Genomic DNA, 57,671 nt, shown 5'->3' with positions numbered 1-57,671 from the left:
CCCCAACAGGTCCTGAGGGGAGTGGCAATCCTGGAGCAATTGGTCAATAAGATCGTTGCTGATAGGCATTTTGTAGTCCTTTAAAGGTTTTGCTAAAAATGCCATTTACACAGATTATTTTACAGCCTCTCCTGCTCTGCTCGCTGGCCTATCCATCTTGTTGAATACACTAAAATTATTATCGGAATATAGTCTGGAAGAACTTACTCATTTAGCGAGAGTTGCTCTTAAGCCTCCTCCCTGATGTGTAGATACCTATGCCCATATGGGCAATCACTAACCCCCAAAGCTTTCTGCTGCGCAGAAAACGCCGCACCGGCACTTCGTCGTTTTCCTGCGGTTCGCCCTTTCTCGCCGCGCTTTTCCATTCCAGACGCCCGCCGCCCTCGCGAATCAGATCAAGCTCGGCGGCATTGGCGCGGGATTGCAGCGTTAACCGCAAAACCCTCGACCGCTCGCAGGCGGGGTTTGCCGCCAGCGCCCGCACCGCCATCGCCTACGGACACACGGCCATCAAAATCGCGCCGTTCGATGAGGTCAACTGCCGTCGCCAGCCCCCGGCTGAGGCCAGCGCAGCGCTGCAAAAGGGGATAGAGCGCATTGATCGCGTCAGAGACGCCATCGGCGCGGATATCCGCCTGATGGTGGATTGCCATTGGCGCCTGGATTTACCCACGGCGCAAGCAGTATTGTCCTTAACGGAACGCTTTCACCTGCACTGGCTGGAATGCCCGTTGCCGGAAACGCGCGCCGATTTGGATGATTTGGTCGCGGTCAAAGCGCAGGCGAACGCACAGCGCGTCCTGCTGGCGGGCTGCGAGGAAAACATCAGGACGGAGAGCTTTGCCCCGTTCTGGGATAAACGCGTTTATGACGTCTATATGCCCGATGCGAAATATGTCGGCGGCATTGAGGAGATGATGACGGTGGCCGCCAATATCCAGCAGCAAGGGGCGACCTTTTCCCCGCATAATCCCTCCGGTCCCGTTTGCGATGCCGTCAGCGCCCATGTCTGCGCCGCCGTGGGTGGCGCGGGCATGCTGGAAATGCAATTTGATGAAACGCCGCTGTTCCCGGCTCTGATTGGCGGCGGGGCCAAGGCCGTCGAGCGCGGAAAAGTGGCTATTTCGCAACGTCCCGGCCTCGGCGTGGCCTTGGACAGAGCGCTAATTGACAAGTATGCACTCACCAGCCAAACGATTAAACGCCATGGCTGACCCCCTGCCGGCCCGGCTTCCCTGGTCAGCGCATTGGGGAAAAACGCCCGGCACGGCGCCAGCTTGCTACAGGCTGGGGAAAAACACCGGCCCGGCGTCGGCCCGCTACAGGCTGGGGAAAACACCCGACCCGGCGTCAGCCCGCTACAGGCTAGGGAAAACACCCGACCCGGCGTCAGCCCGCCGCACGCTTGGTGAAAACACGGTCGGGGGGACCCGGCAACGCGTTAGGCCCTCTCGGCCAGGCGCGCCGCGGTCGTCTGATTCAGCTTAAAACCGCAGCACATGCCACAGCAGGCCGGCGTACAGCGGCATCAGCGGATGGCGCACCAGCAGAACGATGGCCGCCACGGCCGCCAGCGCCAGCAGCGGCGCCAGCCAGCGCAGCCGCGCGGCGGGCAGCCAGCGGCTCAGACGATCCGGCGCTCGCCTGGCGCTGCGCCCCCAGCGCCACAACAGCCAGCAGGCCAGCCAGAGCAACAGCGCGCTGCACAACAGCAGGAGGCGGAACTGGCCGGTACTTTCCCCCGCCGGGATATTGATCGCCACCCCCGCCAGAATACCGGGCAGCAGATACACCGGCGGCCAGCTCACACAGCCGATGATGTTCGGCAAGGCAAATTTATAGGGCGAGAGATCCAGCATGCCGGCCACCAGCGGCACCAGCGGTCGGGTCGGGCCGATGAAACGGCCCACCAGAATGGTCATCATGCTATGCCGGTGCAGCGCATGCTCGGTTTTAGTCAACATGGATCGGTGTTTTTTCCAAAACGACAGCGTCTTGAGCGGCTTTTTAAAGGCGTGGCCGATATACCAAGAGATCCAGTCCCCCATAAGGCAACCGATAATGCCGGCACCCCAGGCGGGATAAAACGCCATTTTCCCGCTGCCAATCAACGCCCCGAGCGTCGCCATCATCACCGTGCCCGGCAGCAGCAGCCCCACCAGCGCCAGCGATTCAAGAAACGCCACCAGCGTGACCGCCAACAGTGAGAAAGCCAAGGATTGCGTAATCCAGTGTTCAAAAAAGGCTTCCATAACCCCTCTTCGTGATAAACCCGCCGCGGATTGTCAATGTCGGACGCCGGCACGTCAAACACTCAATTGTATACGGATTTGGCAAAAAGCCCCCTCCCCGCAGCGAACTGGACAAGGACTGTATAAATACTCATACTTTACCTGATGCCGGTGCCGCAAGCGCGATGCCCTTTCGCCCGGCGCCCTTCACCACGTTTATAGGATAGCCTGAGGTTATGTCCGCACCGTCCCTGCCGCAGCAGGGGTTTATTCTCACTCGCCACTGGCGGGATACCCCCGCCGGCAGCGCCATCGATCTTTGGCTGGCGACGGATCAGGGCGCGCAAAAGGTCAGCCTGCCGCCTCAGGAGGCGGTGGCTTTTGTTCCGACGATGTTTAGCGATCGCGTCCGCACGCTGCTGGCCGGCGAAGACGTGCAGCTGCGGCCGCTGGCGCTGCTCGATTTCCAGCGCCGGCCGGTCGACGGCCTTTATTGCCGCCATTACCGGACGCTGGCGCGGGCGGAGAAACTCCTCGCCGACGCCGGCATTCCGCTGTACGAAGCCGATATCCGCCCGCCGGAGCGCTACTTGATGGAACGATTCATCACCGCACCGGTTTTGTTCGATGGGACAATCGGTGCCGACGGTCAGGTGCGGGACGCGCGGCTGAAGCCCGCGCCGGATTACCGCCCCTCCCTGTCGCTGGTGTCGCTGGATATCGAAACCAACCGCTTCGGCGAGCTCTATTGTATCGGCCTGCACGGCTGCGGCCAGCATCAGGTTTATATGTTGGGGGAGCCGGGCGGCCCTCCCGCGACACGGCCGGAGATGCAACTGGAATATGTCCCCAGCCGCAAAGGCCTTATCGAACGGCTGAACGCCTGGTTCGCCCGCCACGATCCCGACGCCATTATCGGCTGGAATCTGGTGCAGTTCGATTTGCGCATGCTGCAAAAGCACGCCGAACGCTACGGCTTGCCGCTACGCCTCGGCCGCGGCGGCGAGGCGCTGGAATGGCGTGAACACGGTTTCAAGCAAGGGTATTTTTACGCTGCGGCCGCGGGCCGTCTGATTATCGACGGCATTGACGGTTTGAAGTCCGCCTTTTGGCAATTTTCTTCCTTTAGCCTGGAGCATGTGGCGCGGACGCTGCTCGGGGAGGGCAAAGCTATCGCCACCCCCTACGATCGCATGGATGAAATCGATCGTCTGTATCGCGAAGATCCGCCGGGTCTGGCGCATTATAATCTGACAGACTGCGAGCTGGTGACGCGCATTTTCGAGCACACCGGGCTGCTGGCGTTCCTGCTGGAGCGGGCGACGGTCACCGGACTTGCGGCGGATCGGTGGCGGCGTTCAGCTGGCTGTATATGCCGCGCATGCACCGCGCCGGTTATGTCGCGCCCAACCTCGGCGACGTGGCGCCGCAGGCCAGCCCCGGCGGTTATGTCATGGACTCCCGTCCCGGGCTGTACGATTCGGTGCTGGTGCTGGACTACAAAAGCCTTTACCCCTCTATCATCCGCACGTTTTTGATAGACCCGGTCGGGTTGATTGAAGGGCTGGCGGCGGGTGAAGGCCCCGACACGCTGGCGGGTTTCGCCGGTGCGCGCTTTTCGCGCCGGCATCACTGCCTGCCGGCCATCGTCGACCAACTCTGGCAGGGTCGGGAGCGCGCCAAACGCGACCATAACGCGCCGCTGTCCCAGGCGATGAAAATCATCATGAACGCTTTTTATGGTGTGTTGGGCGCGCCCGGCTGCCGGTTTTTCGACAAACCGTCTGGCCTCCTCCATTACCCTGCGCGGCCACGCCATCATGCACCAGACGCGGGAGCTTATCGAGGCGGAGGGTTATCCGGTCATTTACGGCGATACCGACTCCACTTTCGTCTGGCTCAAACGCCCCTTTGCACAGGACGACGCGGTGGCCATCGGTCAGGCGCTGGTGAGCAAAATCAACGGCTGGTGGCGGGACCATCTGCGCCAACAATGGGATCTCGACAGCGCCCTGGAATTGGAATTCGAGACGCATTTCAGCCGGTTTTTGATGCCGACCATCCGCGGCGCGGAGCTGGGCAGTAAAAAACGCTATGCCGGGCTGGTGCAGGACGAGCAAGGGGATCGCATGGTGTTTAAAGGGCTGGAAACGGTTCGCAGCGACTGGACGCCGCTGGCTCAGCAATTTCAGCAGCAGCTCTATGAGCGCATTTTTCGCCGCCAGCCGTATCAGTCTTTCGTGCGCGATTACGTGCGCCAAACGCTCGATGGCAGCTTCGACGACAGGCTGATTTATCGCAAGCGGCTGCGGCGCAAACTCGGCGAATACGAGCGCAACATCCCGCCCCAGGCCCGCGCGGCGCGCATCGCCGATGATTATAATCAGCGCCAGCAACGCCCGCAGCAGTATCAAAACGGCGGTTGGATTAGCTATGTCATGACCACCGCCGGCCCCGAGCCGCTGGAATGCCGCCAGAACCCGCCGGATTATGATCATTATCTCAGCAAGCAGTTGCAGCCGGTGGCGGACGCGATCCTGCCTTTTATGCAGGATGATTTTGCTACTCTTGTATCGGGTCAAATGGGATTGTTTTGACTGGCGGGGCGATTGGCAGGTGACGTCGCCGTCGCCATCTATTACCATAGCGCCCTCAACGCGTAATGTTAACCTCTGACCCCGTTTCATGCCGTGTAACTTCAGGCTTACGCCTGCCACGGCCAGCCGCGCTATTGCCGGTAATTTAGCCCAATACAACACTGAGCCGAGAATTTATGCCTTTTACGCTAGGTCAACGCTGGATAAGCGATACTGAAAACGAGCTGGGACTGGGTACCGTCGTTGCCCAGGACGCACGGATGGTGACCCTGTTGTTTTCCGCCAGCGGTGAAAACCGCCTCTACGCACGTAGCGACGCCCCGATTACCCGGGTGATGTTCAATCCCGGTGATACCGTTACCAGCCACGAAGGCTGGCAGCTTTTAATCGACACCGTCGAGGAAACAGAGGGCCTGCTGACCTACTTCGGGACGCGTCTGGATAACGGCGAAACCGGCTGTGCGCTGCGCGAAGTGTTGCTCGATAGCAAACTGACCTTCAGCAAACCGCAGGATCGCCTGTTTGCCGGCCAGATCGACCGCATGGACCGTTTCGCACTGCGCTACCGCGCACGTAAAATTTACAGCGAGCAGTTTCGCGCGTCGTGGAACGGCCTGCGCGGCATCCGCGCCAGCCTGATTCCCCATCAGTTGCATATCGCCGCCGAAGTGGGCCGGCGCCACGCCCCGCGCGTCCTGCTGGCGGATGAGGTGGGGCTGGGTAAAACCATCGAAGCCGGCATGATAATCCATCAGCAGTTGCTGACCGGCCGCGCGGAGCGGGTGCTGATCGTGGTGCCTGAATCGCTGCTGCATCAATGGCTGGTGGAAATGCTGCGCCGCTTCAATCTGCATTTTTCCATCTTCGACGATGAGCGCTACAGCCAGTCCCTGCTGGACAGCGACAACCCGTTTGAAACCGAACAATTGGTGCTATGTTCGCTGGATTTCGTGCGGCGCAACAAAGAACGGCTGACGCACTTGACCGAAGCGGAGTGGGACATGCTGGTGGTGGATGAAGCCCACCATCTGGCCTGGAGCGACACCGCCCCCAGCTGCGAATATCAAGTGGTGGAACAATTGGCGCAACATATCCCCGGCGTGCTGCTGCTGACCGCCACGCCGGAGCAATTGGGCATGCAAAGCCATTTTGCCCGTCTGCGTCTGCTGGACCCGGACCGCTTTCATGACTATCAGGCGTTTGTCGAGGAACAGCAGCGCTACCGCCCGGTGGCCGATACCGTGGCGCTGCTGCTCAACGACGAGCCGCTGGATGCCGCGGCCATGGCGCTGCTGGCTGAAATGCTCGGCGGGCAAAATGCCGATGCGCTGATGGCCCGCGTCAATGAGCAGGGGGCGGCCGCCGAGGACGCGCGCCGCCGGCTCACGGCCATGTTGATGGACAGCCACGGCACCAGCCGAGTCATGTTCCGCAATACCCGCCAAGGCGTGAAAGGCTTTCCGGCGCGCCGGCTGCACGCCTGCGCCCTGCCGCTGCCGGCGCAATACCAGACAGCCTTCAAAGTGGCCGGCATCATGGGCGGCAAGCAGGGGCTGGATGAGCGCGCGCGTCATATGCTCTACCCGGAGCAGATCTTTCAACAGTTTGAGGGGCAAAATGCAAGCTGGTGGAATTTCGACCCGCGTGTGCAGTGGCTGGTAGACTTCCTGCTCGACCAGCGGCAGGAGAAAGTGCTGGTGATCTGCGCCCATGCCGGCACGGCGCTGCAATTGAAGCAGGTGTTACGCGAACGGGAAGGCATCCGTGCCGCAGTGTTTCATGAAGGGTTATCGCTGGTGGATCGCGATCGCGCCGCGGCGTATTTCGCCTCCACGGAAGACGGCGCCCAGGTCCTTTTGTGTTCGGAAATCGGTTCCGAAGGCCGCAACTTCCAGTTCGCCAGCCAGATGGTGATGTTCGACCTGCCGTTTAATCCGGATCTGCTTGAGCAACGTATTGGTCGTCTGGACCGCATCGGCCAGAGCCGGGATTCCAGATCCATGTTCCTTATCTGGAGCAATCGGCGCAGGCGGTGCTACTGCGCTGGTACCATGAAGGGCTGGATGCCTTCGAGCATACCTGTCCCACCGGCCGCGCGCTGTATGACGAGGCGTACCAGACCTTGCAAGGCTATCTGGCGGAGCCGGGCGCGCTGACCGGCCTGACGGCGTTTATCCACGATTGCCGCGCGCGTCACGATGCGCTGAAGGCGCAAATGGAGCAGGGCCGCGACCGCTTGCTTGAGCTGCATTCCAACGGTGGCGAGCCGGCGCGCGTTCTGGCGCAGACCATCGCCGCGCAGGATAACGACAGCCAACTGGTGAATTTTGCCCTCAATCTGTTCGATATCATCGGCATAAGTCAGGAAGACCGCAGCGACAATCTTCTGGTGCTCAAACCGTCGGATCATATGCTGGTGCCTGATTTCCCCGGCGTGCCGGAAGAGGGCTGTACCATTACCTTTAATCGCGATCAGGCGCTGGCGCGCGAAGAGACGCAGTTTATCAGTTGGGAACATCCGATCATTCGTAACGGCCTCGATTTGGTGCTGTCGAGCGAAAGCGGCAACAGCGCGCTGTCGTTGCTGAAAAACAAAGCCTTGCCGGTCGGCACCCTGTTGTTGGAGCTGATTTACGTGGTGGAGTCTCAGGCCCCGCGCAATTTGCAGCTTAATCGCTTTCTGCCTGCGACTCCGCTGCGCCTGCTGCTGGATAAAAACGGTACCAATCTGGCGCCGCAGGTGGAGTTTGAGCAATTTAACCGGCAATTGAATGCCGTGAAGCGCCATACCGCCAGCAAACTGGTCAGCGCGGTGCAGCCGGAGGTGCATGGGATGCTCACGCACGGCGAGCCCCTGGTCGCCGAACAGGCGCGGGCGCAGGCGGATAGTCATCTCAGCGCAGAGCTGAGCCGGTTGCAGGCGCTGCGGGCGGTCAACCCGGCTATTCGCGACGACGAGCTAGAGGCGGTGGCGGAAAACCGCCGTCAGGTGCTCCGGCACCTCGATGAGGCCAATTGGCGTCTGGATGCAATCCGCCTTATCGTGGTGACCCACCAATAAACCGCAACCCCTACCCGGCGGTCATGGCCGCCGGGAAAACCGGAGCCGTATGGAACCTTATCATCCCCCGCAAACGCCCTGGCTGCACATCCTTTATCAGGATGCGCACATCATGGCGGTTAATAAGCCAAGCGGGTTATTGTCGGTGTCCGGGCGGGCGCCAGAGCATAGAGACAGCGTCATGACGCGGATCCAGGCGGATTTCCCCCCGGCGGAATCGGTGCATCGGCTGGATATGGCTACCAGCGGCGTATTGGTGGTGGCGCTGACCAAAGCCGCAGAACGTGAGCTGAAACGCCAGTTTCGCGAGCGCGAGCCGCGCAAAACTTATATTGCCCGCGTTTACGGGCATCCCGCCCGCGATGAAGGCGACATTGACCTGCCGCTGATTTGCGACTGGCCTAACCGGCCGCGGCAAAAGGTCTGTTTTGACACCGGTAAAGCGGCGCTAACTCACTACGAGGTCCTGTCCCGCGACCCCGACGGCAACGCCCGGGTGCGCCTGACGCCGCTGACCGGCCGCTCGCATCAGCTGCGGGTGCATATGCAGTCCCTGGGGCATCCCATTCTGGGCGACGGGTTTTACGCCACGCCTGATGCCAAAGCGATGGCGCCCCGGCTCTTGCTGCACGCGCAAACGCTGGCCATCACCCATCCCCACTACGGATCGCCCATTCATTTTCACTGTGAAGCGGATTTTTAAGCGCGATGGCGCAGCGATAAACTTCCGCCCAGCGCAGCGCAGCGCTCCGCTTAGCGAAACCCTTTCTCCCGCTTCAGCAAATCATAGGCTTGCTGAAGCGCCTGGGTCTTCTGTTTGGCCATCTCCATCATCTCCGGCGGCAGGCCCTTCGCCACCAGCTTGTCGGGATGATGCTCGCTCATCAGCTTGCGGTAGGCGCGCTTAATCGTCGGCCCCTGCGACCGTCCCGGCTGGCGGTAACCGCCCTGATAAGCGTCCTGCTGGCCGCCGAACTGCGCGCCGCCCTCCATCATGCTGAGAAACTGGTCAAACTGGCCACGGCTGATGCCCAGCTCTTCAGCGATAACATACAGCACCTGCCGTTCGTTGGGATGCAGCGAGCCATCGGCGAAAGCCGCCTGGATCTGAATTTCCAAAAACATGCGAATAAGATCAAAACGGCCAAAGCAGACCTGGCGAAACTCGCGCAGCCGGCCGCGCAGCGGAAAATCGCTATCTTTGCCTGCGCGGCGCTTTTCAGCGCATCATTAAGCTGCATCCGCGTCATCAGCCTGTTGGCGTTGACAATGTCCGCCTCGGTAACCCGCCCTTTGGATTTGGTTAAATGGCCCATTACCTGAAACGTGGTGCGGAAAAAAACGTTTTGCCGGGTTTGTTGATCGGAAAAATAACCGGGACCGGTCACGCGGGCGCCCCGTGCCTTGTCCACCATATGGCCTATTAACAGGCCCAGCACCACGGCCCAAAAACCGCCGCCCGCCCAGATTGCCAAAATAACGCCCAACAGCTTACCCCAATAACGCATATACTCCTCAATTCATCATGCCGTCGGTACAAATTTGCTTTATCATACCTGTCATTTAACGCTAAGCCTAACGGTGCGCGGCGAAACGGCAGGATTTAACACTGGCGCAACGCTTTTGAGTGATATAGTCTCTGACCGTTTGCCGCGATAAGCCCTGGATGACGGAACACCTGAAAAACGCTTATGAAAAAACGTTTACCCACACTGCTGGCCAGCCTTATCGGGTCCGCTCTTTATAGTCAGCAGGCGCTGGCCGATCTGGCGGATCAATGCCTGCTCGGCGTGCCGGCCTATACCAAACCGCTGGTCACCGGCGATGCCAATTCGCTGCCGGTGCATATTCAGGCCGACAAGGCCGCAGCGAATTATCCCGAACATGCGCTTTTTAGCGGCAACGTGGATATTGAACAGGGCAACAGCACGCTCACCGCCGATGAAGTGCAGCTCACGCAGCGCCAGGAGCAGAACAACGTGCCGCTGCGTACCGTCACCGCCACCGCCACCGCCACCGCCACCGCCACCGGGAATGTCAATTATTCCAGCAACGAGATCAAGTTGCAGGGGCCGAAAGCCTGGTCGAATCTCAACACCAAAGACACCGATGTCTATCAGGGCAACTACCAGATGGTCGGCCGACAAGGCCGCGGCGACGCCGATACCATGAAGCAGCGCGGCGAAAACCGCTATACGGTATTGGAAAACGGCAGTTTCACCTCGTGTTTGCCGGGGGACGACAGCTGGAGCGTTGTAGGGTCGGAGGTCATCCACGACCGTGAGGAGCAGGTCGCCGAGATTTGGAACGCGCGCTTTAAAATCGGCAAGGTGCCGGTGTTCTACAGCCCGTATTTGCAAATGCCGGTGGGCGACAAGCGCCGTTCCGGCTTTCTTATCCCCAATGCCAAATACGGCAGCAACAACGGCTTCGAGTTCAGCGCGCCCTATTACCTGAATCTGGCGCCGAATTATGACGCCACGATCACGCCGAATTACATGAGTAAACGCGGTACCCAGATCCAGACCGAGTTCCGCTACCTGACTACGCCGGGCGAGGGGCTGGTGGAGTTCGATTGGCTGCCCAAAGACCGGGTTTACAGCAGCGAGCACGCCAGCGACGGCGATAGCGATCGCTGGTTGCTCTACTGGCGCCACAACGGGGTCATGGATCAGGTGTGGCGTTTTAACGTCGATTACACCAAAGTCAGCGACTCCAACTACTTTGACGATCTGGATTCCAAATACGGTAGCACCACCGACGGTTACGCCACGCAGAAATTCAGTTTCGGCTATGCCGACGAGAACTGGGACACCGCCCTGTCGTACAAACAGTTCCAGGTCTTTGACACCAACAGCAGCGACGCTTACCGCGCCGCGCCTCAGCTGGATGTGACCTACTATAAAAACGACGTGGGTCCGTTTGATTTTAAAGTCTTCAGCCAGGCGGCCAAATTCACCAACGTCAACAACAGTTACCCTGAAGCGACCCGGTTGCACATTGAGCCCACGCTCAACCTGCCGCTGGCCAACCGCTGGGGTAGCTTAAATACCGAAGCCAAGCTGATGGCCACGCATTATCAGCAGGAAAATATCGACGACTACAACGACAACACCAGCACCGGCCGTCATTTGAAAGGATCGGTAAACCGCGTGTTGCCGCAGTTCAAAACCGACGGCAAGATGGTGTTCGAGCGCGATATGGATTATGCGCCGGACTACACGCAGACCCTGGAACCGCGCCTGCAATACCTGTATGTGCCCTATCGCAACCAGAACGATATCGGCGTCTATGACTCCACCATCCTGCAAACCGACTACTCCGGTTTGTTCCGCGATCGCACTTACAGCGGCCTGGACCGCATCTCCTCCGCCAATCAATTGGCGGGCGGCGTGACAACCCGAATTTATGACGATCAGCGCGTGGAACGATTTAACGCTTCCGTGGGTCAAATCTACTACTTCTCGCGGCCCCGTACCGGTGATATTACCGGCACCTGGGATAATTATGATAATACCGGCAGCGTGGTATGGGCGGGGGATAGCTACTGGCGCGTCAGCGATCAGTGGGGGGTCCGTGGCGGCCTGCAGTATGACTCCCGGCTAAACAGCGTTGCGTTGGGCGATGCAGTGCTGGAGTATCGGCGCGACGAAAACCGCATCCTGCAGCTGAATTACCGTTACGCCAGCCCGCAATATATTGAGCAGATGCTGTCCGACATCAGCCATCCCGGCTATCAGCAGGGCATTTCGCAGGTGGGGATAACCGGCAGTTGGCCGCTGGTGGACCGCTGGTCGCTGGTTGGGGCGTATTATTACGATACCAAGGCGAATCAGCCGGCGGACCAACTGGTCGGCCTGCAATACAACACCTGCTGCTGGGCTATCAATGTGGGCTACGAGCGGAAGATTACCGGCTGGAACAACACCGACAGCTCCAGCCAGTACGACAACAAAGTGTCGTTTAACATTGAACTGCGCGGTTTGAGCAGCAATTATGGCCTGGGTACGGACAAGATGCTGGCCTCCGGCATACTGCCCTATCAGCGGGCGTTCTAAGGCTGCAGTCTCGACGCAAACATTGAACTTAATCCGCGTATGCGGCTGATATATATGGAAAAGTTATGAAAAACTGGAGAACGTTTATCCTTGGCCTCGCCCTGTGCGCCAACGGCGCGCTCGCCGCGCCGCAGGTTGTGGATAAAGTTGCTGCCGTAGTGGACAACGGCGTCGTCCTGGAAAGCGAAGTGGACAATATGCTGTCCACGGTGAAACACGGCGCGCAGGAAGCCAATCAACAGCTGCCGGACGACGCGACGCTACGCCGCCAGATCCTCGATCGGCTGATTATGGACAACATTATTCTGCAGCTGGCCCAGCGCGCCAATATCACCATCAGCGACGAGCAACTGGATCAGGCTATCGGCAATATCGCCGGCCAGAACCATATGACTCTCGATCAGTTGCGCAGCCGCCTGGCCTATGACGGCATGGACTACAACACCTACCGCGCGCAAATCCGCAAAGAGATGCTGATAGCCGAAGTGCGTAACGGCGAAGTCCGCCGCCGCGTCACCATTTTGCCGCAGGAAGTCGAGTCGCTGGCGCAACAGATCGCCGCCCAAACCGGCAACGGCGCCGAATTCAATCTCAGCCACATCCTCATTCCGCTGCCGGAGAACCCGACGCAGGATCAGTTGGATAAAGCGGAAGCGCTGGCCACCTCTATCGTCGAGCAGAGCAAAAGCGGCGCGGACTTCGGCAAGTTGGCTATCACTTACTCCGCTGACGCCCAGGCGCTGAAAGGCGGCCAGATGGGCTGGGGGAAACTGGAAGAGTTACCGTCGCTGTTCGCGGCGCGCCTGCAGGGTGCTCAGAAGGGCAGCATTGTCGGCCCGATTCGTTCCGGCGTCGGCTTCCATATCCTGAAAGTCAACGACATCCGCGGCGGCGATCAGAAAGTGGCGGTCACCGAAGTGCATGCGCGCCATATTCTGCTGCGCACCTCGGTGGTGATGACCGACCAACAGGCCCGCGCCAAGCTTGAAGATATCGCGGCGCAAATCAAGAGCGGGCGCATCAGCTTTGCCGCCGCCGCCAAACAGCTTTCCGAAGATCCGGGCTCGGCAAATCAGGGCGGCGATCTGGGCTGGAGCTCCGCCGATGCGTTCGATCCGGCGTTCCGCGACGCGCTGATGCACCTGAAGAAAGGGGAAATCAGTACGCCGGTGCACTCCTCCTTTGGCTGGCATCTGATTCAGCTTATCGACACCCGCCAGGTGGACCGCACCGATGCCGCGCAGAAAGATCGCGCCTACCGACTGCTGTTTAACCGCAAGTTCGCCGAAGAGGCGCAGACCTGGATGCAGGAGCAGCGCGCGTCCGCTTACGTGAAAATCCTCGATAGCAATGGGCAATAATCAACGCATTGTTATTACCCCCGGCGAACCCGCCGGGATTGGCCCCGATCTTATTGCCGCGCTGGCCCAGCAGGCGTGGCCGGTTGAACTGGTGATTTGCGCCGATCCCGCGCTATTGACGGCACGGGCGCAACAGCTCGGCCTGCCGCTGCGGCTGCACCCCTTTCGGCCTGAACAACCGGCCACCCCCCGGCCGGCCGGCGAACTGACGGTGTTGGCCGTTGAGGCGCCGGCGCCGGTTGTCGCCGGTGAGCTCAACGTCGCCAACAGTCATTATGTGGTCGCGACGCTAGCCCGCGCCTGCGACGGCTGTCTCAACGGCGAGTTCGCGGCGTTGCTTACCGGTCCGGTGCATAAGGGCATCATCAACGACGGTGGCCTGCCGTTCAGCGGTCATACGGAATATTTTGCCGAACGCAGCGGCCGCGATCGGGTCGTGATGATGCTGGCTACCGAGTCGCTGCGCGTCGCGCTGGCGACCACCCATTTGCCGCTGCTGGCGGTCCCGGGCGCCATCACCCGCCAGTCCCTCGATGAAGTCATAACGATTCTGGTCCACGACCTGCAGCAGCAATTCGGCATCGCGCAGCCGTGCATTTACGTCTGCGGGCTGAACCCACACGCCGGCGAAGGCGGCCATATGGGTCGGGAGGAAATCGAGGTGATAACGCCAGCCCTGGATACGCTGCGCGCCAGAGGTTATAATCTCATCGGTCCGCTGCCCGCCGATACCTTGTTTCAACCGAAATATTTGCAGCAGGCGGACGCGGTGCTGGCGATGTATCACGATCAGGGTCTGCCGGTGCTGAAGTATCAGGGATTCGGCCGGGCGGTCAATATCACGCTGGGGCTCCCCTTCATTCGTACCTCCGTCGATCACGGCACCGCGCTGGAGCTGGCCGGTTCGGGTCAGGCGGAGGCCGGCAGTATCAAAACGGCGCTTAATCTCGCCATCGACATGATAAAACATCGTAATGAATAACCGCGTACATCAGGGGCATCTGGCACGCAAGCGTTTCGGCCAGAACTTTCTCCACGACAGCTCAATCATTGATGCTATTGTTGCCGCCATTTATCCGCAGCCCGGCCAGGCAATAGTGGAAATCGGGCCCGGCCTCGGCGCCCTGACCGAGCCGGTGGCGGAGCGCGTCGATGAGATGACCGTTATCGAGCTCGACCGCGATCTGGCCGCCCGTCTGGCCAGCCATCCTTTTTTGCAGTCCAAGCTGAACATTGTGCAGCAGGACGCCATGACGGTCGATTTTGCCGCGCTGTCCGCCGCGCGGGGCCAGCCGCTGCGGGTCTTTGGCAACCTGCCTTACAATATTTCCACGCCGCTTATGTTCCATCTTTTCAGCTATACTCATGCCATTCGCGACATGCACTTTATGCTGCAAAAAGAGGTGGTCAACCGACTGGTGGCCGGCCCGAACAGCAAGGCCTACGGCCGGTTAAGCGTCATGGCCCAGTATTACTGCCAGATAATCCCGGTGCTGGAAGTGCCGCCGGCCTCATTCCGGCCGGCGCCGAAAGTGGATTCGGCGGTAGTGCGGCTGGTACCCTATGCCACGCTGCCGTTCCCGGTGAAGGATCTGAGCAAACTCGCCACCTTGACCAGCCTGGCGTTCAACCAGCGCCGCAAAACGTTGCGTAATAGCCTGGGTAATCTTTTTAGCGCGCAACAGCTGGCGGAACAGGGTATCGACGCAACGCTGCGCGCGGAAAATGTGAGCGTTGAGCATTATTGCCGTTTAGCCAACGTGCTGGCGGAGCGCCCCGTTTCACAAGACTAACAGGAGTGCTTTGATGATTAACTCGCCCCGTGTCTGTGTTCAGGTTCAGAGCATGTACATCGAGACGCAGTCTCAGCCGGAAAGTGATCGTTACGTCTTCGCCTATACCATTACGCTGCGCAATTTGGGTCGGCACCCTGTGCAGCTGATAGGACGTTACTGGTTGATCACCAACGCCAACGGTCAGGAGACTGAGGTGCAGGGCGAGGGCGTGGTCGGTGAAAAGCCACGCATTTTGCCCGGTGGCGAGTTTCAATACACCAGCGGTGCGGTGCTGGAAACCCCGCTCGGCACCATGCAGGGCCATTACGAAATGGTCGATGATCAAGGACAGGGATTTCACGTTGCCATTCCCGTCTTCCGCCTGGCGATTCCTTCTCTTATAAATTAACTATGTCGACTTATTTAATTGGTGATATTCACGGCTGCTACGATGAGCTGAAAATCATATTGGCGCAGGTCCGGTTCGATCCGGCGGTGGATACGCTGTGGCTGACCGGCGATCTGGTCGCGCGCGGGCCTGGTTCGCTGGAGGTACTGCGTCTGGTGCGCAGTCTGGGCGACAGCGTACGGTTGGTGCTGGGCAATCACGATCTCCATCTTTTGGCGGTGTATGCCGGCATCAGCCGCAATAAGCCGAAAGATCGCATCACGCCGCTGCTGGAAGCGCCGGACGCCGACGAATTAATCAACTGGCTGCGCCGTCAGCCGGTGCTGCAGGTGGATGAAGAGAAAAAACTGGTCATGGCCCACGCCGGCATCACGCCGCAGTGGGATCTCGCCACGGCGCGCCAGTGCGCCCGGGAGGTGGAAGCGGTGCTCAAAAGCGACAGCTATCCGCTGTTCCTCGACGCCATGTACGGCGATATGCCGAACAACTGGAGCCCTGAGCTAAGCGGCCTGGCGCGCCTGCGGTTCAGCACCAATGTCTTTACCCGCATGCGCTACTGCTTCCCCAACGGTCAGCTGGAAATGAACTGCAAGGACACGCCGGAAAAAGCGCCGGCGCCGCTGCGGCCATGGTTCGCGCTACCGGGGCCGGTGTCTGAGCGCTATAGCGTTGTTTTCGGTCATTGGGCCTCGCTGATGGGCCAGGGAACGCCGGCGCACATCTACGGGCTTGACACCGGCTGCTGTTGGGGCGGCGAATTGACCCTGCTGCGTTGGGAAGACAAGACGTTTACCCGCGTCCCCTCTAACCGTCAGAACGAAACCGGCGTCGAAAACCCCATCAGCGCCTGAGGTCAACGCCCCCCAGCCCGGCGGTCTGATGGTCGGCAATTTGAGGGTCTGACGGTCCGGCGGTGTGACGGCCCGACGGTCGTCCTAGCCCAGCGCGGGGGTGCGCTGGAGGGATCTGGCATCACACGCGTCGATCCAGGATTTCAAAACAGTAGCTGTGGGTATTCTTCTCATCGGCGTCATGAAATTCGCTGAAGGTCGAGCGCCATTCATCCGGCTCATAGTCGGGGAACCAGGTGTCGCCGTCCACTTCGGCGTCGATATGGGTCAGATAAAGCCGACCGGCCTGGGACAGAAACGTTTCATAGACTTTACCGCCGCCGATCACCATCACCTCCGCCACTTCACCCGCCGCAGCCAGCGCCTGCGCCGGCGTGGTCACCCAGGTTACGGCGTCGTTATTGCCGGGATGGCTGCTCAACACGATATTGTGCCTTCCCGGCAGCGGCTTACCGATAGACTCAAAAGTTCTACGCCCCATGATGACCGGTTTGTTAAGCGTGTTACGCTTGAACCAGGCCAGATCGGCGGAAAGGTGCCAGGGCATGGCATTTTCCATCCCAATCACACGATCTACCGCCAGAGCGGCAATCAGGCTAATAATCATAAAAGACCTTACAGGCAACAAAATTGCTGACACTATACGGAAAGAGATCCGGGGCGTCGATAGCTGCTCATGTAAGGCGTGACAAATTTCAGAAAGCACTTAAAAGCACCGCGCCAACAGAATGATATCGGTTAAACCAGAGCGAAACAGCCATAAAAAAAGGGTGCTTTCGCACCCTTTTTAGCCCCGTTTTAAAAGACGTTAGTCTGTGATTTGCGCATGCATTTCCTGTACAGAAATCACTTGAGCCGTGGCGTCGGCGTTGAGGGACATCGCGGTGGCGAAGCCGCCGTTCAGCGTCGTGTCATAATGCACTTTATATTGCAGGGCGCTGCGCCGAATGAGTTTGGAATCCTCAATCGCCTGACGGCCGGCGGTGGTGTTGACGATATAGCTGTATTCGCCGTTTTTGATCCGATCTTGAATATGCGGCCGCCCCTCATGGACTTTATTCACCAGACGCGGATTGATGCCGGCCTCGCCCAGAATCACCGCCGTGCCGTGGGTCGCATCCAGCTCAAAACCGTGTTTCAGCAGCTTAGCCGCCAGATCGACTACCCGGTCCTTGTCGCCTTCGCGCACCGACAGCAGCGCGCGACCGCTTTTCTTCATGCTCGACTGACTGCCGAGCATCGCTTTGGCGAACGCTTCGGCGAACGTCCGACCCACCCCCATAACTTCACCGGTGGAGCGCATTTCCGGGCCGAGGATCGGATCCACGCCGGGAAATTTGTTAAACGGCAGCACCACTTCTTTCACCGAGTAGTAAGGCGGGATAACCTCGCGGGTCACGCCCTGTTGCACCAGGGATTTGCCGACCATTACCCGGGCGGCCACTTTCGCCAGCGCCACGCCGGTGGCCTTGGACACAAACGGCACCGTGCGCGCGGCGCGCGGGTTGACCTCAATTAGGTACACCTCATTATCCTTCACCGCGAACTGCACGTTCATCAGGCCCCTGACCTGCAGTTCAAACGCCAGTTTTTCCACCTGCTGACGCATGACATCCTGGATCTCACGGCTCAGCGTATAGGCCGGCAGCGAACAGGCGGAGTCGCCGGAGTGCACCCCGGCCTGCTCGATGTGTTCCATAATGCCGCCGATCAGCACGTTTTCACCGTCGCAAACCGCGTCCACGTCCACTTCCACCGCATCGTCCAAAAACCGGTCAAGCAGTACCGGCGCGTCGTTAGAGACACTGACCGCGTTGTGGAAGTAGCGCAGCAGATCCGTATCGTCGTAAACGATTTCCATCGCCCGGCCGCCGAGAACGTAGGAGGGGCGGACCACCAGGGGGTAACCGATGGTCGCGGCTTTCTCCACCGCCAGATCGATGGTGGTGACGGTGGCATTGGCCGGCTGTTTCAGCCCCAAACGCTCGACCGCCTGCTGGAACCGTTCCCGGTCTTCCGCCCGGTCGATAGCGTCCGGGCTGGTGCCTATCACCGGCACGCCGGCGGCCTCCAGCGCGCGGGCCAGCTTCAGCGGCGTTTGGCCACCGTACTGGACAATGACGCCCTTGGGCTTTTCGATACGTACAATTTCCAGCACGTCTTCCAGCGTCACCGGCTCGAAATAGAGGCGATCGGAGGTGTCGTAATCGGTAGAGACCGTCTCAGGATTACAGTTGACCATGATGGTCTCGTAACCGTCTTCCCGCAGCGCCAGCGAAGCGTGCACACAGCAGTAGTCAAACTCGATGCCCTGCCCTATCCGGTTCGGTCCGCCGCCCAGCACCATGATTTTTTCACGATCCTGATGCGGCTGGGATTCACACTCGTCGTCGTAGGTCGAGTACATATAAGCGGTATCGGTGGCGAACTCAGCGGCGCAGGTATCGACCCGCTTGTACACCGGGTGCAAATCGTAGCTTTCGCGTAATTTGCGAATTTCCGCTTCCGCGACGCCCACCAGGGCGGCCAGCCGCGCGTCGGCGAAACCTTTGCGTTTCAGCAGGCGCAGATAATCGGCGCTGAGCGCGGTGACGCCCCGCTCCGCTACGTCGTTTTCCAGCTTGACCAGCTCCTCGATCTGCACCAGGAACCAGCGGTCGATATTGGTCAGGTTGAACACACCGTCCACCGACATGCCGGCGCGGAATGCGTCGGCCACATACCAGATACGCTCACCGCCGGCGTCCTTCAGCTCGCGCCGCAGGGTGGTCAACGCTTCCGGGTCGTCAAGGTTGACCTTGGGATCAAAGCCGCTGGCGCCCACTTCCAGTCCGCGCAGCGCTTTTTGCAGCGACTCTTGCTGGGTGCGGCCGATGGCCATCACCTCACCGACCGATTTCATCTGCGTGGTCAGGCGGTCGTTGGTGCCGGCGAATTTCTCAAAGTTGAAGCGCGGGATTTTGGTGACCACATAGTCGATGGACGGCTCGAAGGAGGCCGGCGTGTGACCGCCGGTAATGTCGTTCATCAGCTCATCGAGGGTATAGCCCACCGCCAGCTTGGCGGCCACCTTGGCGATAGGGAAGCCGGTAGCCTTGGACGCCAGCGCGGAGGAGCGGGAAACGCGCGGGTTCATCTCGATGATGATAAGCCGGCCGTTTTTCGGATTGACCGAGAACTGGACGTTGGAGCCGCCGGTTTCCACGCCGATTTCACGCAGTACCGCCATCGAGGCGTTCCGCATGATTTGGTATTCTTTGTCGGTCAGGGTTTGCGCCGGCGCAACGGTTATCGAGTCACCGGTATGGATGCCCATCGGGTCAACGTTTTCAATGGAGCAGACAATAATGCAGTTGTCTTTTTTATCGCGCACCACCTCCATCTCATACTCTTTCCAGCCGATAAGCGACTCATCGATCAGCAGTTCGGTGGTCGGTGACAGATCCAGACCGCGCTCGCAAATCTCTTCAAACTCTTCACGATTGTAGGCGATGCCGCCGCCGGTGCCGCCCATGGTGAACGACGGGCGGATGATGCAGGGGAAACCGACGTCCGCCGCCACCGCCAGCGCCTCGTCCATGGTATGGGCAATGCCGGAGCGGGCGGTTTCCAGACCAATTTTTTTCATCGCTTTATCGAAACGCTGGCGATCTTCCGCCTTATCGATCGCGTCGGCGGTGGCGCCGATCATCTCAACGCCAAATTCTTTAAGCACCCCCTCACGCTCCAGCTCCAGCGCGCAGTTCAGCGCCGTCTGGCCGCCCATGGTTGGCAGCAGCGCGTCCGGTCGCTCCTTTTCGATGATTTTGCGTACCACTTCCCAGTGAATAGGCTCGATGTAGGTCGCATCGGCCATGTTAGGGTCGGTCATGATAGTGGCGGGGTTGGAATTCACCAGCACCACGCGGTAGCCTTCCTCGCGCAGGGCTTTGCACGCTTGCGCCCCGGAGTAGTCGAACTCACAGGCCTGGCCGATAACGATGGGACCAGCGCCGAGGATCAGGATACTTTTTATATCGGTACGTTTTGGCATCTCAGGCTCCTGATACGTTTGACTGTGCGCGATAAGCGTTGATGAGCTCGATAAAATGGTCGAACAAAGGTGCGGCGTCGTGCGGGCCAGGGCTGGCCTCGGGATGCCCCTGGAAACTGAACGCCGGTTTATCAGTGCGGTGCAGGCCCTGCAGCGTGCCGTCGAACAGCGAAGTATGGGTCACCCTGAGCGTGTCGGGCAGTGTTTTCTCATCCACCGCGAAGCCGTGGTTCTGGGCGGTGATCATCACCCGATCGGCCGCCAAATCTTTTACCGGATGGTTGCCGCCGTGATGACCAAACTTCATCTTTACCGTCTTGGCGCCGCTGGCCAGCGCCAGCAACTGGTGGCCAAGACAGATGCCGAATAGCGGAATATCGGTGGTGAGGAAGGTCTGGATGGCGGCGATCGCGTAATCGCAGGGCGCCGGGTCGCCCGGGCCGTTAGCCAGGAAGATACCGTCGGGGTTCATCGCCAGCACCGTTTCGGCCGGCGTCTGCGCCGGCACCACCGTCAATCGACAGCCGCGATCCACCAGCAGGCGCATGATATTGCGTTTGATGCCGTAGTCGTAGGCCACCACATGATAAGGCAACTCCGTCGACGGCGCGGGCAGGCCGCCTTCCAGGGTCCAGCTGCCCTGGGTCCAGCTGTACTGTTCAGTGGTGCTCACCTCTTTCGCCAGATCCATGCCGTTCAGACCGGGAAATTCGCGGGCTTTGCGCAGGGCCAGCTGCGCGTCCGGGGCATCGCCGGCAATGATACAGCCGTTTTGCGCCCCTTTTTCCCGCAGCAAACGCGTCAGCTTACGGGTATCGATATCGGCGATGCCGACAATATTCTGCTGCTTCAGATAGTCCGACAGCGACAGCGTATCGCGATAGTTGCTGGCGATGAGCGGCAGATCGCGGATCACCAGCGCCTGCGCCTGCACGCGGGGTGATTCGTTGTCTGCTTCATTAGTGCCGGCATTGCCGATATGGGGATAAGTCAGGGTGACGATTTGGCGGGAATAGGAAGGATCAGTGAGGATTTCTTGATAACCGGTGATTGACGTATTGAAAACCACTTCCCCCACCGCCGTGCCCTCTGCCCCAATGGCCCGACCGTGGAATTGGGTTCCGTCTTCCAGAACCAACAGCGCTGACTTTATCAAAACACCCCCAATGAATATTCAGTCATTATATTTGCATATTAATTCATTCCAAAGGGATGAATCAATGCAAAAATCACCTGTAAGGTAGAATTTTGGCAAATTGGGCGCATTTTAAAGATGACCCTGCACTTTGTCTACCCCAAAGGGGTTATTTTTATCTTCTTTCGTCCTCTTTAGGGCAATGGCGGCATGAACGGGCCAAAAAAGCGCATAAAACTGGCCGGGAAAACGGTTGCCCGTCTCTTTTTTGCTACAAGCGCGGCATTGATTGCATGAAACGGTGCTTTGACCAAGAAAAATGCTTTGCCCCGAGGGTCAAGCTGCAATAAATAGCGAATTACAGACCATTAGAGTAAAAACCATCATCTAAGCAGGAAAAAGCAATGTCATTGTCAATGACGTTGCTTTTTTATAGCAAAATCAATAAAATATTTTATTCTTTTTTTCATACAACATTAAAAAAAATTACAACCGGTCGAGATTAAGGACATTAACCATATCATAAAGGCCCTTTTTCTCACCGCATAGCCAAACGGCTGCACGAACTGCCCCGGTGGCAAACGTCATCCTGCTCGACGCCTTGTGGGTAATCTCCAGCCGCTCGCCGGTTTCGGCGAACATCGCGGTGTGCTCACCCACAATGTCACCGGCCCGCACCGTGGCAAAACCGATACTTTTCGCTTTGCGCTCGCCGGTGTGCCCTTCGCGGCTGTACACGGCACAGCGGGACAAATCACGCCCGAGCGCGCCGGCGATGGCTTCACCCATGGCCAGCGCGGTGCCCGACGGTGCATCCACTTTATGGCGGTGGTGTGCTTCGATAATTTCAATATCGGCCTCCTCCCCCATGACCTGCGCCGCTTTTTCCAGCAGCTTGAGCATCACATTGACGCCAACGCTGTAGTTGGCGGCGAAAACGATGCCCGTCTCCTGTGCCGCCGCGCTGATGGCCTCTTTCTGGGCATCGCTGAAGCCGGTAGTGCCGATGATGATGCCTTTATGATGCCGGCGGCAGAATGCCAGATACCCCATGCTGGCGTCGGGACGGGTGAAATCGATAAGGATATCAAAGTCGTCTTTCACCGCTTCAAGCGTGTCGCTGATGGTGACACCCAAGGCGCCGATACCGGCCAGCTCACCGGCGTCCACACCACACAATGTTGAACCGGCGCGGCATACTGCGGCGCCCAGCGTCGCCTGTTCCGACTGCGCCACCGCCTGAATAAGCTGGCGCCCCATCCGGCCGCCCGCACCGGCGACCGCAATGCGTGTTGGTGTGTTACTCATGGATCCTCTCACTCTTATGACCTGTCAGTTAGCCTCAGGTTAACCGCGCCAGGGCGCCGCCGCCAGCAAAAATCCGTTGTGATAATGAATTCGCGACAGTGCACGCAGCCGATAAGCAACAATGCTGACAGGGAGCTTTTTTTTGCACGGCACTACGCACTTTGAATGATTATTCATCCCTAAGGCGGATATACGCTTTTCCTCCGGCACAAAGCCGCTACACTTAGGGCTTATCGGGAATCTAACAAGAGGTCAGGATGGAGACGTTTTTCAACGGCCCGGTGCGTCCGGTGGGCAACTACCGCGCCCAATTGGGTGAGTCCCCGGTCTGGTGCCACCAGAGCCAGTCCCTGCTGTGGGTGGATATTGTGCAGCACCGGCTGCTGCGTTACTGGCCGGCGCGGGAGGTTATCGAACAGCGCCTGCTCGCCACCCTGTTCAGCGCCGCGCTGCTCACCGAGCGTCGTGAACAATTTCTGCTGGTGAGCGACCAGGGCATTCTGCTTTATCACTGGGACGATCATCAGGCGCAACCGACGAAGCTGTGTCCGTACCCGCGGGACGCGGCCGGCACCCGGCCGAACGAGGCCGCCATCGCCCCTGACGGTTCCCTGTGGTTCAGCACCATGGATATTAACGAGTCGGCGCCGCTCGGCGGCTGGTATCGTTTCGCCCCGGGCGATACCCGACCGGTGAAGATGGCGGGCGCGATGACCATTCCCAACACCCTCGCCTGGCATGAAGATCGCGTCTGGTTCGCCGACAGCGCGGAACGGCTGTTCTTCTCCGCCAGCGGCCGGGGAATTCTGCCGCAGGAGATGCGCAGACACCCCGCCGATGATATGACGCCTGACGGGTCGGCGCTCAGTCGCGAGGGGGAGTTGATTACCGCCCGCTTCGGTCACGGTTGCCTGAGCCGCTACCGTATCCGCCAGGGGGCGCTGACGCTGGCCGAACATATGCCGCTGCCGGTCATACAGCCCAGTTGCTGCGCTTTCGGCGGTCCTGACGGCGCGACACTGTACATTACCTCGGCGCGTAAGCAACTGACGGACCCCGGCGAGCTGGATGGCGCGCTGCTGCAGGTCGCCACCGGCACCAGCGGCGCACCAACGTATCGATTCCGGTTTGATTAAGCCGCGCCGGCGGTGTGCTCCGCCGACCAGGGCAGGGCCGCAAAGAAGGTAGCGTTATCCCACCGAAAACGGGACATTCCAACGAAGGCGGCGTTATTCCACCGAAGGTGGCGCATTCCACCGAAGGCGGCGCATTCCACCGAAGGTGGCGCATTCCACCGAAGGTGGGACATTCCAACGAAGGTAGCGCATTCCACCGAGGGAGGCGCATTCCAACGAAGGTGGGACATTCCACCGAAGGTGGCGCATTCCACCGAAGGTGGCACATTCCAACGAAGTTGGCGCATTCCACTGAAGGTGGCGTTATTCCACCGTTTTCACTTCCAGGCGCAGCTCTTTCGGTACCTCGAACACGATATTCTCCTCGCGGCCGATGAGTTCTTTAGCCTCTTCGGCACCCAACGAGCGCAGGCGTTCGATCACCTGCTGTACCAGTATATCCGGCGCCGACGCGCCGGCGGTAACGCCGATGGTTTTCGTCCCCTGGAGCCAGCTTTCCTGGATATCGCCGGCGCTGTCAATCAGATAGGCCGGCTTGCCAACCCGCTGGGCCAGTTCCGCCAGCCGGTTGGAGTTGGAAGAGTTTTTGGAACCGACGACCAGCACCACATCGGCATCGGCGGCAAGACTGCGTACCGCTTCCTGACGGTTGGTGGTGGCATAGCAAATATCGTCCTTGCGCGGTCCGATAATAGCGGGAAACCGCGCGCGCAGCGCGTCGATGACGTCTGAGGTATCATCCACCGACAGCGTGGTCTGGGTCATAAAACACAGGTTATCGACGTTCTTGACCTTAAGCTGCCAAACATCCTCCGGCGATTCAACCAGATACATGCCGCCGGCGGGGTTGTTGTATTGCCCCATGGTGCCTTCCACTTCAGGATGCCCGGTATGGCCGATAAGGATGGCCTCGGTGCCTTTACGGCTGGCGCGGGCGACTTCCATATGCACTTTGGTCACCAGCGGGCAGGTGGCATCAAACACGGTTAAATCACGACTGCGCGCCTCTGCCCGCACCGCTTGGGAAACGCCGTGGGCGGAGAAAATCAGGATGGAACCGTCAGGCACTTCAGCGATTTGCTCAATAAAAATGGCGCCTCGCTGGCGCAGCGTATCGACTACGTAGCGGTTATGCACGACTTCATGGCGCACATAGATAGGCGCGCCATAAATTTCCAGCGCGCGCTCCACGATACTGATTGCCCGGTCGACGCCGGCGCAGAATCCACGCGGATTAGCCAGCAATATGCGCATCGGTCGCCTCCCGTTGCGAGTCAATCTGCAGCACTTCGATGTCGAACCACACCACTTTTCCGGCGAGCGGGTGGTTAAAATCGACGGTGATGGAGTCTTCGGCCACCTCACTGATAAGCCCCGGCATTTCGCTACCGTTGATACCGGTAAACAGCATAATCGTGCCCACCTCCGGCACCCCGGTGTCGATAAAATTACGGCGCGAATAAAATTGAATCAGATCGGGATTGGACGGACCGAACGCCGCCTCCGGCGCCAGCGAGAAGGTTTTCCTGTCTCCCTGATGCAGGCCAAGCAACGCCTGTTCCAACTCTGCGGACAGGCTGCCGTCCCCAAGCCGGAAGAGCGCCGGTTTGTTCTCGCGCCGGGTGGAATCGGCCAATTGCCCGTCCGCCAGTTTAAGATCAAAATGCAGCAATACCGCGCTGTCCGGTTGTACGGCGTGAGTCGTCATCACTTCACCCTTTCTGCCTGGCGGTTTTACCGGCGGGGCGGCAAAAACCCTCCAGCACAATCAATACGGCGCCGATACAGATGCCCGCATCCGCCACGTTGAACGTCGGCCAATGCCAGTTGCCGACATAGAAATCGATAAAATCGATCACCACACCGTGCACCATCCGGTCGAACAGATTGCCCAGCGCACCGCCGATAATCATCGCGTAGGCGGCGTTAGACAGTCTGGCCCGCCGGTCCGAGCGATACATCATGACCAGCAGCACCACCGCGATCACCACGGCAATCGCGGAAAATGCCCAGCGTTGCCATCCCCCTCTGTCCGCCAGAAAACTAAAGGCGGCGCCCGGGTTATGGGCATAGGTAAAATTAATAAACGGGATCACCGGCACCGACTCACCGAGCCAGAAATGCGTCATGACCCACTGCTTGCTGCCGAGATCCAGCGCCAGGACCACCAGTGCCAGCCAAAGCCAGCGCAGTCCCGTGGACATTATCGTTTTATTCATCAGACAAACTTACGCTCTTCACCCGGGCCGGCCACATTGGTGACGCAGCGCCCACAAATTTCTGGATGTTCGGCATGCTGGCCGATATCCGTCTCATAATGCCAGCAGCGCGGACATTTTTCCCCATCGGCTTTTGCCAAGGCAATTTTCAGCCCCTTGAGCCCTTCACACTGCACCGCGTCATCGCCGGCGTCGGCATAATCCGCGACCACCGCGTTTGAGGTGAGCAGCGCAAAGTAGAGTTCATCGCCCAACTCGCGCAGCGAGGCGGCAAGATCAGGCTCCGCATAAAGCGTGACGCGGGCTTCCAGTGAGCCGCCGATGCGCTTATCCGCCCGCGCCTGCTCGATAACCTTGTTGGTCTCGCTGCGCACCTGCAACAGGGTTTGCCAATAAGCATCGTTCAACGGTTGGGCAGCGTCCAGTCCGAACAGGCCATCATACCACTCTTCGGTGAAGACATACTGCGCCCGCTCCCCCGGCATAAAGCCCCAGATTTCATCGGCGGTAAACGACATGATGGGAGCCATCCAGCGAACCAGGGCTTCAATGATATGATACAGCGCGGTCTGGCAGCTACGACGGGCAATACTGTCCGCTTTGGTGGTGTACTGACGGTCTTTGATGATATCCAGGTAAAAAGAGCCCATCTCGACGGAACAGAACTGCATCATGCGCTGCACGACATTATGGAAATCATAGCTGTCATAAGCGGCGACAATCTCCGCCTGCGCCGCTTGCGCGCGGCCCACCGCCCAGCGGTCCAGTACCACCATCTGCTCTGGACTGACGCTGTCGCGCGCCGGATCAAAACCGTTCAGGTTGGCCAACAGGAAACGCGCGGTGTTGCGGATGCGGCGATAAGCATCGGCGGAGCGCTTGAGGATCTCATCGGACACCGCCATCTCGCCGGTGTAATCGGTCGAGGCCACCCAGAGACGCAGGATATCCGCGCCCAACTTGTCCATGACCTGCTGCGGGCTGACCACGTTGCCCACCGATTTGGACATTTTCCGGCCCTGCCCGTCGACGGTAAAGCCGTGGGTCAGTACCTGACGATACGGCGCCTTGCCGTGCATGGCGGTGGAAATCATCAACGACGACATGAACCAGCCGCGATGCTGATCAGACCCTTCCAGGTACATGTCAGGCGCATGGCCTTCAAATTCCGGCCGCACCGCCACCACGGACGAGTGGGTGGAGCCGGAGTCGAACCAGACATCGAGCGTATCCGGCACTTTGTGATAATCAGCGGCATCGTCGCCCAGGATCTCGGCCGGATCCAAATCCCACCAGGCCTGAATGCCGTCCTGCTCGACCCGCTGCGCCACCGCTTCCATCAGTTCGATGGTGCGCGGATGCAGCGCTTCGGTCTCGTTATGCACAAACAGCGCCATCGGCACGCCCCAGGTGCGCTGGCGCGAAATGCACCAGTCGGGGCGGTTGGCGACCATGGTTTCGATGCGCGCCTGGCCCCAGCCTGGGATCCACTGCACGTCTTTGATCTCCGCCAGCGACTGCTTGCGCAGGCCATGCTGATCCATGCTGACGAACCACTGCGGCGTGGCGCGAAAGATAATTGGCGTTTTGTGGCGCCAGCAGTGCGGATAGCTGTGCTGCAGTTTTTCCACGTGCAGCAGCGCGCCGCTGTCGCGCAGCAGATTGATGACCACATCATTAGCTTTAAAGACCTGCAAGCCATCCAACGCAGGCAGCGTGCCCGGCAGATAGCAGCCGTCAGGGCCGACCGGATTGGCGACTTCCAGGCCGTATTGCTGACCGATGACATAGTCATCTGGACCATGGCCGGGGGCGGTATGCACCGCGCCGGTACCCGCGTCCAGCGTCACGTGCTGGCCGAGGATGGCCGGCACATCGAAGCCCATAAAGGGATGGCGGAATCGCAGCAGCTCCAGCGCGCTGCCTTTGGCGCTGCCGAGCACCGTCCAGCGCGTAATGCCGGCGCGCGCCATCACGCTGTCCACCAGATCGGCGGCCAAAATATAGCCTTGCCCTTCCACCTCAACCAATTGATAGTCGAAGTCGGGGTGAACGGCGATGGCGCGGTTGGCCGGCAGGGTCCACGGCGTGGTGGTCCAGATGACCAGGGAAACCTGACCGGCGAAGTCCGCAGCGCCGAATTTGGCGGCGACCGCCCGGGCGTCATCGGCCGCGAAAGCGACGTCGATGGACGGCGAAGTACGGTCGTAATACTCCACTTCCGCCTCCGCCAGCGCGGAGCGGCAGTCGATGCACCAATGCACCGGCTTGGCGCCTTTATGCAAATGACCGTTGGCGATAATCTTGCCCAGCGCGCGAATAATATTCGCTTCGGTGGCGAAATTCATCGTCAGGTAAGGGTGTTCCCAGTCGCCGAGCACGCCCAGGCGAATGAAATCCTTTTTCTGCCCCTCCACCTGTTCGGCGGCGTAACGACGGCAGGCGGCGCGGAATTCGGCGGCGCTGACCTTCTCGCCCGGCTTGCAGATGAGTTGCTCCACCTTCAATTCAATCGGCAGGCCATGGCAGTCCCAGCCCGGCACATAGGGCGAGTCATAACCCATCAGTCCTTTTGATTTGATAATAATATCTTTGAGAATTTTATTGACCGAATGACCGATATGAATGCTGCCGTTGGCATACGGCGGGCCGTCATGCAGTATAAACGCTTTTTTGCCCTTCCTGGCCTGACGGATAATCCCGTACAGATCCTGTTCATACCAATGCGCTAGCATGCCAGGCTCACGCTTGGCTAAATCGCCGCGCATAGGAAACCCTGTGTCCGGCAAATTCAGGGTATTTTTGTAATCAGTCATTCGATTCTCGGTTCCGTTATCGGTTTGAGCATTATTGGGGTGTCGCCAGGCCGAAATAGTCGCGGGCGCTCACCACATCATTCGCGATTTGCCGCTTAAGATCGTCTAACGAGGCAAACCGTTGTTCATTGCGCACTTTGGCGCGTATCACCACTTCGATATGGCGACCGTACAGGTTCATATCCACATCCAGAAAATGCACTTCCAACCGCTGGCGCAAACCGGCCACCGTGGGCCGGGTGCCGATGTTCGCGACGCCGGGCAAAGGCCGTTCGGCAAGGCCGTGGACCTCTACCGCATACACGCCGTTTATCGGCGCCTGCCGCCCTTTAAGCGACACGTTGGCAGTCGGGAAGCCGATGGTTCGCCCCAGCGCATCGCCGTGCACCACACGGCCGGAGAGACGGTACGGGTGCCCTAGCAGCATTTCCGCCTCCGCCAGTCGGTCCTGCGCCAGCGCCTCACGGACGGCGGTGCTGCTGATGCGCCGGCCGCCCTCGGTGTAGGTCACGGTGCTCATCACCTCAAACCCGGCCTCTTTCCCCGCCTGCTGAAGCAGGGCGAAATCCCCCTGACGCCGGGCGCCAAAGCGGAAATCGTCGCCGACGCCGATGAAGCGTACGCCCAATTTTTTCACCAGCAGTTCGGTCACGAACGCGCGTGCGCTTAGCGCCGCAAAACGTTTGTCGAAGGTGACGCACACCGTCGCGTCCACGCCGGCGGCCGCCAGGTATTTCACTTTGTCCCGCAGCCGGGTCAACCGCGCCGGCGCGGCATCGCCGGCGAAATGCTCCTGCGGCTGAGGTTCAAAGATCATCACCAGCACCGGCAAACCGCGGCGGCGGCCTTCAGCCTGCAACTCTGCAATAAGCGCCTGGTGTCCGCGGTGAAAGCCGTCGAAATTGCCGATGGTCAGCACGCACCCATGGTGACGTGGCTGTAAATTATGTATGCCGCGAATAAGCTTCATAGCAGGCTCAAGACACCTAAAACAGTGGAAATCGGCGGATTATACCTTGTACAGCGGCTAAGGTTAACCCGCGATTCCAATCTTTGACATCGTGCGGAGAGAAAGCCGCGCTTATTTCGCCCCCGCCCTATTTTCACGCAGCTTATGCTGGCGCGTTGCCGGGGACAATGGGCGCCCGTACAGCGGTTATCGCTTTTTTCGCCTGAAGCACTGTATTCCGCCGGCGGAAACTGGTAGAATCTTGCGCCATCACATTGTAACAGGCGTCGCACGTTTCAGCGGCGCTTATTTGCACAAATCCATTGACAAAAGAAGACCGAACGGGCATATTCCTCGGCCTTTGAATTGTCTTATAGAACAAGTTTGGGAGTTGGACCTTGGCTAATATCAAATCAGCTAAGAAACGCGCCGTACAGTCTGAGAAGCGTCGTCAGCATAATGCAAACCGTCGCTCCATGATGCGCACCTTCGTGAAGAAGGTTTACGCTGCTATCGCCGCCGGCGATAAAGAAGCTGCGCAGAATGCGTTTTCTGCCATGCAACCGATTGTTGACCGTCAGGCCAGCAAAGGGTTGATCCACAAAAACAAAGCCGCTCGTCATAAATCAAACCTGACCGCGCAAATCAACGCCATGCAGTAATTGCTGCCGCGTTGTGCTTTGTTGAGAAAACCGGCTCCGGACGGTTTTTTTATGTCCTCAGACCGGCCAGGTCCGGCTGTGGGGGAAAGCGCACCGGCCCTGCCCACTGCCTCCCCCGCCCTGCGGCTAGTCAAACCCGTGTAATGCTTTCATCCGCTACCCTCGCGCCCTGCGGCTAGTCAGGCCCGCGTAATGCTTTCATCCGCTACCCTCGCGCCCTGCGGCTAGTCAGGCCCGCGTATTGCTACCATCCGATACTTCCCGACCGGCACATGCCTCGCGACCCTGCGGCTGCGGCAGAATGGTGCGCAGCAGCAGGTAACCCAGCAGCGCCGCAATCACCGAGCCGGATAAAATGCCCACTTTCGCCAGCACAATGGTTTCCGGGCCATTATTCCCGAACGCCAGATTGGCGATAAAGATAGACATGGTGAAGCCGATGCCGCACAGCACGGCCGCCGCGGCAATGTGGCGAAAAGCAATGCCGGCAGGCAACCTGGCCAGTCTGAGTTTTACCGCCGCGGCGGTGAACAAGACTATCCCCAGCGGTTTACCGACCACCAGCCCGGCGGCGATCCCCAGCGGCAAGAAGGAGATCAAATGCCCGGGCGCCACGCCTTGTAGCGAAATCCCCGCGTTGGCAAAGGCGAACAGGGGCAGGATCAGATACACCACCCACGGCTGCAACCGATGCTCCAACGCACGCGCCGGAGATGCTTCGGAGGCGGGCAGCGTGAGCGGGATAAGCCCCCCCACCATCACGCCGGCGAGCGTGGCATGGATACCCGAAAGCAGGATACAGCCCCACAATACCGCCCCCAGCAGCAGATAGAGCGACAGAAAACGAACATTGGCGCGATTCATCAGCGCCATGATGACGATTACGGCACCCGCCGCAACCAGCGCCAGCCAGTCAAGCGCACTGTTATAAAACAATGCGATAATCACTATCGCGCCCAAATCATCAATTATTGCCAGCGCCAACAGGAAAACTTTCAGGCTGACCGGCACCCGCGTCCCCAGCAAGGCCAGTACGCCGACGGCAAAGGCAATATCGGTGGCGGCCGGAATCGCCCAACCGACGCGCAATGCGGGCGTCCCGGCGGTCACCAGACTATAAATCACCGCCGGCGCCACCATGCCACCCAGCGCGGCGATAGCGGGAAAGGCCGCCCGTGCACGGCTGTTGAGCGCGCGCTGCAGCAGTTCGTATTTGACTTCCAGACCGACGGCCAGAAAAAACACCGCCATCAGGCCATCGTTAACTATCGTCAGCAAGCTCAGGTGCGCAGGCGTCGCGCTATCAGATTGTGCAGGAAAGTGAATGATGGCGTTGTACAGCGCGCGGGCATCGGTATTCGCCATCACGATAGCGGCAAGCGCGGCGACGAAAAGCAATACGCCACCGGAGGCCGGGTGGGCAATCATGCGGCGTAAAGACGCAGCTATCATGGGGATCCTCAATCTCTATAGACAAGGGAATATTGTGCGACAGGACGCGGCGGGGGTAAATGAAAACCGCCCTCTATACCGGCGAAAAAACGCATACGGCGCCGCAGGCACGGCAAAAAAAACCCCGGTGTAGGGCCGGGGAGAAGTAGAGCGTGCGCGGGTCAGATTAACGGGTTAAATCGTCAAAGAATTTTTTCACCCCGTCGAGGAAGCTTTTCGAGCGCGGGCTGTTCTGATCGCCGCTCGGCCCGCCAAAGCTCTCTTCCAGCTCGCGCAGCAGCTGCTTCTGGCGCTCGTTGAGTTTCACCGGCGTTTCCACCGCCACCCGACACAGCAGATCCCCTTGCTGTCCGCCGCGCACCGATTTCACCCCTTTGCCGCGCATGCGAAATAATTTACCGGTCTGCGTTTCCGCCGGCACTTTCAGCTTCACCCTGCCATCGAGCGTCGGCACTTCGATCTCGCCGCCCAGCGCCGCCATGGCAAAGTTGATCGGCACTTCACAGTACAGGTTGTTTTCTTCGCGTTCAAAAATGGGGTGTTTGCGCACCTGGACCTGTACATACAGATCCCCTGCGGCCGCCCCATGCTCTCCCGCTTCCCCCTCGCCCGTCAGGCGGATGCGATCGCCGGTATCCACGCCGGCCGGGATTTTCACCGACAGCGTCTTGGATTTTTCAACCCGGCCATGGCCGTGGCATTTAGCGCAGGGATCTTTGATGATCTTGCCCTGACCCTGACAGGTCGGACAGGTCTGCTGCACCGCGAAAAAGCCCTGACGCATCTGTACCTGGCCCTGGCCGTGGCAGGTCGGACAGGTCACCGCCGACGTCCCCGGCTTCGCGCCGCTGCCGTGACAGACATCGCACTCTTCCAGAGTCGGAATGCGGATTTCGCGGGTCACGCCGCACACCGCCTCCTCAAGGGAAAGCTCCATGTTATAGCGTAAATCCGCGCCCCGGCTGGCGCGCTGACGCCGGCCGCCGCCAAAGATATCGCCAAACACATCGCCGAAGATATCGCTAAAATCCGCGCCGCCGGCGCCGCCACCGCCCATGCCGCCCTGTTCAAAGGCCGCATGGCCATACTGATCGTAAGCGGCGCGCTTTTGCGCGTCGGTCAGCACTTCGTAGGCTTCTTTGATCTCTTTGAATTTCGCTTCGGCTTCGGCATTGCCTGGGTTGCGATCCGGGTGGAATTTCATCGCCAGGCGTTTATAGGCCTTTTTGATTTCACGCTCTTCCGCATCCCGGGAAACGCCCAAAATCTCGTAGTAGTCAGATTTCGCCATCGTTGTCTCTTCCTGCCCTCAACATGCTTGCACGGGCGCAGAGTTTCCCCGACGCCCGTGCCTGTTGCCCGCAACGGCGGTGTAAACTGCCCCGCCGCCGTGCCCTTCAGGGCGATTATTTTTTGTCTTTAACTTCTTCAAACTCGGCGTCAACGACATCATCGTCCGCCTTGGCGCTGCCGTCCGCGCCACCTTCACCCGCCGCCTGAGCCTGCTGCTGAGCCACTTCGAGCAGTTTGCCGGACACCTGAATAAGCGCCTGCATCTTCGCTTCGATATCGGCTTTATCTTCGCCTTTCAGCGCGGTGTCCAGATTTTTCAGCGCGTCCTCAATGGCGGTTTTATCCTCTGCCGGCAGTTTATCACCCGCGTCTTCCAGCTGCTTACGGGTGCTGTGCAGCAAATGGTCGGCCTGGTTACGGGTCTGCACCAGCTCTTCAAATTTGCGGTCGGACTCAGCGTTTGCTTCCGCTTCCTGCACCATCTTCTGGATTTCCTCTTCGTTCAGACCCGAGGAGGCCTTGATGGTGATTTTCTGTTCCCGGCCGCTGTTCTTGTCCTTGGCGGAGACGTGCAGAATGCCGTCGGCGTCGATATCGAACGTCACTTCAATCTGCGGCGTGCCGCGCATGGCCGGCGAAATGCCGTCCAGGTTGAACTGGCCCAGCGATTTATTATCGCCGGAGCGCTTGCGTTCCCCTTGCAGCACATGGATGGTCACGGCGGACTGATTGTCTTCCGCGGTGGAGAACACCTGGCTGTGCTTGGTCGGGATGGTGGTGTTCTTGGTAATCAGCGGCGTCATCACGCCACCCATGGTTTCGATACCCAGCGACAACGGGGTAACGTCCAGCAGCAGCACGTCTTTCACGTCGCCGGCCAGTACGCCGCCCTGAACTGCGGCACCGATGGCCACCGCTTCGTCCGGGTTGACGTCTTTACGCGGCTCTTTGCCGAAGAAGTCGGTGACTTTCTTCTGCACCAGCGGCATACGGGTCTGCCCACCGACCAGGATAACGTCTTTGATGTCGGAAACCGACAGGCCCGCATCCTTCAGTGCCACTTTCAGCGGCTCAAGCGTGCGATTGACCAGTTCCTCCACCAGTGACTCCAGTTTGGCGCGGGTCACTTTCAGGTTCATATGCTTCGGACCGGAGCCGTCGGCCGTGATGTACGGCAGGTTGACGTCGGTCTGCTGCGCGGAGGACAGCTCGATCTTGGCCTTTTCAGCCGCCTCTTTCAAGCGCTGCATCGCCAGCGGGTCGTTGCGCAGGTCGATGCCCTGATCTTTCTTGAATTCGTCCACCATATAGTTGATAAGACGGCTGTCGAAGTCCTCGCCACCCAAATGGGTGTCGCCGTTGGTCGCCAGCACTTCAAAGGTTTTTTCACCGTCGACATCATCGATTTCGATAATCGAGATATCGAAGGTCCCGCCGCCCAGGTCATAGACCGCGATGGTGCGGTTGCCGGTTTCTTTGTCCATACCGTAGGCCAGCGCGGCCGCGGTCGGCTCGTTGATGATACGCTTGACGTCCAGACCGGCGATACGGCCGGCGTCTTTGGTTGCCTGGCGCTGCGTATCGTTAAAATAGGCCGGCACGGTGATGACCGCTTCGGTGACCGGTTCGCCCAGATAGTCTTCCGCGGTCTTTTTCATTTTTTTCAGAATTTCTGCGGAGATCTGCGGCGGCGCCATTTTCTGGCCTTTGACTTCCAGCCAGGCATCGCCATTGTCTGCAGCAACGATTTTGTACGGCATGATGCTGACATCGCGCTGTACTTCTTCGTCCGGGTAGCGACGGCCGATCAGACGCTTGATGGCGAACAAGGTGTTTTGCGGATTAGTAACGGACTGACGTTTAGCCGGTTGGCCAACCAGAATTTCACCATCCTGCGTATAGGCAATGATGGAAGGCGTGGTACGATCGCCTTCGCTGTTTTCAAGTACGCGAGGTTTGCTGCCTTCGATAATTGCGATGCAGGAGTTGGTCGTACCCAAGTCGATACCAATGATTTTTCCCATCTAAACATCTCCACTAAAGTTCAATTTCGTTGTGGTCGTAAACCTGATATGCGGCCGAAAATAAACTTTTCAAGTTTTCGCCGCCCGATAATTTCCCAGGTTCAACAACGTAGGATGCAAATAAGATGGGGTCATGCCGCTCTGCATCAAGGGGTAACGGCAAAAAAAAACGGCGGCGGCGCCCTGCGCGCCGGGCATTTTGCCCCAGGACGCACGACGCTTTGGCTAATACATTGAATAATTTATGGTAAATTAATTAGGCAAGATTATAACACGCCAGAGCCACGACGCGTCTGCCCGACGATCGTGCTTACCCTACCGCTTTAGCCCGATCGGTGCGCGGCAGCGCGCCCTGCACTTTCCCCGGTAGTGCAAATCCCAGCGCAATGCCCATCAGCGACAACGCCAGCACATACCACGACGGCGCCATCGGCGTCACTTTCATCAGTAAGGTCACCACCATTGGCGTCAGACCACCGAAAATGGCGTAGGAAATATTGTAGGAAAAGGAAATACCGCTGAACCGCACCGGCGCCGGAAAGGCGTGGACCATGACAAATGGCACGCCGCCCATGATGCCGACAAAGAAACCGGCCGTACCTTAAGTCAGAAACAGTTGCGCCCGATTGGCAACATCGCTGTGGTAAAAGATCCAGCTACCGACGGCCAGTAGGGCGCAGCCGACAACAAAGGTTTTGCGCGCCCCGAACTTGTCTATCACCACGCCGGCGACAATGCAGCCGAACGCCAGGGCGATGATCGCCACGCAATTGGCCTGCAGCGCCATGGCAGCGCTGACGCCGCGCTGTTGCTGCAGCCACAACGGGGCCATCAGGATAACCACCACGATGCCGGCGGACAGCAGCCAAGTGAGCAGCATGGAAACCGCTACCGCTTTCTTGTGACGCACCACCACTGACTTGAGCGGCAGCTCGCGGGCCAGCGCTTTGCGCGCCTGCAGTTCGACAAAGATGGGCGTTTCGCGCAGCCAGCGGCGCAAATACATGGCGCACAGACCAAAGATGCCGCCGATAAAGAAAGGAATACGCCAACCGCCGGCGGCTATGGTGCTAGCGGGGAGTAACTGGTTGATAAGCGTGGCGACAAACGAGCCGAGCAGAATACCGACGGTCAACCCGGCGGTCAGGGCACCGCAGGCAAAGCCGATGCGCCGGGCGGGCACATGTTCGGCGACAAACACCCAGGCGCCGGGCACCTCGCCGCCAATGGCCGCGCCCTGCAGGATGCGCAACAACAATAGCAGCAGCGGCGCCGCGATACCCAGCGCGGCATAGGTCGGCAACAGACCAATCAACAGCGTCGGTAGCGCCATCAGCAGGATAGACAGGGTAAACATTTTCTTGCGCCCCACCCGATCGCCGAAGTGGGCCATCACAATCCCGCCCAGCGGCCGCGCCAGATAGCCCGCGGCAAAGATACCGAAGGTTTGCATCTGGCGCAGCCACTCCGGCATGTCCGCCGGGAAAAACAGCTGCCCCATCACCCCGGCGAAAAACACAAAGATAATAAAGTCGTAAAACTCCAACGCCCCACCCAATGCCGCCAGCGTAAGCGTCTTATAATCCTGCCGGTTCAACCGGCGGTGACGTTCGTCCTGCATAATCATCTGCGCTTGACAAGGGAAATGGCAACAATATATCACGCCTTGTAAACTCAAACTTACTGGCAGACTAAAAATGTCCGCCGTTCTGGCAATAAGTCATGAACGCGACGCCGCGCGCTCATTTCTGCCGCGGCGCTCACTCTTCGGTTGGCCGGCGCGCGCTTTTCGGTCGAAACGCCACCACCACCGCAGGATCGGTGTCCAAGTAGGGGCCATCCAGCAGTTGAATGCAGTAGGGTACGCTGGCAAAAATCCCCTGTACCGCAATATCACCGTGCGCATTCTTCACCCCTTCCAGCGTTTCCTGAATCGATTTTGGCTGGCCCGGTAAGTTGAGGATCAGGGACTGTTTGCGGATAACGGCGGTTTGGCGCGACAAAATGGCCGTGGGCACAAAGTGCAGACTGATTTGCCGCATCTGTTCGCCGAACCCCGGCATTTCGCGATCGGCCACCGCCAGCGTGGCGTCGGGCGTGACATCACGCCGCGCCGGCCCGGTGCCGCCGGTGGTCAGCACCAGGTGGCAACCGCTTTCATCCACCAATTCGCGCAGCGTTTGCTCAATAAGGGGTTGCTCGTCCGGTACCAACCGGGTTTCGAGGCTGAAGGGGCTGGTCACAGCGCGGTTCAGCCAGGCTTCGAGCGCTGGCAGCCCCTGATCGACATAGACACCGCGGGCGGCGCGGTCTGAAATGGATACCAGCCCGATACGGCAGGTTTGCATACGCGTGTTCTCCTAAACAACCATGGCGGGCGCCGAGCGGCGGCGCCATTAAAAACGGCCCGCGCAGGGCCGTAAACGTTTTCTTTCACCCCTGCCGGCAGGATAGCCGGCGGTCCGCATTACAGCAGTTCGCCCAGCATGTTTTCCAGTTTTTCCTGATCGACGGCAAAGTTGCGAATACCCTGCGCCAATTTATCCACCGCCATCGGATCCTGATGATGCTGCCACAGGAAGGCCGCTTCGGTTAACCTCTCCGGCCGCGCCTTCACCGGGCCTGTATAGGAAAGTTTACGCTCAAGCTCCCCCTGGCTTTCCGCCAGCTCTTGTAGCAACGCCGGCGCAATCGTGAGCCGGTCGCAACCGGCCAACGCCATAATCTCGCCGCTGTTACGAAAACTGGCACCCATAACGACGGTGTCGTAACCATGCTGTTTATAATAGCGATAGATGGCGGTAACCGATACCACGCCGGGATCCTCTTCCGGGGCAAACGTCTGGCGTTCGCCGTTGGCCTTATGCCAGTCGAGAATACGCCCGACGAAGGGAGAAATCAGATACACGCCCGCCTCGGCGCAGGCTCGCGCCTGAGCAAAAGAAAACAGCAGCGTCAGATTACAATTGATGCCGGCTTTTTCCAGCTGTTCGGCGGCACGAATACCCTGCCAGGTCGAGGCCAGCTTGATCAAAATACGTTCGCTGCCAATGCCGGCATCGTTGTAGAGTTTGATTAGGCTCTTGGCCTTGGCAACGCTGGCCTCGGTATCGTAAGAAAGGCGGGCGTCCACTTCGGTCGAAACGCGGCCGGGCACCAATTTCAGAATTTCCCTGCCGATATTGACCGCCAGCCTATCGGCGGCGTAGGTCACCTGTGCCGCCCGATCGTGACTCTGGCCGCGCGCCCAGGCAATGGCGTCATCAATATAGCCGCGGTATGCCGGGATTTGGGCGGCGTTGAGAATCAGCGAGGGGTTAGTGGTCGCATCCTGAGGTTGATAGCGCTTAATGGCGGTGATATCGCCGGTATCGGCTACGACGGTGGTCATTCTACGCAGGGAACTGAGTTTGTCTGTCATAATCATGTTCTCATGTTGTCGCGTGCTTTAAGAAATCGGGCATGGCCGCGCCGAAATGATAGCACGGGCGGCCGCGGCGGAAAGCGGCCGGACGCGGACTTTTGCCTGTCGCACCTATCGATGAAATCATCCGTAAAATAGGTAAAATGGGCGCCGGGCCCTACAACACCCAGCCAGGATGCTGGAGCAGGAGAAAAGGAACGATGGCTGAGCTATTGAATTTTATCAATAACCTGTTATGGGATTCACTGTTAATTTATCTGCTGTTGGGTACCGGCATCTGGTTTACGCTACGCACCGGCTTTATCCAGATACGTCATTTCTGCCATACCTTCACCATTCTTAAAGACTCAGGGACGCGCGGCGGCGGCGGCATTTCACCATTTCAGGCCTTATGCACCTCCCTTGCCGCCCGTATCGGCTGCGGCAATCTGATGGGTGTCGCCATCGCGCTGATGCTGGGCGGACCGGGCGCCATTTTCTGGATGTGGCTGGCGGCGTTAATTGGCATGGCGACCGCCTTTGCGGAAAGTACGCTGGCGCAGCTGTATAAAATACTCGATAACCGCGGCAACGCCTGCGGCGGGCCGGCCTGGTATATGGCCAACGGACTCGGTCTGCGCTGGATGGGCACGCTGTTCACCCTGTTTCTGCTGGCGGGCTATGGCGGTTTTTTCAGCGCCGTTCAGGCCAACGCCATTACGCTGTCCGCGCAGCAGCTGTCCGGTATGGGGCGCTGGCCGATAACCCTGGTGCTGCTTATCCTCAGCGCGGCGGCGATTTTCGGCGGCCTGCGCGCCATCGCCCGCCTGACCCAATGGCTGGTGCCGGCGATGGGTATTCTCTACTTATTACTGGCGGGTTGGGTGCTAGTGCATCACTGGCGCCAGCTCACAACCGTCGCCGCCCTGGTGTTCGACAGCGCCTTTGGCCTGCCGGAGGCCGCCTCGGGGCTGGTCGGTTATGGCTTGGCGCAGGCGATTTTCCAAGGGGTGCAGCGCGGTCTGTTCTCTAATGAGGCGGGCACCGGCTCGGCGCCGAACATCGCCGCCGCCGCCGCGCCCTGGCCGCCACACCCCGCCTCGCAGGGCTATATCCAGATGTTGGCGGTGTTTATCGATACGCTGGTGATTTGCAGCGCCACGGCGGCAATTATCCTCACCTCCGGCACGCTGGAGCACGCCCACGCCGACATCCACGGTATCGCGCTGATTAATCAATCGCTGGCCACGGTAACCGGTCATTGGAGCATGCCGCTACTTATGGCGCTGGTGTTTGTGTTCTCCTTCGCCGCCATCATTGGCAATTACGCCTATGCAGAAAGCAGTCTGCGTTTTTTCGTGCCGCAGCCGGTGAAGCTGAAATGGCTGCTGCGCCTGATGACGCTGGCCATGGTACTGTTTGGCTGCGTGGCGGAAGTCTCCGTGGTCTGGCGATTGGCGGACCTGGCGATGGGGTTGATGACGATAACTAACTTGATTGCCCTTTTATTGCTGTCGCCGGTCGTACTGATGTTGGCCAATGATTACAATAGTCAGCGCGCCATCGGTAAACTGCCGACCTTTTATGCGGTGAATTTCCCCGCTATCGCGCCGCAATTGGCGCCGGATCTGTGGGGGCGGCCAAACCCGTCGCACCAGGAAAGCCGCCACCCGGCCGCCCCGAAACCCCTTGATCATTAAGGCGCCGACGCGGCAAAACCGGCGGCCGTTTTTTTTCGCGACAACAGGAAACTACAATGCTAATGGTTATCTCTCCAGCGAAAACGCTGGATTTTCAGCGTCCGCTGGCAACCCAACGCTACACCCAGCCCGAATTGCTGCCGCGCTCGGCGGCGCTTATCGACCTGTGCCGGCAGCTGACGCCGGCGCGTATCGGCACCCTAATGGGGATTAGCGATAAATTGGCCGATCTCAACGCCGCGCGCTTTCAGGCCTGGCAGACGCCGTTTACCCCCGATAATGCGCGACAGGCGATATTGGCTTTTAAAGGGGATGTTTATACCGGGCTGGCGGCGGAGACGTTCAGCGAGGCGCAATTCGATTTTGCCCAACGCCATCTGCGGATATTGTCCGGGCTATACGGCGTATTGCGTCCGCTGGATCTGATGCAGCCATACCGGCTGGAGATGGGAATTCGCCTGGCCAACCCGGCCGGGGCCTCATTGTATCACTATTGGGGCGCTACGCTTACCGACAAACTCAATCAGGCGCTGGCGGAACAGGGTGACGCCCTGGTGATTAATCTGGCCTCGGACGAGTATTTCCGCGCGGTGCAGCCGGCGCGGATTAACGGGCGCGTCATCAAACCGGTGTTTCTGGATGAAAAAAACGGCCAGTACAAAGTAATCAGTTTTAACGCCAAAAAAGCCCGCGGCATGATGAGCCGCTTTATCATTACCGAAGGGTTGACACAGCCAGAGCCGTTGAAAGCCTTTAATGCGGGGGGTTATCGATTCGACGCCGCGGCCTCCAGCGACGATGAATGGGTATTTAAACGACCGCAGCAGGACGGCTAGCGCCGCAGCCAAAGCGCCGTCGCCGGTAGACGCACCGAGCAGAGCAACTGCGCCGGCGGCCGCACAGACCAGAGCGGCAGCGTTGGCGGCCGCACCGATTAAAGCGGTGACGCCAGTGGACGCAGCACAGAGAGCAGCCGGTAGACGCACCGAGTAGAGCGGCTAGGCCGCGCGCATCTGATACACGCGGCAGCGGGTCGCTAGGGCGCCAACCCCAGCATCAGCGTGCGCAAGGCGCTGAAGGACGCCGGCATGCGCTCCGACAGCAACGGCAAGGTCGCGCGCACCGCCAGCGCCGGCGGCAACGGCAGGCTCTGGCCGAGGATCGTGTCCACCGATTCCTTGAACTTGGCCGGATGGGCAGTGCCGAGGAATAAGCCGTACTCCCCCGGCTGTAAACTGTCGCGCAGCAGGCGGTAGGCGATGGCGGCATGGGGCTCGGAAATATAGCCCAAGCCCGCCAGCTCGCGCATCGTCTCGGCGGTGGTAGTATCGTCGACGCAGCCGTAATCGAGCGTGGTCAGTTGCCAGTTTTTACGCCGGAACAATTCTTCCACCCGCGGCCAGTTATTGGGCTGGCTGACGTCCATCGCGTTCGACAGCGTAGCCACAGTGGGATTCGGCAGCCATTTGCCGTCGCGTAAAAACCGCGGGACGGTATCGTTGGCGTTGGTGGCGGCGATAAAACGCTTCACCGGCAGCCCCAGGGTTTTGGCCAGCAGACCGGCGGTGAGATCGCCGAAATTGCCGCTCGGTACCGACACCACCAGTTGATTACGCGCCTGCTGCGGCAGTTGCGCCACCGCTTCAAAGTAATAGCAAATCTGCGCCAGCAGACGGCTGATATTGATTGAGTTAGCGGAGTTCAGCCCCAGCGTCTGTTTCAATTCTTCATCATCAAACGCCTGTTTCACCAGCGCCTGGCAGGCATCGAAATCGCCCTCGACCGCCACGGTGTGAATATTGCCGCCCAGCGTACAAAACAGTTTTTCCTGTAGCGGGCTAATTTTGCCTTCGGGGTAAAGGATCACGACCCGCACATTCTTAAGCCCGTAGAACGCATGCGCCACCGCAGCGCCGGTATCACCGGAGGTGGCGGTCAGAATGGTCACCGGCTGGCCTTGGCCAACTTCGGTGAGCATCTGCGCCATAAAACGGCCGCCAAAATCCTTGAATGCCAGGGTCGGGCCATGAAACAGCTCCAGCGCGGCGATATCCTTGGCGACCGGCACCACCGGCGCCGGGAATTCAAACGCCGCCGCCACCCGCGCCAGAACGCGCTCCGGCGGCAGCTCATCACCGATATAGGCCGACAGAATGCGCGCGCTGCGCGCGACGAAATCCATCGCCAGCAACTCGTCTATTTCGGTCAGGGCAAATTCGGGCAGCGTCATGGGAAAAAACAGCCCCTGCTGACGGCCCAGGCCCTGTTTGATCGCCTGGGCGAAGCTGACCTGCTCGTTGTGTTCCTTGATATTGTAGAGTTTCATCATTTAATCCATCATCAAACGGGCGCCGGAGGTATCCAGGCGGCAAATATGAACAAAACCTTCGTCGTTTTGCAGGTAGTGCTGCGTCAGCCAGTCGGCGACGCGCGCCGCGGTATCCTGGCGATCGCAGATAGCGAATAGCGTCGGTCCCGAACCCGAAATACCGCAGGCCAGCGCGCCGATATCACCCACCGCCTGACGCGCGTCGGCGAAGCCCGGCAGCAGTCGGGTGCGATAGGGCTCAGCGATGACATCTTTCATCAATTTAGCCGCCAGCGCCGGCTGCCGGGTATGTCAGGCGTGCACAAAGCCCGCCAGATAACGGCCATGGCTGATGCAGTCCTGGCGACGATACTGCGCCGGCAAAATCGCCCGCGCCTCGGCGGTGCTCACTTTGATGCCCGGATAGGCCATCACCCACAGCCAGTCGTCAAACCCCGGCACCGGCTGGCTGATGATGCCGTTTTCCTCAAGCATCAGTTGCATGCCGCCGAGAAAACAGGGCGCGACATTATCGAAATGCACCCCGCCGGAAATGCGCCCCTCCATTTCCCCCATCAACATCAGCATCTGATCATCGTTTAGCGGACGGCCGCAATGGGCATTCATCGCCACCAGCGCCGCCACCACCGAACAGGCGCTGGAGCCCAGACCGGAGCCGATGGGCATGTTTTTTTCCAGCCGCAGGGCCACCGGCACCGTTTCCCCCACCGCTTCGCAAAAACGCTGCCAGCATTGATAAACGATGTTTTGCTCCGGCTCTGCCGGCAGCTTGTCGACAAAGCGCCCGGCGCAGTGCAGGCTGAAGCTGTCGGCGCGGGTGACGCTGACGCAATCCCCCAGCAGCGTGCCGTCCATCGGCGACACCGCCGCGCCCAGCACGTCGAACCCCACGCTGACGTTGCCGATTGAGGCCGGCGCATACACTTTAACCATGTTAAACTCCCAACTTCCATGACAGCGTGCGTAAAAGATCGGCGAAAACGCCAGCGGCGGTGACATCATTGCCGGCGCCATAGCCGCGCAGTACCAGCGGTAACGGTTGATAGTAGCGGGTCGAGAACGCCAGCGCGTTTTCGCCGTCTTTCACTTTGAACAGCGGGTCATTGGCCCCCACCGCCTCGATATTGACTTACAGCGCCCGTCGTCAATGCTGCCCACATAGCGCAGCACCTGGCCTTCCGCGCGGGCTTTCGCCACTCTGGCGGCAAACTCAGCGTCCAAGGTCGGCAGCAGGGCAAGAAACGCGTCCACATCGCCGCCGGCGTCAAAACTCGCCGGCAACACCGGCTCGACATCGATATCGGTCAACTCCAGGGTATATCCCGCCTCGCGCGCCAGGATCAGCAGCTTGCGCGCCACATCCATCCCGGAAAGATCATCCCGCGGGTCGGGCTCGGTGTAACCGTTGCCGCGTGCCAGCAGCGTCGCCGCCGACAGCGACATCCCCTCGTCCAACTTGCCGAAAATGAAGGATAGCGAGCCGGAAAGAATACCGGAAAACCGCGTCAGCTCATCGCCGGCATTCAATAAATTCTGTAAGTTTTCGATAACCGGCAGACCGGCGCCAACGTTGGTATCATAAAGGAACTTACGACGCGAGGCTGCGGCGGCGGCGCGCATCTGATGGTAATAATCCATTGAGGCGGTATTGGCTTTCTTGTTCGGCGTCACCACGTGGAAGCCGTCCGCCAGAAAATCCGCATATTGATTGGCTACCGCCTCGCTGCTGGTGCAGTCGACGATGACCGGGTTAAGCAGGTGGTACTCTTTCACCAGCCGGATCAACCGCCCCAGATTAAACGGCTCGCGCGCTTCGGCCAGCGCCGCCTGCCAGTTCGCCAGGTCGATACCGTGCACATTGGTCAGTAGCGCGCGCGAGTTGGCGATACCGCACACCCGCAAGTCAATATGTTTGCCTTTTAGCCACGCATGCTGGCGGCGGATCTGCTCGATCAATGCGCCGCCGACGCCACCCGCGCCAATAACGAACACCTCGATCACCTGATCGGTATTGAACAGCATCTGGTGCGCCACCCGCACGCCGGTAGTGGTGCTGTCATTGTCTACCACCACCGAAATGGAACGCTCGGACGATCCTTGCGCGATAGCGATGATGTTGATATTGGCGCGCGCCAGCGCCGCAAACAGCTTGGCGGACAGGCCGCGCTGCGTGCGCATGCCATCGCCCACCACCGAGATGATCGCCAGGCGGGAGATAACATCCAGCGGCTCCAGCAGACCGTCTTTCAGCTCCAGGTAAAATTCCTCCTCCAGCGCCCGGCGGGCGCCCGCCAGCTCATGCTGGGGCACGCAAAAGCTGATGCTGTATTCCGAAGACGATTGCGTAATCAGCACCACGGAGCTGCCGGCGCGCGACATGGCGGCAAATACCCGTGCCGCCATGCCGATCATCCCTTTCATTCCCGGGCCGGAGACGTTGATCATCGCCATATTGTTCAGATGGGTGATGCCTTTGACCGGGTTGCCTTCCTCGCCGCTGGTCGGCCCGATTAAGGTACCGGGCGCCTGAGGATTGGTGGTGTTTTTGATAAGGCAGGGAATTTGGAACTGAGCGATGGGAACGATGGTGCGGGGATGGAGAACCTTGGCGCCGAAATAAGACAGCTCCATCGCCTCTTGATAGGAAAGCTGACTCAACAAACGCGCATCCGGCACCTGATGAGGATCGCAGGTATACACGCCGTCGACATCGGTCCAGATTTCACAACAATCGGCGCGCAGACAGGCCGCCAGCACCGCCGCGGAGTAATCGGATCCATTGCGACCCAGCACCACCAGCTCGCCGCGCTCGTTACCGGCGGTGAAGCCGGCCATCAGGATGATGTGATCGGCGGGGATCGCGGCGTCATTGATGCGCCGGGTAGATTCCGCGATATCCACCGTCGACTCAAGATACCCCCCCTGTGCCAGCAGTTTTGCCACCGGGTCGATGACCGTGACGCCAAAGCCGCGCGCGCGCAATAGCGCTTCCATCAGCGCGATGGACAGTTTTTCGCCGCGGCAGATGATGGCGGCGTTAACGCTGTCGGGGCAGTATTTCAGCAGCGCAATGCCGTGCAATAATTGCTTGAGCTGGGCGAATTCCTGCTCGACCACACTACGCAGCGCCGCATGATCAAACCCCGGCTGCGCGGCGGCCAAACCGTCTAAAAGCCGGCTAAAGATCTGTTCAGCGTCGAGAATATTCGGCTGGATATCGCTGCCGTTGAGCGTGCGGTCGATCATGGCGACCAGATGATTGGTAATTTTGGCCGGCGCGGATAATACCGCTGCCACCTGTCCCTGGCGGCTATTGCTCTCAAGGATATCGGAGACGCGGATAAAACGTTCCGCGTTGGCGACAGAGGTACCGCCAAATTTCAGTACTCGCATTTCTGTTTCATCTCCTGAATTAAGCTTAAAAAAAAGCCCGCACTGTCAAGGTGCGGGCTTTTTTCTGGATTCCTGTATGCGTCAGCCCGCGCCGCTACCCGTGGTGGTAATAATAATGGTGCTGTGGCTGAAGCGGGTACGCATGATGGTTGGTGTTATCACTGTTTTTTATTAATACCCTATTGGTTAAAGCAATCAGGCGTTAAAGTCAATGAATATCTGTTTATGCCCGGCGATAAACCGCCCGTATCGCGCCGTTCAATATTCACCTGCCGGCGCCACGGGCGCGCACGAACGTTTATCTATTCCCGCCAATCCAGCATGTTATGCTAGTCACTACTTCCCGGGCGGCAGGTAATACCAGCGGGCAGTGAGTCGTTAAGGATGCCTTACATCGCGACACAGACCTGCACCCCATCAGCATCGCCCACGAACAACCGGCAGGCCTTTACAATTATGGCTAAGTTAGGTAGTCACTTACGTTATTAAACAGAAGCTATTGTCATTTGTGGAAAATAACCGGCGGGAAAATAGAATATTTGCCGCCGTAAGCGCACAACAATAAAGTTCATCCATAAGCGGATGTTATCCGAACGCGCCCGCGACGACACCGCAGCGGGAACCCGCAAAGCCCTTATGACACGACCGGCAGCCGCTGTGGCGGGGCTATTCCACCCCCTCACCCCGCCGGGTTAAACAATATAAGATAATGGTACATAAAGAGACATTAAAGTTATCTTACGGGCCGCGCTGTTAATCCCGTCTAGGGAAATGGCACAGGTGTTAGGGTTTATTTTGATATACGTCAGCAAAATGATATTTTCTTGAGTGGTAAATGCGGTTGACGCTGTTATATTGTTGTTAATAAGGGTAAGCTATGCAGCATTTAAGCTTGAGAAATCAAGTCCTGAATACAGGTAAGCGTCGCCGGTAACATAGCGTTAATCACGATAGGGCACGTTGAAGTGCTTAGGCCTGAAGCCTTGGAGGATGCATTTTGTTCCTCCGCTACCGTTAAGGACGACAGCGGCTTGAGTACCTCCTCTTTCAATTATGTTGGTAATTTTAGGTAGCAAACATGCAGACCCCGCACATTCTTATCGTTGAAGACGAGTCAGTCACCCGTAATACCCTCAAAAGCATATTTGAAGCTGAGGGCTATATGGTTCATGAAGCTACCGACGGCGCAGAGATGCATCGCGCGTTGTCGGAACATGATATTAATCTGGTTATCATGGATATCAACCTGCCGGGTAAAAATGGCTTGTTGCTGGCGCGAGAACTTCGGGAGCATACCAGCGTTGCCCTGATGTTTCTTACCGGCCGCGATAATGAGGTGGATAAGATCCTCGGATTGGAAATCGGCGCCGACGATTATATTACCAAGCCTTTCAACCCGCGCGAACTCACTATCCGTGCGCGTAACCTGCTGTCCCGCACCATGAATCTGGGCGGCGCCCTTGAAGAACGCAAGCTGGTGGAAAGCTACAAATTCAACGGTTGGGAGCTCGATATTAACAGCCGTTCTCTGCTGAGCCCTCACGGCGAGAGCTATAAATTGCCGCGCAGTGAATTTCGCGCCATGCTGCACTTCTGCGAAAATCCCGGCAAGATCCAATCGCGCGCCGAGCTGCTGAAGAAAATGACCGGCCGCGAGCTTAAGGCCCATGACCGTACCGTTGATGTTACCATTCGCCGTATACGGAAACATTTTGAATCAACGCCGGATACGCCGGAAATCATCGCCACCATTCACGGCGAAGGTTATCGTTTTTGCGGCGATCTGGAAGAGTAAGTTTCACCAACGGCGCCCTCCCCGGCCGGGGCGGGCGTCCGATTTTCTCCCCCCGCCGGTAAACGGTTCCGCGTCGCCCCGAACGGCTGCCGCCCGTCATACCCGCTATCCCTCGCCCGGCGTGAGCGCGCTTCCTCGCGGTAAGCCGACACCCTCCACACCGGCAAACGCCGGCGGGCATGACGCCGCCGCCTTCAATCGGGTGTCAGAAAGAGCGGTTACGGACGCTTCTCGCCCCAGGGAATAATCGGCACCGCACTGAGTGCATTTTTCGGCGATCCTTCCACTACCCGATCCGAATACGAGAGATACACCAGCGCGTTACGTTTGGCATCATAAAAGCGAACCACCTGCAGGCGCTTGAAAATCAGCGAGGTACGTTTTTGGAACACCACGCTACCGTGCTGCTGGCCGTTTTTAATTTTGTCGCTCAGGGTAATCGGCCCCACCTGCTGACAGGAAATTGCCGCATCGGAGGTATCTTCCGCCAGGCCGAGGCCGCCTTTGATACCGCCGGTTTTGGCACGGCTGAGATAACATGTCACGTTGGCAACATCGGGATCGTCAAAGGCTTCCACCACGATTTTGTGATCCGGGCCGAACAGCTTGAACACCGTGTCGACGGAACCGACCTCTTCGGCGTGGGCCATGCCGAGGCTAAAGGCCCAGCCCATCAGGGCGAGAACGATTTTTTTATTCATAGGGGTAGCGTAATTTCCTGTAGCAACCTAAGGGCCGCCAGCGCAATGACGTCGGCGGGACTGGTCAATATTAACCGGCAATAATAAGCTAATAAATCTTTTGCGACCTGTTAGCCAAAATATTGCTATCATGCGTCGACAATTTCTAATGACGCCTTCACCGCTTTCTGAGGATTCTTATGGATCAAGCCGGGATCATTCGTGACCTGTTAAGCTGGCTCGATAGCCATCTGGACCAGCCGCTGTCGCTGGATAATGTCGCCGCCAAGGCCGGCTATTCCAAATGGCACCTGCAACGTATGTTCAAAGAAGTGACCGGCCAGGCCATCGGCGCCTATATTCGCGCGCGCAGATTGTCCAAGGCGGCGGTGGCCCTGCGGCTGACCAGTCGGCCGATACTGGATATCGCGCTCCAGTACCGTTTCGATTCCCAGCAGACGTTCACCCGCGCTTTCAAGAAGCAATTCGCCCAAACCCCGGCGCTGTATCGCCGCAAAGAAGAGTGGGATTCCACCGGCATCCGACCGCCGATTCGTCTGGAACAAACCACGATGCCGCAGGCGGAGTTCATCCGGCTGCCGGCGATGGAACTTATCGGCGTTACGCAAAGTTACACCTGCACCCTTGAGCAGCTCAGTAGTTTCCGTACCGAGCTGCGCATCCATTTCTGGCGCCAGTATCTTGGCGAGGCGAAATGTCTGCCGCCGACCCTGTACGGCCTGAACCATACCCGGCCCAGTCTGGAGAAGGATGATGAGCAGGAAGTGCTCTACACCACCGCCATCGAGCCCCAGCATATGCCGGAAAACGTGCACGGCGGCGAGCCTGTCCTGTTGGAAGGCGGCGAATACGCCCGCTTTATTTACCAGGGGCCGCCCCACGATTTGCAGGACTTTATCCTGGCGTTGTACGGCACCTGCCTGCCGTCGCAAAGCCTGGTGCGCCGTAAGGGATGCGATATCGAACGCTTCTTCCCGCCGGAGCGCAAACCGGACGCGGAACTGCCGCACACGATCCGCTGCGAGTATTTGATTCCGGTGCGGCGTTAACGCTGCAGCTCATCCAGGGCGGGCATATCCAGATGGGAGACATCGCCCGCCGTTTCCACCACCCAGCCGGGCGCCAGCCACGGGCTTTGCTGGTAATCCATGCGCGAAAGGGAGCAGTTGCGCAGCCTGAGTCGACGCTCGGCGTAGGCCGGCAGCCCCAGTACCGTGCTTATCAGACAGCCAAGGGCCATGCCGTGGCTGACCAGCAGCGGCAGACTGCCCGCAGGCAGCGACAGGCAGCCATTCAGGGCAGCATGCATGCGCGTCGCCATTTCAGTCATCGACTCACCGCCGGGGATGCGGCCGCCTTCGGTGCCGTTGACCAATTGCCGACGCCAGTTTTCTTCCTCGTCGGTCAGGGTGGCGATATCGCGGGTTTCCAATACCCCCATATCCAGCTCGCGCAGCCGCGCATCGACCGTCATCGCACAGCCGCAGCCGGCGGCGATGATTTCTGCGGTACGGCGTGTACGGCCCAAATCGCTACTGATAACATGGGTGATACCCAATGATTTGGCCCGTTCAGCGACCTGCTCCGCCTGGCGTTCACCTTTGGCGGTTAATGCACTGTCGGATTGCCCCTGAATACGGCGCAGCGCATTCCATTCAGTTTCGCCATGACGAACAAGATAAACCTGTAACATACTTTTTTCCGTTATACTGCGTGAAAGAGACGGGAGTTAACCAGATACTATGTACAATGTAATCGCTGCCACCCATAACCCGGCCAAGATTGACGCCATTCAGCACGCTTTTGACGATACGTTTGGTGCGGGCAATTGCCAAGTGGAGGGCATTGATGTTGACAGCGGCGTGCCATCCCAGCCGATGGGCGATCATCAAACCCGCAGCGGCGCGCGCAACCGGGTAATGGCCGCCCGCCAGGTCAATCCAGAGGCGGACTTCTGGGTCGGCGTCGAAGCCGGCGTGGAAGAGAATATGACCTTTGCCTGGATGGTGATTGAAAATGCACATCTGCGGGGTGAGTCGCGCTCCGCCAGTTTAATGTTACCTAATAGTATATTACAGGGAATCATAGAAGGGCGAGAATTGGGTCATGAAATGGCACGATTAACCGGTATTGAGGACATAAAGCGCCGTGGCGGGGCTATTGGCGTCTTCACGGAAGGCCGTCTGACGCGGAGTAGCGTCTACCATCAAGCGCTGCTACTGGCCTTGGTGCCTTTCCATAATGCTATCTTTCAGGAACCACGCCGAGGGCGCAACTAGAGCGGCGTGTCCCGCAGTTGCTGTATGAGCCAGCGTTTCAGCTCCGGCGGCGCGGATTTCAGGCTGTTTGATCCCCGGGTTATCGTGGCGATACCGGCTCCGAGCTCATTTTTCAGCTCACGCTGGCTGACGTCACCGGCCAGCAGGGCCTGAATGATGCGGATACGCGTCGCCAGCGCTTCGCGTTCGTCGGGCGTGAGCATCAGCGGCACGTGCAGCTCGTCGTCATAGGCCTGGCCCAGCAGGCGGGCGAAGGTGCGCCAGTCCTGCTCCAGCCGATCGGCACCGGCGCCCGCGCCGGGGGTGGAAGATGTCGCGTTCATAAGCTCTACCGCCATACCATTAAACTAGTACAGTAGCTTAACATACTTTTTGCCGCTCAGTAGCGACGCTGCCACTCGGCGTCGGTCAGCAGTTTCGCCGGCTGACGCAGGAAATAGCGGTAAAACACGTCATAAGCCAGCACATTTTTGACATAACCGCGGGTTTCGGAAAACGGAATGCTCTCGATGAAGGCGATGGCGTCGGCGCGGCCGGCGCTGGCGTTGAGCCAGCTGTTGACTCTGCCGGGACCGGCATTGTAGGCGATACTGGCCAGAATACGGTTACGGCCAAACATCTGATAGACGTACTCCAGATAAGCCGTGCCGAGGGCGATATTGATTTGCGGATCCAATAGTTGGCCGGGTTGGGTATAATTCGCCATATTGAACATCTGTGCCGTATGTTGCGCGGTGGCCGGCATCAATTGCATCAATCCGGCGGCGCCCACCGGCGAACGCACTTTCGGATTCCAGGCGCTCTCCTGGCGGGCGATAGCCATGGCGTAACTCTGGCTTATCCCTTTATCGTTAGTCGCCTGACGGAACGTTTGGTGCCAGGCCAGCGGAAAGCGTTCTTCCAAATGGTCCCACAGCTTGCCGCTGATGGTGGCCTGCACGCTTAAGTCCGGCCACTGCTGTAAAAACGCGTAGCGCGCCAGCTGCTCTTGTTGCGGCCGGCTTCGGCTCGCCACCAGCGCGGCCCATTCGCTGCGCGCCAAATTGTCCATATTCCAATACATCAGCTCGCGCACCCGGGCAATAGCCGGCTCCCGCGCCAATGCCGGGTCCGGCGTTGCGGCGCGTGCCACATTGATAACATAACGCTCGCCCAGCGCCTCCGCCGCCGCCATCGGATAAAAACCGCGCGCCTGCATCAGCGGGCGCAATAGCGCCTCCCCTTGGGCACGGTGGCCGGCATCCATCAACAGCATGCCGCGCCAATAGCGCCACTCATCCTTTTGCCGATCCTCTTCCGGTAAGCGTTCCAGCCAGGCGCGCACCTCCTGCTTGTTACCCTGCCCCAGCGACATCCGAATACGCCGTTCCAACAAGGCGGTGGAATGCCCGCGCAGGATAACCCCGTCGCGCCAGCGCGCCTGCTCAGGATTGGCATCGGTGCCCATCAGCCGCCAGGCGACGCTCTCTTCCAGCGCCAAACGCTCGCTGTCGCGCATTTTCTGCGCGCGCGCCAAGATGGGAATCAGGGACCGGGCGTTTTCCACATCGCTGCGGGCCAGACGGGCGAAGGCTATCTGCGTCGCCTGACGGGTCAAATCGGTGGGGCCGACGCTGCGGGCGAAATCCGCCAGCGTCGCCGGGTTGTCCTGCAGCGCCGCCAGCGCATTCCCCATGGTCTGGTACTCGGCGGGCAATTGTTTCGACAGATAATTGACCAGGCCGGTATTGCCTTCGTTCATCGCCAGCCGGATCCGTTCCAGTGTCGCCAGCGGACTGCGTTCGCCGGCCTGATCCCACACGCCGAACAGCTTGTTGCAGCTATCCGGCAGAGAATGGCCGTTCAGCCAGATATCGCGCGCGCCGTCCCAGGCCTCCTGCGGCTTGCCGGTGGCCCATTTGGCATAATAATAATTGCAGCGCGCCGCCACCGGTTTGGGCGGCTCTGGGCTGAAAGCCAGCAAGCTATACCAGTCCTGGCGATATGCCAGTTCATTGACATAGCGCGCACGCAGCGAGCGGGCCGGCGGCAGCGTCGGATTCGCCTCGGTAAAGGCATTAATTTGATCGGGGCTGACCTGGGAGAGATCTTGCGAGAGCTGCCGGTATGCCAGATAGGGATACAGTGGATAGTCACGCAGCGTGGGCAGCAATTGCGCCACCACGTCCATCTGCTGAGCGTCCCACGCCTGCTTAACCTGCTGATAGCGCAGCCGCTGGGCCTCAATGGAATCCGCCTGCGCCAGCACAGGCAGCGCCATCATCCCGATTGCCGCCGCCCACAACCGCCATCTGTCCACCTTGACCATCTCCACCCATCCTCAATAATGACCCGTCCCACCGCGGGACTTCGTTGCGCGCATGACCGACCGGTTCCCGTTCACAGGCTAGACCCGCTAGCGGAATCGCGCTTGCCGCACGTAAGAATACAAACATTATTAATTAATGTTTTTAGTATGCATTAATATAGCAAACTGCGGCCGGCAGACGGGCTAAACGCGGCGATTTACCTAGTTTTACAGCCCGCATCCGTCAGATAGCCGCCCGCCGAGGGCTGCAACGACGTTCCCGTCCCTCTCCTCTGAACAACGCGCAGGGGTTCGCACCCATAACCCTTGCCGCGCACGCACGGGACTCGCCGCCGCCGGTCAGGCTGTGATTACGCGCCGAAACGGGCTAAACTGCGTTATCGCACTGGCGTGGCCGTGCCGCGCTATTTCCCGCTGTCGCGCGGGACAGTCAAAAACCCGTTAACATGAGGCTTATCGCAACGTGGCTCAATTCGTCTATACCATGCACCGCGTCGGCAAAATCGTTCCGCCGAAACGGCATATCCTGAAAAATATTTCGCTGAGTTTTTTCCCCGGCGCCAAAATCGGCGTGCTGGGTCTTAACGGCGCGGGGAAATCGACGCTGCTGCGCATCATGGCCGGCATCGACACCGATATCGAAGGCGAGGCGCGGCCTCATCCCGGCATCAATATCGGTTACCTGCCCCAGGAGCCCCGCTTCGATAACGAAAAAACCGTGCGCGAAGAAATCGAAACCGCCGTGGCGGACGTCAAGCAGGCGCTGTCCCGTCTGGACGCGGTGTACGCCGCCTATGCCGAGCCGGACGCCGACTTTGATAAGCTGGCGAAAGAGCAGGGGGAGCTGGAAGCCATCATCCAGGCCCACGATGGCCATAATCTGGACAACCAGCTGGAACGTGCCGCCGACGCGCTGCGCCTGCCGCCCTGGGATGCCAAAATCGGCACCTTGTCCGGCGGCGAGCGTCGACGGGTGGCGATTTGCCAGCTGCTGCTGGAAAAGCCCGATATGCTGTTGCTCGACGAACCCACCAACCATCTGGACGCCGAATCCGTCGCCTGGCTGGAACGTTTCCTGCACGACTATGAAGGCACCGTGGTGGCGATTACCCATGACCGCTATTTCCTGGATAACGTCGCCGGCTGGATCCTGGAGCTGGACCGCGGTGAGGGCATCCCCTGGGAAGGCAACTATTCTTCCTGGCTGGAGCAAAAGGATCAGCGCCTGGCGCAGGAGGCCTCATCCGAGGCGGCGCGCCGCAAGTCCATCGAAAAGGAACTGGAATGGGTGCGCTCGAACGCAAAAGGCCGCCAATCAAAAGGGAAAGCCCGTTTGGCGCGTTTTGAAGAGCTCAATAACGTCGAGTACCAAAAACGCAACGAGACCAGCGAATTGTTTATCCCGCCCGGTCCCCGTCTCGGTGACAAAGTGCTGGAAGTCAGCCAGCTGCGCAAATCCTACGGCGACCGACTTCTGATCGACGATTTGTCTTTCTCCCTGCCTAAAGGGGCGATTGTCGGCATCATCGGCCCCAACGGCGCCGGTAAATCCACGTTGTTCCGGCTGTTATCGGGCAAGGAGCAGCCGGACAGCGGCAGCATTACGCTTGGGGATACGGTACAGCTCGCCTCGGTGGACCAGTTCCGCGACAGTATGGATAACAGTAAAACCGTGTGGGAGGAGATCTCCGGCGGTCAGGATATTATGCGCATCGGTAATTTTGAGCTGCCGAGCCGCGCCTACGTCGGCCGTTTCAACTTCAAAGGCGTGGATCAGGGGAAACGGATTGGTGAGTTGTCCGGCGGCGAGCGCGGCCGCGTGCATTTGGCCAAGTTGCTGCAGGTGGGCGGTAACATGTTGCTGCTCGATGAGCCAACCAACGATCTGGATGTGGAAACCCTGCGCGCGCTGGAAAACGCCCTGCTGGAGTTTCCCGGTTGCGCCATGGTCATCTCCCATGACCGCTGGTTCCTCGACCGTATTGCGACGCACATTATCGATTATCAGGACGAAGGCAATATCGCGTTCTTTGAAGGTAACTTCACCGAATATGAAGAGTACAAGAAGCGGACGCTGGGGGCGGAAGCGCTACAACCGCACCGTATCAAGTACAAAAAAATGGCCTGACGGCCAGCGGTCTGTGACGGTGCCTTTAGGCGCCGTTTTGGTTTGTCTGCCCCGCCGTCGGGCGCTTGCCTGTGCGCCTTAGCGCCAAGCTCGCCGCCAAGGCCGTCAGTGTTCCCCCAGCAGCTCTTTCACCAGGGTAATGCACTGTAAAAAGCGCTGATCATAATCCGCCACGTCCACCCGCACGTAAGGGATCTGATTAACGTGCAACAAGCCCTCCAGCAATTGCTGAAACGCATCGCGGTCCGTCGGCGCGCCGAGACTGCGTAACCCATCGGCGACCCAAGGGGTGTTGTTTTTCAGCAGGATGACTAAATCGAAGCGGTATTCGTCGATCATCGCCTGTACAAAGGGATGTTCCCGGCCGTGATATTTTTTGCAAAACGCCTGACTGGTGACAAAATCCGTATCGATAAAGGTCACCTTGTTAGCGTATTTTACTGCAAAATCAATGAACTGTGCTTGTCCCAGCGCGATTTTATCGTAGTCGGAATATTGTAGCGCCATTTCATCGCCGCCGAGGTGGGTAAACACATAATCCCGGCCATACTCCCAGGCGCTGGTGGTATTGAAAATATTGGCCAGCTTATTGACCATGGTGGACTTGCCGCTGGACTCGCCGCCAATCACCGCGACGGTGCGAACAAAGAAGGGTTTGACTTCGGTCGGGATATAATCCCAGTAGCGGAAGGGATCCTGGCGGATTTGCTGTCAGCTGATGGACATAAAGGAACGATCGGGATCGATTATCACGGTTTCAATCCCCAAATGTTCGCGATAGTGCGCAAGATCCTGTTTTTCGCTAGAGTAAATAAAATCCGCCTCGATGCCTTTATCGTCCATGAAACCTTTGACGCCCCGGCTCCAGACATCCCAGCCGTGGGGGCATAGGTATCTACACATCAGGGAGGAGGCTTAAGAGCAACTCTCGCTAAATGAGTAAGTTCTTCCAGACTATATTCCGATAATAATTTTAGTGTATTCAACAAGATGGATAGGCCAGCGAGCAGAGCAGGAGCGCTCTCTCTGCGGCCTCGCTTTTGCTGTCGTCCTGACAAGCGACATATCAGCTGGCGGGCTGCCGCATTTTCTTCTCCTTCAGCGCGTTGCAGCCGCCATACCAGAACAGCAGCCATACTGGCTATTAACAACCTGCGTAGTACGGCTGGCGCGCTGCGCTGAAGCCATGTTTCTACGTCATGTCCGGCACCTTTCAGCAACTTAAAAAATGATTCAATATTCCAGCGCCAGTAATACCAACGAGCTACTTCCTCGCAGGTGATCTCGCTGCAAACGTTTGTAAGCAGCGTCCAGCGTCCCACCACATTACCGAGATCATCCGTAAGCCGAACAACAACCAATCTGACCGTCAGAGGCTCTCCAGGTTGGATTTTTATGCGGCGGCCGGTTTCTTTATCTTTACGCTTCTGCTGCGCAGCTCGGGTTATGACTATCGAGGTTTCACTGATTTCCATATCAGCTTTTTTCCCTTTCCAGTCTACCTGTCCGCATCCGTTGTATGGCAGAAGAGCAGCAATCTCACCAATTTTCAATGAATTACCTTGCCACTCTGCACCATGTCCTTCTTTTCCTCGGATAAGCCAGCATATTCCTTGAGTACTCAACGTCCGCATATGTCCAATAGAGTCACCCTCTCTATCAATTATATGAATCAGCTTTTTACCTATATTAAGCGATTCCACACGGGCAATATCGGTCGTCAAGGCGTCCATATGTGTCTGCCGTTCGGACAGTCCTTCCGCCAACGTTGAATGACAACCGGTTGCATCGGTAAGTGTCTGAGATAGAGGCGCTATTGGCAAACCCGTGCCAGCATCAACCAGCAAGCTGCTTTGAAGTTCATATCCAACATCGCCACCGTGCGTCATTTTTAAGCGTCCGTATTTGGCATGATGGTAAAGAAATTGTAAACGTGACCAATCATGAACAACGAGAGCGTATGGATGCGGGCTAAGCGAAATTTGCTCAAGTGCTAGCGAAATAATTGGCTCATTGAGTTGACTGAAGCTAATTCGCTTATTATTCAGAAAACGCCAGACAGCTTGGGTAGTTGCGAAAGTTGATTTTTGAGCACTTGCGAGGTCTTTAACCGCAGAAGCAAGAAGAGCCGCGGGCGTCATATGCTGTTTAACCAGCGTCTGATATCGGCGGGTAAGGCGAGAGTCAATCCCGCCAACAGATAGGTTGAAATCATTCTGCAAAGTAATAACAGGTATCACGATAAATGTGTAGATACCTATG

The 57,671-nt window shown here is 58.8% G+C and carries 38 protein-coding genes, 8 pseudogenes and 1 other annotated feature (1 of these 47 running past the window's edge); of the genes and pseudogenes, 18 read left to right on the top strand and 28 right to left on the bottom strand.

From position 1 onward, the window contains the following. Window positions 1-69 (bottom strand): annotated as a pseudogene (locus CINSTRO3249_RS00235) (transposase) (its annotated part extends 135 nt beyond the left edge of the window); the annotation flags it as partial. Window positions 70-211: 142 nt separating this feature from the next. Further along, a complete protein-coding gene (locus tag CINSTRO3249_RS17055) occupies window positions 212-442 on the bottom strand; it encodes a hypothetical protein (RefSeq protein WP_174249706.1) in 231 nt (76 codons plus the stop codon). Between CINSTRO3249_RS17055 and CINSTRO3249_RS00230 the strand changes: the two genes are divergently transcribed. Further along, window positions 414-1,217, top strand: coding sequence for an enolase C-terminal domain-like protein (locus CINSTRO3249_RS00230; RefSeq protein ID WP_074011668.1), 804 nt, complete (start codon window positions 414-416; stop codon window positions 1,215-1,217). The genes CINSTRO3249_RS17055 and CINSTRO3249_RS00230 overlap by 29 nt on opposite strands. A 270-nt stretch (window positions 1,218-1,487) precedes the next feature. On the opposite strand, the gene CINSTRO3249_RS00225 is transcribed toward CINSTRO3249_RS00230, so the two are convergent. Then, window positions 1,488-2,255: a DedA family protein gene (locus CINSTRO3249_RS00225; protein WP_074011667.1), complete on the bottom strand. Its 768-nt coding sequence runs from the start codon at window positions 2,253-2,255 to the stop codon at window positions 1,488-1,490. Window positions 2,256-2,470: 215 nt separating this feature from the next. Here CINSTRO3249_RS00225 and CINSTRO3249_RS00220 point away from each other — a divergent pair. The 3 genes and pseudogenes from CINSTRO3249_RS00220 to rluA all read left to right on the top strand — a co-directional run bounded on the left by CINSTRO3249_RS00220 (window position 2,471) and on the right by rluA (window position 8,595). Beyond that, window positions 2,471-4,831, top strand: a pseudogene (locus CINSTRO3249_RS00220) (DNA polymerase II). Between the two features lie 176 nt (window positions 4,832-5,007). Further along, window positions 5,008-7,892, top strand: a pseudogene (gene rapA / locus CINSTRO3249_RS00215) (RNA polymerase-associated protein RapA). Window positions 7,893-7,941: 49 nt separating this feature from the next. Next, a complete protein-coding gene (gene rluA, locus CINSTRO3249_RS00210) occupies window positions 7,942-8,595 on the top strand; it encodes a bifunctional tRNA pseudouridine(32) synthase/23S rRNA pseudouridine(746) synthase RluA (protein WP_074011666.1) in 654 nt (217 codons plus the stop codon). Between the two features lie 50 nt (window positions 8,596-8,645). On the opposite strand, the pseudogene djlA reads toward rluA, so the two are convergent. Next, window positions 8,646-9,400: pseudogene (djlA, locus tag CINSTRO3249_RS00205) on the bottom strand (co-chaperone DjlA). Window positions 9,401-9,583: 183 nt separating this feature from the next. Here djlA and lptD point away from each other — a divergent pair. From lptD to apaH, 6 genes are all read left to right on the top strand, one after another. Beyond that, on the top strand, window positions 9,584-11,950 hold the full coding sequence (gene lptD / locus CINSTRO3249_RS00200) for an LPS assembly protein LptD (RefSeq protein ID WP_074011665.1): 2,367 nt from the start codon (window positions 9,584-9,586) through the stop codon (window positions 11,948-11,950). 65 nt (window positions 11,951-12,015) lie between these two features. Then, window positions 12,016-13,311, top strand: coding sequence for a peptidylprolyl isomerase SurA (surA, locus tag CINSTRO3249_RS00195; protein WP_074011664.1), 1,296 nt, complete (start codon window positions 12,016-12,018; stop codon window positions 13,309-13,311). Beyond that, window positions 13,301-14,293, top strand: coding sequence for a 4-hydroxythreonine-4-phosphate dehydrogenase PdxA (gene pdxA, locus CINSTRO3249_RS00190; protein WP_074011663.1), 993 nt, complete (start codon window positions 13,301-13,303; stop codon window positions 14,291-14,293). The genes surA and pdxA overlap by 11 nt, the downstream gene beginning before the upstream one ends. Further along, window positions 14,286-15,104: a 16S rRNA (adenine(1518)-N(6)/adenine(1519)-N(6))-dimethyltransferase RsmA gene (gene rsmA / locus CINSTRO3249_RS00185; RefSeq protein WP_074011662.1), complete on the top strand. Its 819-nt coding sequence runs from the start codon at window positions 14,286-14,288 to the stop codon at window positions 15,102-15,104. The genes pdxA and rsmA overlap by 8 nt, the downstream gene beginning before the upstream one ends. 13 nt (window positions 15,105-15,117) lie before the next feature. Next, window positions 15,118-15,495: a Co2+/Mg2+ efflux protein ApaG gene (gene apaG, locus CINSTRO3249_RS00180; RefSeq protein ID WP_074011661.1), complete on the top strand. Its 378-nt coding sequence runs from the start codon at window positions 15,118-15,120 to the stop codon at window positions 15,493-15,495. Between the two features lie 2 nt (window positions 15,496-15,497). Further along, window positions 15,498-16,346: a bis(5'-nucleosyl)-tetraphosphatase (symmetrical) ApaH gene (gene apaH, locus CINSTRO3249_RS00175; protein WP_074011660.1), complete on the top strand. Its 849-nt coding sequence runs from the start codon at window positions 15,498-15,500 to the stop codon at window positions 16,344-16,346. Window positions 16,347-16,467: 121 nt separating this feature from the next. On the opposite strand, the gene folA is transcribed toward apaH, so the two are convergent. The 4 genes from folA to dapB all read right to left on the bottom strand — a co-directional run bounded on the left by folA (window position 16,468) and on the right by dapB (window position 22,822). Beyond that, entirely contained in the window at window positions 16,468-16,953 is a 486-nt protein-coding gene (folA, locus tag CINSTRO3249_RS00170; protein ID WP_074011659.1) for a type 3 dihydrofolate reductase, read from the bottom strand. Window positions 16,954-17,154: 201 nt separating this feature from the next. Further along, entirely contained in the window at window positions 17,155-20,379 is a 3,225-nt protein-coding gene (gene carB, locus CINSTRO3249_RS00165; protein WP_074011658.1) for a carbamoyl-phosphate synthase large subunit, read from the bottom strand. A gap of 1 nt (window position 20,380) precedes the next feature. Then, a complete protein-coding gene (carA, locus tag CINSTRO3249_RS00160; protein WP_074011657.1) occupies window positions 20,381-21,535 on the bottom strand; it encodes a glutamine-hydrolyzing carbamoyl-phosphate synthase small subunit in 1,155 nt (384 codons plus the stop codon). A gap of 465 nt (window positions 21,536-22,000) precedes the next feature. After that, window positions 22,001-22,822, bottom strand: coding sequence for a 4-hydroxy-tetrahydrodipicolinate reductase (gene dapB, locus CINSTRO3249_RS00155; protein ID WP_074011656.1), 822 nt, complete (start codon window positions 22,820-22,822; stop codon window positions 22,001-22,003). 257 nt (window positions 22,823-23,079) lie between these two features. Between dapB and CINSTRO3249_RS00150 the strand changes: the two genes are divergently transcribed. Then, the gene (locus tag CINSTRO3249_RS00150; protein ID WP_074011655.1) at window positions 23,080-23,958 is read left to right on the top strand and encodes an SMP-30/gluconolactonase/LRE family protein; all 879 of its coding nucleotides are present in this window, start codon (window positions 23,080-23,082) and stop codon (window positions 23,956-23,958) included. A 303-nt stretch (window positions 23,959-24,261) separates the two neighbouring features. Here CINSTRO3249_RS00150 and ispH read toward each other — a convergent pair whose 3' ends face one another. Genes ispH through ribF form a run of 5 tightly spaced genes read right to left on the bottom strand, consistent with a single transcriptional unit; the run spans window position 24,262 to window position 29,963 of the window. Continuing rightward, window positions 24,262-25,212: a 4-hydroxy-3-methylbut-2-enyl diphosphate reductase gene (gene ispH, locus CINSTRO3249_RS00145; RefSeq protein ID WP_074011654.1), complete on the bottom strand. Its 951-nt coding sequence runs from the start codon at window positions 25,210-25,212 to the stop codon at window positions 24,262-24,264. Continuing rightward, on the bottom strand, window positions 25,193-25,666 hold the full coding sequence (gene fkpB, locus CINSTRO3249_RS00140; RefSeq protein WP_074011653.1) for an FKBP-type peptidyl-prolyl cis-trans isomerase: 474 nt from the start codon (window positions 25,664-25,666) through the stop codon (window positions 25,193-25,195). The genes ispH and fkpB overlap by 20 nt, the downstream gene beginning before the upstream one ends. A 4-nt stretch (window positions 25,667-25,670) precedes the next feature. Further along, window positions 25,671-26,177 (bottom strand): signal peptidase II, encoded by a 507-nt coding sequence (lspA, locus tag CINSTRO3249_RS00135; RefSeq protein ID WP_074011652.1) that lies wholly within the window; start codon window positions 26,175-26,177, stop codon window positions 25,671-25,673. Next, a complete protein-coding gene (ileS, locus tag CINSTRO3249_RS00130; RefSeq protein ID WP_074011651.1) occupies window positions 26,177-28,993 on the bottom strand; it encodes an isoleucine--tRNA ligase in 2,817 nt (938 codons plus the stop codon). The genes lspA and ileS overlap by 1 nt, the downstream gene beginning before the upstream one ends. A 31-nt stretch (window positions 28,994-29,024) precedes the next feature. Further along, the gene (gene ribF / locus CINSTRO3249_RS00125; protein WP_074011650.1) at window positions 29,025-29,963 is read right to left on the bottom strand and encodes a bifunctional riboflavin kinase/FAD synthetase; all 939 of its coding nucleotides are present in this window, start codon (window positions 29,961-29,963) and stop codon (window positions 29,025-29,027) included. Window positions 29,964-30,340: 377 nt separating this feature from the next. Between ribF and rpsT the strand changes: the two genes are divergently transcribed. Then, window positions 30,341-30,604 (top strand): 30S ribosomal protein S20, encoded by a 264-nt coding sequence (gene rpsT, locus CINSTRO3249_RS00115; RefSeq protein WP_074011649.1) that lies wholly within the window; start codon window positions 30,341-30,343, stop codon window positions 30,602-30,604. 228 nt (window positions 30,605-30,832) lie between these two features. Here rpsT and nhaA read toward each other — a convergent pair whose 3' ends face one another. The 6 genes and pseudogenes from nhaA to tal all read right to left on the bottom strand — a co-directional run bounded on the left by nhaA (window position 30,833) and on the right by tal (window position 38,794). After that, complete coding sequence (gene nhaA / locus CINSTRO3249_RS00110) at window positions 30,833-32,056, bottom strand: Na+/H+ antiporter NhaA (RefSeq protein ID WP_074011648.1); 1,224 nt, start codon at window positions 32,054-32,056, stop codon at window positions 30,833-30,835. A gap of 166 nt (window positions 32,057-32,222) precedes the next feature. Continuing rightward, window positions 32,223-33,347, bottom strand: coding sequence for a molecular chaperone DnaJ (gene dnaJ / locus CINSTRO3249_RS00105; protein WP_074011647.1), 1,125 nt, complete (start codon window positions 33,345-33,347; stop codon window positions 32,223-32,225). Window positions 33,348-33,462: 115 nt separating this feature from the next. Next, window positions 33,463-35,373, bottom strand: a complete 1,911-nt coding sequence (dnaK, locus tag CINSTRO3249_RS00100; RefSeq protein ID WP_074011646.1) for a molecular chaperone DnaK — start codon at window positions 35,371-35,373, stop codon at window positions 33,463-33,465. A 310-nt stretch (window positions 35,374-35,683) separates the two neighbouring features. Then, window positions 35,684-36,994, bottom strand: a pseudogene (locus CINSTRO3249_RS00095) (MFS transporter). Window positions 36,995-37,133: 139 nt separating this feature from the next. After that, window positions 37,134-37,721 carry a molybdopterin adenylyltransferase gene (gene mog, locus CINSTRO3249_RS00090; protein WP_074011645.1) on the bottom strand — a complete coding sequence of 196 codons (588 nt, stop codon included), beginning with the start codon at window positions 37,719-37,721 and terminating at the stop codon, window positions 37,134-37,136. Between the two features lie 119 nt (window positions 37,722-37,840). Further along, entirely contained in the window at window positions 37,841-38,794 is a 954-nt protein-coding gene (tal, locus tag CINSTRO3249_RS00085; RefSeq protein WP_074011671.1) for a transaldolase, read from the bottom strand. A gap of 203 nt (window positions 38,795-38,997) precedes the next feature. On the opposite strand from tal, the gene CINSTRO3249_RS00080 reads away from it, so the two are divergent. Together CINSTRO3249_RS00080 and yaaA are read left to right on the top strand one after the other, a co-directional pair. Further along, window positions 38,998-40,476: an alanine/glycine:cation symporter family protein gene (locus CINSTRO3249_RS00080; protein WP_074011644.1), complete on the top strand. Its 1,479-nt coding sequence runs from the start codon at window positions 38,998-39,000 to the stop codon at window positions 40,474-40,476. 56 nt (window positions 40,477-40,532) lie between these two features. Beyond that, window positions 40,533-41,312 carry a peroxide stress protein YaaA gene (gene yaaA / locus CINSTRO3249_RS00075; RefSeq protein WP_074011643.1) on the top strand — a complete coding sequence of 260 codons (780 nt, stop codon included), beginning with the start codon at window positions 40,533-40,535 and terminating at the stop codon, window positions 41,310-41,312. Window positions 41,313-41,512: 200 nt separating this feature from the next. Here the strand turns inward: yaaA and thrC are convergent, their stop codons facing one another. From thrC to thrA, 3 genes and pseudogenes are all read right to left on the bottom strand, one after another. Next, window positions 41,513-42,802, bottom strand: a complete 1,290-nt coding sequence (gene thrC, locus CINSTRO3249_RS00070) for a threonine synthase (protein WP_074011670.1) — start codon at window positions 42,800-42,802, stop codon at window positions 41,513-41,515. A gap of 3 nt (window positions 42,803-42,805) precedes the next feature. Further along, window positions 42,806-43,738, bottom strand: a pseudogene (thrB, locus tag CINSTRO3249_RS00065) (homoserine kinase). Between the two features lies 1 nt (window position 43,739). Then, window positions 43,740-46,198 (bottom strand): annotated as a pseudogene (gene thrA / locus CINSTRO3249_RS00060) (bifunctional aspartate kinase/homoserine dehydrogenase I). A gap of 26 nt (window positions 46,199-46,224) precedes the next feature. Then, window positions 46,225-46,332, bottom strand: a sequence feature (Thr leader region). 944 nt (window positions 46,333-47,276) lie between these two features. On the opposite strand from thrA, the gene arcA reads away from it, so the two are divergent. Further along, a complete protein-coding gene (gene arcA / locus CINSTRO3249_RS00050) occupies window positions 47,277-47,993 on the top strand; it encodes a two-component system response regulator ArcA (RefSeq protein ID WP_074011641.1) in 717 nt (238 codons plus the stop codon). Window positions 47,994-48,211: 218 nt separating this feature from the next. Here the strand turns inward: arcA and creA are convergent, their stop codons facing one another. Then, window positions 48,212-48,694, bottom strand: coding sequence for a protein CreA (gene creA, locus CINSTRO3249_RS00045; protein WP_074011640.1), 483 nt, complete (start codon window positions 48,692-48,694; stop codon window positions 48,212-48,214). 179 nt (window positions 48,695-48,873) lie between these two features. Between creA and robA the strand changes: the two genes are divergently transcribed. After that, on the top strand, window positions 48,874-49,743 hold the full coding sequence (gene robA / locus CINSTRO3249_RS00040) for an MDR efflux pump AcrAB transcriptional activator RobA (protein ID WP_074011639.1): 870 nt from the start codon (window positions 48,874-48,876) through the stop codon (window positions 49,741-49,743). Here the strand turns inward: robA and gpmB are convergent. Continuing rightward, complete coding sequence (gene gpmB / locus CINSTRO3249_RS00035) at window positions 49,740-50,387, bottom strand: 2,3-diphosphoglycerate-dependent phosphoglycerate mutase GpmB (RefSeq protein WP_074011638.1); 648 nt, start codon at window positions 50,385-50,387, stop codon at window positions 49,740-49,742. The genes robA and gpmB overlap by 4 nt on opposite strands. Before the next feature lie 49 nt (window positions 50,388-50,436). Here gpmB and yjjX point away from each other — a divergent pair, with 49 nt between their 5' ends. Further along, a complete protein-coding gene (gene yjjX / locus CINSTRO3249_RS00030) occupies window positions 50,437-50,973 on the top strand; it encodes an inosine/xanthosine triphosphatase (protein WP_074011637.1) in 537 nt (178 codons plus the stop codon). Here the strand turns inward: yjjX and trpR are convergent. Next, a complete protein-coding gene (gene trpR / locus CINSTRO3249_RS00025) occupies window positions 50,970-51,296 on the bottom strand; it encodes a trp operon repressor (protein WP_074011636.1) in 327 nt (108 codons plus the stop codon). The genes yjjX and trpR overlap by 4 nt on opposite strands. 56 nt (window positions 51,297-51,352) lie before the next feature. After that, on the bottom strand, window positions 51,353-53,281 hold the full coding sequence (sltY, locus tag CINSTRO3249_RS00020) for a murein transglycosylase (RefSeq protein WP_074011635.1): 1,929 nt from the start codon (window positions 53,279-53,281) through the stop codon (window positions 51,353-51,355). 463 nt (window positions 53,282-53,744) lie between these two features. Here sltY and ettA point away from each other — a divergent pair, with 463 nt between their 5' ends. Beyond that, on the top strand, window positions 53,745-55,409 hold the full coding sequence (gene ettA / locus CINSTRO3249_RS00015) for an energy-dependent translational throttle protein EttA (RefSeq protein WP_074011634.1): 1,665 nt from the start codon (window positions 53,745-53,747) through the stop codon (window positions 55,407-55,409). 105 nt (window positions 55,410-55,514) lie between these two features. Here the strand turns inward: ettA and nadR are convergent. Both nadR and CINSTRO3249_RS00005 read right to left on the bottom strand, forming a co-directional pair. Further along, a pseudogene (gene nadR, locus CINSTRO3249_RS00010) lies at window positions 55,515-56,294 on the bottom strand (multifunctional transcriptional regulator/nicotinamide-nucleotide adenylyltransferase/ribosylnicotinamide kinase NadR); the annotation flags it as partial. 17 nt (window positions 56,295-56,311) lie between these two features. Beyond that, window positions 56,312-57,671 (bottom strand): flagellar biosynthesis protein FlhF (locus CINSTRO3249_RS00005; protein WP_254304262.1); only part of this gene is annotated, 1,360 nt, incomplete at its 5' end.

This window comes from Candidatus Sodalis sp. SoCistrobi (genome assembly GCF_900143145.1).
Classification (GTDB): domain Bacteria; phylum Pseudomonadota; class Gammaproteobacteria; order Enterobacterales; family Enterobacteriaceae; genus SoCistrobi.
Note: the sequence above shows the minus strand (reverse complement) of the source record. Positions and strands in the feature narration are given on the sequence as shown.

Coding starts and splice junctions, on each gene's coding strand:
- CINSTRO3249_RS00225 (WP_074011667.1), bottom strand. CDS start 2,255: ATGGAAGCCTTTTTTGAACACTGGATTACGCAATCCTTGGCTTTCTCA.
- rluA (WP_074011666.1), top strand. CDS start 7,942: ATGGAACCTTATCATCCCCCGCAAACGCCCTGGCTGCACATCCTTTAT.
- lptD (WP_074011665.1), top strand. CDS start 9,584: ATGAAAAAACGTTTACCCACACTGCTGGCCAGCCTTATCGGGTCCGCT.
- surA (WP_074011664.1), top strand. CDS start 12,016: ATGAAAAACTGGAGAACGTTTATCCTTGGCCTCGCCCTGTGCGCCAAC.
- pdxA (WP_074011663.1), top strand. CDS start 13,301: ATGGGCAATAATCAACGCATTGTTATTACCCCCGGCGAACCCGCCGGG.
- rsmA (WP_074011662.1), top strand. CDS start 14,286: ATGAATAACCGCGTACATCAGGGGCATCTGGCACGCAAGCGTTTCGGC.
- apaG (WP_074011661.1), top strand. CDS start 15,118: ATGATTAACTCGCCCCGTGTCTGTGTTCAGGTTCAGAGCATGTACATC.
- apaH (WP_074011660.1), top strand. CDS start 15,498: ATGTCGACTTATTTAATTGGTGATATTCACGGCTGCTACGATGAGCTG.
- folA (WP_074011659.1), bottom strand. CDS start 16,953: ATGATTATTAGCCTGATTGCCGCTCTGGCGGTAGATCGTGTGATTGGG.
- carB (WP_074011658.1), bottom strand. CDS start 20,379: ATGCCAAAACGTACCGATATAAAAAGTATCCTGATCCTCGGCGCTGGT.
- dapB (WP_074011656.1), bottom strand. CDS start 22,822: ATGAGTAACACACCAACACGCATTGCGGTCGCCGGTGCGGGCGGCCGG.
- CINSTRO3249_RS00150 (WP_074011655.1), top strand. CDS start 23,080: ATGGAGACGTTTTTCAACGGCCCGGTGCGTCCGGTGGGCAACTACCGC.
- ispH (WP_074011654.1), bottom strand. CDS start 25,212: ATGCGCATATTGCTGGCTAATCCGCGTGGATTCTGCGCCGGCGTCGAC.
- fkpB (WP_074011653.1), bottom strand. CDS start 25,666: ATGACGACTCACGCCGTACAACCGGACAGCGCGGTATTGCTGCATTTT.
- lspA (WP_074011652.1), bottom strand. CDS start 26,177: ATGAATAAAACGATAATGTCCACGGGACTGCGCTGGCTTTGGCTGGCA.
- ileS (WP_074011651.1), bottom strand. CDS start 28,993: ATGACTGATTACAAAAATACCCTGAATTTGCCGGACACAGGGTTTCCT.
- ribF (WP_074011650.1), bottom strand. CDS start 29,963: ATGAAGCTTATTCGCGGCATACATAATTTACAGCCACGTCACCATGGG.
- nhaA (WP_074011648.1), bottom strand. CDS start 32,056: ATGATAGCTGCGTCTTTACGCCGCATGATTGCCCACCCGGCCTCCGGT.
- dnaJ (WP_074011647.1), bottom strand. CDS start 33,347: ATGGCGAAATCTGACTACTACGAGATTTTGGGCGTTTCCCGGGATGCG.
- dnaK (WP_074011646.1), bottom strand. CDS start 35,373: ATGGGAAAAATCATTGGTATCGACTTGGGTACGACCAACTCCTGCATC.
- mog (WP_074011645.1), bottom strand. CDS start 37,721: ATGCAAACCTGCCGTATCGGGCTGGTATCCATTTCAGACCGCGCCGCC.
- tal (WP_074011671.1), bottom strand. CDS start 38,794: ATGACAGACAAACTCAGTTCCCTGCGTAGAATGACCACCGTCGTAGCC.
- CINSTRO3249_RS00080 (WP_074011644.1), top strand. CDS start 38,998: ATGGCTGAGCTATTGAATTTTATCAATAACCTGTTATGGGATTCACTG.
- yaaA (WP_074011643.1), top strand. CDS start 40,533: ATGCTAATGGTTATCTCTCCAGCGAAAACGCTGGATTTTCAGCGTCCG.
- thrC (WP_074011670.1), bottom strand. CDS start 42,802: ATGAAACTCTACAATATCAAGGAACACAACGAGCAGGTCAGCTTCGCC.
- arcA (WP_074011641.1), top strand. CDS start 47,277: ATGCAGACCCCGCACATTCTTATCGTTGAAGACGAGTCAGTCACCCGT.
- creA (WP_074011640.1), bottom strand. CDS start 48,694: ATGAATAAAAAAATCGTTCTCGCCCTGATGGGCTGGGCCTTTAGCCTC.
- robA (WP_074011639.1), top strand. CDS start 48,874: ATGGATCAAGCCGGGATCATTCGTGACCTGTTAAGCTGGCTCGATAGC.
- gpmB (WP_074011638.1), bottom strand. CDS start 50,387: ATGTTACAGGTTTATCTTGTTCGTCATGGCGAAACTGAATGGAATGCG.
- yjjX (WP_074011637.1), top strand. CDS start 50,437: ATGTACAATGTAATCGCTGCCACCCATAACCCGGCCAAGATTGACGCC.
- trpR (WP_074011636.1), bottom strand. CDS start 51,296: ATGAACGCGACATCTTCCACCCCCGGCGCGGGCGCCGGTGCCGATCGG.
- sltY (WP_074011635.1), bottom strand. CDS start 53,281: ATGGTCAAGGTGGACAGATGGCGGTTGTGGGCGGCGGCAATCGGGATG.